Origin of the sequence: Pyxidicoccus xibeiensis, from assembly GCF_024198175.1 — a bacterium.
Classification (GTDB): Bacteria; Myxococcota; Myxococcia; order Myxococcales; family Myxococcaceae; genus Myxococcus; species Myxococcus xibeiensis.
This window is the reverse complement of record NZ_JAJVKV010000001.1, coordinates 57672-115342: the sequence shown is the minus strand read 5'-3', so window position 1 is coordinate 115342 and position 57671 is coordinate 57672. Positions and strand designations below refer to the sequence as shown.

The 57671-nt window shown below is 71.7% G+C and carries 40 protein-coding genes, 1 pseudogene and 1 riboswitch (2 of these 42 cut by a window edge); of the genes and pseudogenes, 22 read left to right on the top strand and 19 right to left on the bottom strand.

The genetic code is table 11. The annotated features are described in order from the left end of the window. Positions 1-1940, top strand: partial view of a CHAT domain-containing protein gene (locus LXT23_RS00420; protein ID WP_253978035.1) — the 3' portion only. 823 nt of this gene lie to the left of the window's left edge; only the last 1940 of its 2763 coding nucleotides appear in the window; its start codon lies off the left edge, out of view; its stop codon occupies positions 1938-1940. 5 nt (positions 1941-1945) lie between these two features. Here the strand turns inward: LXT23_RS00420 and LXT23_RS00415 are convergent, their stop codons facing one another. After that, positions 1946-2950 carry a cupin-like domain-containing protein gene (locus tag LXT23_RS00415; protein WP_253978034.1) on the bottom strand — a complete coding sequence of 335 codons (1005 nt, stop codon included), beginning with the start codon at positions 2948-2950 and terminating at the stop codon, positions 1946-1948. A gap of 190 nt (positions 2951-3140) precedes the next feature. Here LXT23_RS00415 and LXT23_RS00410 point away from each other — a divergent pair, with 190 nt between their 5' ends. The 4 genes from LXT23_RS00410 (at position 3141) to LXT23_RS00390 (ending at position 7255) form a co-directional block, all read left to right on the top strand. Next, on the top strand, positions 3141-3320 hold the full coding sequence (locus LXT23_RS00410) for a hypothetical protein (protein ID WP_253978033.1): 180 nt from the start codon (positions 3141-3143) through the stop codon (positions 3318-3320). A 132-nt stretch (positions 3321-3452) separates the two neighbouring features. Continuing rightward, positions 3453-4013, top strand: coding sequence for an RNA polymerase sigma factor (locus LXT23_RS00405; RefSeq protein ID WP_253978032.1), 561 nt, complete (start codon positions 3453-3455; stop codon positions 4011-4013). Then, the gene (locus tag LXT23_RS50000) at positions 4010-5413 is read left to right on the top strand and encodes a zf-HC2 domain-containing protein (protein ID WP_267146662.1); all 1404 of its coding nucleotides are present in this window, start codon (positions 4010-4012) and stop codon (positions 5411-5413) included. Before LXT23_RS00405 ends, LXT23_RS50000 begins: the two co-directional genes overlap by 4 nt. Before the next feature lie 198 nt (positions 5414-5611). After that, positions 5612-7255 carry an acyl-CoA synthetase gene (locus LXT23_RS00390; RefSeq protein WP_253978031.1) on the top strand — a complete coding sequence of 548 codons (1644 nt, stop codon included), beginning with the start codon at positions 5612-5614 and terminating at the stop codon, positions 7253-7255. 9 nt (positions 7256-7264) lie between these two features. Here the strand turns inward: LXT23_RS00390 and LXT23_RS00385 are convergent, their stop codons facing one another. After that, complete coding sequence (locus LXT23_RS00385) at positions 7265-8095, bottom strand: metallophosphoesterase (protein WP_253978030.1); 831 nt, start codon at positions 8093-8095, stop codon at positions 7265-7267. A 120-nt stretch (positions 8096-8215) separates the two neighbouring features. Here LXT23_RS00385 and LXT23_RS00380 point away from each other — a divergent pair, with 120 nt between their 5' ends. Together LXT23_RS00380 and LXT23_RS00375 are read left to right on the top strand one after the other, a co-directional pair. Next, positions 8216-8929 (top strand): response regulator transcription factor, encoded by a 714-nt coding sequence (locus LXT23_RS00380; protein WP_253978029.1) that lies wholly within the window; start codon positions 8216-8218, stop codon positions 8927-8929. Further along, positions 8929-10425, top strand: coding sequence for a sensor histidine kinase (locus LXT23_RS00375; RefSeq protein WP_253978028.1), 1497 nt, complete (start codon positions 8929-8931; stop codon positions 10423-10425). Before LXT23_RS00380 ends, LXT23_RS00375 begins: the two co-directional genes overlap by 1 nt. Positions 10426-10452: 27 nt before the next feature. Here LXT23_RS00375 and LXT23_RS00370 read toward each other — a convergent pair whose 3' ends face one another. From LXT23_RS00370 to zwf, 5 genes are all read right to left on the bottom strand, one after another. Beyond that, positions 10453-12039, bottom strand: coding sequence for a hypothetical protein (locus tag LXT23_RS00370; RefSeq protein WP_253978027.1), 1587 nt, complete (start codon positions 12037-12039; stop codon positions 10453-10455). 82 nt (positions 12040-12121) lie between these two features. After that, positions 12122-12946, bottom strand: coding sequence for a hypothetical protein (locus LXT23_RS00365; RefSeq protein WP_253978026.1), 825 nt, complete (start codon positions 12944-12946; stop codon positions 12122-12124). Between the two features lie 148 nt (positions 12947-13094). Beyond that, complete coding sequence (gene gndA, locus LXT23_RS00360; RefSeq protein WP_253978025.1) at positions 13095-14519, bottom strand: NADP-dependent phosphogluconate dehydrogenase; 1425 nt, start codon at positions 14517-14519, stop codon at positions 13095-13097. 31 nt (positions 14520-14550) lie between these two features. Continuing rightward, the gene (gene pgl, locus LXT23_RS00355) at positions 14551-15222 is read right to left on the bottom strand and encodes a 6-phosphogluconolactonase (RefSeq protein ID WP_253978024.1); all 672 of its coding nucleotides are present in this window, start codon (positions 15220-15222) and stop codon (positions 14551-14553) included. Continuing rightward, on the bottom strand, positions 15219-16760 hold the full coding sequence (gene zwf, locus LXT23_RS00350) for a glucose-6-phosphate dehydrogenase (RefSeq protein ID WP_253978023.1): 1542 nt from the start codon (positions 16758-16760) through the stop codon (positions 15219-15221). The genes pgl and zwf overlap by 4 nt, the downstream gene beginning before the upstream one ends. Positions 16761-17124: 364 nt before the next feature. Between zwf and LXT23_RS00345 the strand changes: the two genes are divergently transcribed. The 5 genes and pseudogenes from LXT23_RS00345 to LXT23_RS00325 all read left to right on the top strand — a co-directional run bounded on the left by LXT23_RS00345 (position 17125) and on the right by LXT23_RS00325 (position 23601). Next, positions 17125-17850, top strand: a complete 726-nt coding sequence (locus tag LXT23_RS00345; protein ID WP_253978022.1) for a lysophospholipid acyltransferase family protein — start codon at positions 17125-17127, stop codon at positions 17848-17850. Positions 17851-17884: 34 nt separating this feature from the next. Continuing rightward, positions 17885-18667, top strand: coding sequence for a PhzF family phenazine biosynthesis protein (locus tag LXT23_RS00340; protein ID WP_253978021.1), 783 nt, complete (start codon positions 17885-17887; stop codon positions 18665-18667). Positions 18668-18786: 119 nt separating this feature from the next. Beyond that, positions 18787-21555 carry a PQQ-dependent sugar dehydrogenase gene (locus LXT23_RS00335; RefSeq protein WP_253978020.1) on the top strand — a complete coding sequence of 923 codons (2769 nt, stop codon included), beginning with the start codon at positions 18787-18789 and terminating at the stop codon, positions 21553-21555. 126 nt (positions 21556-21681) lie between these two features. After that, positions 21682-23012: pseudogene (locus LXT23_RS00330) on the top strand (AHH domain-containing protein). Between the two features lie 19 nt (positions 23013-23031). Next, complete coding sequence (locus LXT23_RS00325) at positions 23032-23601, top strand: imm11 family protein (RefSeq protein WP_253978019.1); 570 nt, start codon at positions 23032-23034, stop codon at positions 23599-23601. 9 nt (positions 23602-23610) lie between these two features. Here LXT23_RS00325 and LXT23_RS00320 read toward each other — a convergent pair whose 3' ends face one another. Next, positions 23611-24246 (bottom strand): hypothetical protein, encoded by a 636-nt coding sequence (locus LXT23_RS00320; RefSeq protein WP_253978018.1) that lies wholly within the window; start codon positions 24244-24246, stop codon positions 23611-23613. A gap of 237 nt (positions 24247-24483) precedes the next feature. Here LXT23_RS00320 and LXT23_RS00315 point away from each other — a divergent pair, with 237 nt between their 5' ends. Continuing rightward, positions 24484-25728 carry an exonuclease SbcCD subunit D C-terminal domain-containing protein gene (locus LXT23_RS00315; RefSeq protein WP_253978017.1) on the top strand — a complete coding sequence of 415 codons (1245 nt, stop codon included), beginning with the start codon at positions 24484-24486 and terminating at the stop codon, positions 25726-25728. Next, positions 25725-29624 carry an AAA family ATPase gene (locus tag LXT23_RS00310; protein WP_253978016.1) on the top strand — a complete coding sequence of 1300 codons (3900 nt, stop codon included), beginning with the start codon at positions 25725-25727 and terminating at the stop codon, positions 29622-29624. The genes LXT23_RS00315 and LXT23_RS00310 overlap by 4 nt, the downstream gene beginning before the upstream one ends. 1 nt (position 29625) lies before the next feature. Here LXT23_RS00310 and LXT23_RS00305 read toward each other — a convergent pair whose 3' ends face one another. Both LXT23_RS00305 and LXT23_RS00300 read right to left on the bottom strand, forming a co-directional pair. Continuing rightward, positions 29626-30555: a serine/threonine-protein kinase gene (locus LXT23_RS00305; protein ID WP_253978015.1), complete on the bottom strand. Its 930-nt coding sequence runs from the start codon at positions 30553-30555 to the stop codon at positions 29626-29628. 2 nt (positions 30556-30557) lie between these two features. Beyond that, a complete protein-coding gene (locus LXT23_RS00300) occupies positions 30558-31433 on the bottom strand; it encodes a TIGR02266 family protein (RefSeq protein WP_253979510.1) in 876 nt (291 codons plus the stop codon). A gap of 211 nt (positions 31434-31644) precedes the next feature. Here LXT23_RS00300 and cglD point away from each other — a divergent pair, with 211 nt between their 5' ends. Next, on the top strand, positions 31645-35028 hold the full coding sequence (gene cglD / locus LXT23_RS00295; protein WP_253978014.1) for an adventurous gliding motility lipoprotein CglD: 3384 nt from the start codon (positions 31645-31647) through the stop codon (positions 35026-35028). A gap of 87 nt (positions 35029-35115) precedes the next feature. On the opposite strand, the gene LXT23_RS00290 is transcribed toward cglD, so the two are convergent. The 3 genes from LXT23_RS00290 to LXT23_RS00280 all read right to left on the bottom strand — a co-directional run bounded on the left by LXT23_RS00290 (position 35116) and on the right by LXT23_RS00280 (position 38693). Then, complete coding sequence (locus LXT23_RS00290; protein WP_253978013.1) at positions 35116-36879, bottom strand: M14 family zinc carboxypeptidase; 1764 nt, start codon at positions 36877-36879, stop codon at positions 35116-35118. A gap of 31 nt (positions 36880-36910) precedes the next feature. Beyond that, complete coding sequence (locus LXT23_RS00285) at positions 36911-37846, bottom strand: MBL fold metallo-hydrolase (protein ID WP_253978012.1); 936 nt, start codon at positions 37844-37846, stop codon at positions 36911-36913. A gap of 94 nt (positions 37847-37940) precedes the next feature. Then, positions 37941-38693 carry a hypothetical protein gene (locus LXT23_RS00280; RefSeq protein ID WP_253978011.1) on the bottom strand — a complete coding sequence of 251 codons (753 nt, stop codon included), beginning with the start codon at positions 38691-38693 and terminating at the stop codon, positions 37941-37943. 472 nt (positions 38694-39165) lie between these two features. On the opposite strand from LXT23_RS00280, the gene LXT23_RS00275 reads away from it, so the two are divergent. Next, the gene (locus tag LXT23_RS00275; protein WP_253978010.1) at positions 39166-40626 is read left to right on the top strand and encodes a sensor histidine kinase; all 1461 of its coding nucleotides are present in this window, start codon (positions 39166-39168) and stop codon (positions 40624-40626) included. Then, positions 40623-42047 carry a sigma-54-dependent transcriptional regulator gene (locus LXT23_RS00270; protein ID WP_253978009.1) on the top strand — a complete coding sequence of 475 codons (1425 nt, stop codon included), beginning with the start codon at positions 40623-40625 and terminating at the stop codon, positions 42045-42047. The genes LXT23_RS00275 and LXT23_RS00270 overlap by 4 nt, the downstream gene beginning before the upstream one ends. A 160-nt stretch (positions 42048-42207) precedes the next feature. Here the strand turns inward: LXT23_RS00270 and LXT23_RS00265 are convergent, their stop codons facing one another. The 6 genes from LXT23_RS00265 to thrA form a co-directional block, all read right to left on the bottom strand. Beyond that, positions 42208-43038, bottom strand: a complete 831-nt coding sequence (locus LXT23_RS00265) for a MetQ/NlpA family ABC transporter substrate-binding protein (protein ID WP_253978008.1) — start codon at positions 43036-43038, stop codon at positions 42208-42210. Positions 43039-43061: 23 nt separating this feature from the next. Continuing rightward, on the bottom strand, positions 43062-43721 hold the full coding sequence (locus LXT23_RS00260) for a methionine ABC transporter permease (protein WP_253978007.1): 660 nt from the start codon (positions 43719-43721) through the stop codon (positions 43062-43064). After that, on the bottom strand, positions 43714-44709 hold the full coding sequence (locus tag LXT23_RS00255; protein ID WP_253978006.1) for a methionine ABC transporter ATP-binding protein: 996 nt from the start codon (positions 44707-44709) through the stop codon (positions 43714-43716). Before LXT23_RS00255 ends, LXT23_RS00260 begins: the two co-directional genes overlap by 8 nt. A 276-nt stretch (positions 44710-44985) precedes the next feature. Then, entirely contained in the window at positions 44986-46143 is a 1158-nt protein-coding gene (locus tag LXT23_RS00250) for a trans-sulfuration enzyme family protein (protein WP_253978005.1), read from the bottom strand. Next, positions 46055-47182, bottom strand: a complete 1128-nt coding sequence (locus tag LXT23_RS00245; RefSeq protein ID WP_253978004.1) for an aminotransferase class I/II-fold pyridoxal phosphate-dependent enzyme — start codon at positions 47180-47182, stop codon at positions 46055-46057. The genes LXT23_RS00250 and LXT23_RS00245 overlap by 89 nt, the downstream gene beginning before the upstream one ends. A 33-nt stretch (positions 47183-47215) precedes the next feature. Further along, entirely contained in the window at positions 47216-49711 is a 2496-nt protein-coding gene (thrA, locus tag LXT23_RS00240; RefSeq protein WP_253978003.1) for a bifunctional aspartate kinase/homoserine dehydrogenase I, read from the bottom strand. Between the two features lie 325 nt (positions 49712-50036). Further along, a riboswitch (SAM-I-IV-variant riboswitch) is annotated at positions 50037-50158 on the bottom strand. Between the two features lie 287 nt (positions 50159-50445). Here thrA and LXT23_RS00235 point away from each other — a divergent pair. The 5 genes in view from LXT23_RS00235 to LXT23_RS00215 are tightly spaced (at most 35 nt apart) and all read left to right on the top strand, a layout consistent with a single transcriptional unit that may run on beyond the window. After that, entirely contained in the window at positions 50446-51801 is a 1356-nt protein-coding gene (locus tag LXT23_RS00235) for a TolC family protein (RefSeq protein ID WP_253978002.1), read from the top strand. Then, entirely contained in the window at positions 51798-52409 is a 612-nt protein-coding gene (locus LXT23_RS00230) for a hypothetical protein (protein WP_253978001.1), read from the top strand. Before LXT23_RS00235 ends, LXT23_RS00230 begins: the two co-directional genes overlap by 4 nt. A 14-nt stretch (positions 52410-52423) precedes the next feature. After that, the gene (locus LXT23_RS00225) at positions 52424-53614 is read left to right on the top strand and encodes an efflux RND transporter periplasmic adaptor subunit (RefSeq protein ID WP_253978000.1); all 1191 of its coding nucleotides are present in this window, start codon (positions 52424-52426) and stop codon (positions 53612-53614) included. Continuing rightward, a complete protein-coding gene (locus LXT23_RS00220; RefSeq protein WP_253977999.1) occupies positions 53611-56787 on the top strand; it encodes an efflux RND transporter permease subunit in 3177 nt (1058 codons plus the stop codon). Before LXT23_RS00225 ends, LXT23_RS00220 begins: the two co-directional genes overlap by 4 nt. Positions 56788-56822: 35 nt before the next feature. Continuing rightward, on the top strand, positions 56823-57671 hold the 5' portion of the coding sequence (locus tag LXT23_RS00215; protein WP_253977998.1) for a cupredoxin domain-containing protein. It continues 291 nt past the right edge of the window; 849 of the gene's 1140 nt are visible here — the first part of the coding sequence; the start codon lies at positions 56823-56825; the stop codon falls past the right edge of the window.

The following is a 57671-nucleotide window of genomic DNA, read 5'->3' as shown; positions in this document are numbered from 1 at the left end:
CCGCCATGAGCGACTACGTGCGGCGCGTGGCGGCGCGGGACTTCGCGCGGCGCGGCCCGCTGGCGAAGGGCTACGCGGAGCTGGTGAAGGGCCACCTGGGCGAGCTGGAGCGGGTGCGGCAGCAGGCCCGCGCCTCCGGCGAGGGCGACGTCTTCCTGGGCACGCTGCTGCTGGCCAAGGCCACGCAGGGGCCCAACCTGGAGGAGGCGCGCGCGGAGGTGGGCCGCCAGCAGGACCCGTGGCTCCAGCTCATCATCGAGCGCGAGCTGGCCCGCAAGGAGGTGGCGGAGGGCACGTGGTGGAAGGCCGAGCAGCGCATCTTCGCCGCGCTCCAGCGCTGCCGCGAGGGGGCCTTCTCCGCGCGCTGCGTGGACCTGGAGCTGCGCCTGACGATGCTCTACATCGACCTGCAGCGGCTCACCGAGGCGGAGCAGCACGCGCGCACCGCGTGGTCCTGGGCGCGCCAGCTGCGCGAGTGGCACCTGGAGTTCACCGCGCTGGAGACGCTGGTGCACGCGGCGCGCTCGCGCAACGACTTCGCCAGCGCCCGGGCCTATGTGGAGGAGTGGGCCGCGCGGGGCGGGCGCAACGGGGACTGCTACTGGTCCCGCGTCAACCTGGCGCACATCTACTACCTGGACGCCAAGCTGGAGCCCGCGCGCCGGGAGCTGGACGCGGCGGTCTCATGCCCGGGCGCGAAGCTGGACCCGATGTTCGCGGCGACGCTGGCGGAGCTGGCCCGCACGCACCAGGGGCCGAACGACCTGGAGCTGCTCAAGCGCGCCATCGGCGGCACCCAGACGCTCGTCTACGAGCTGCCGGGGCACTTCTCGTATGCGCGCTACCTCGAGGGCCGCTACGTGATGGAGCAGGACCGCGCGCGCGGCGAGGCGCTGCTGCGGCAGACCATCGACGAGACGAAGAAGCTGCCGCGCAGCGACACGCTGGCGCGCGAGGCCTGGGCGCTGAGCAACTCCACGCTCATCTCCGAGGCGGGACGCGCGGGGGACTTCCCCAAGGCGCTGGCGCTGATGGTGGACCAGCTGGACACGCCCGCGCCGAAGCGCTGCTCGCTGGGGCTGTCCGTCCACGGTGAGCGCACGACGATTGTCGTGCAGGGGCCGGGCGGCGAGGTGAAGGGGCACTACGACGCGGACCGCAAGGAGAGCTTCGCGCGCATCAGCTCGTCGCGCCTCATCCCGGAGCCGCTGCGGCAGGTGCTCCGCGGCTGCGAGCAGGTGGACGTCTTCGCGTGGCCGCCGGTGCTGGGGCGCACGGACCTGTTCCCCGCGGAGGTGGCCTGGAGCTTCCGGCTGGGCCGGGGCGCGCGGGCCCAGGCGGCGGCGCCGACGCCGCAGCGGCTGGTCGTCTCCAGCGTGGAGGCACCCTCGCTGCTCCAGCTCCCCCGGCTGCCGGCCTGGACGCCGCCGCCGGACCCGGAGCCCACGGCGATGCAGGTGCTCACCGGCTCGGAGGCCACGCCCTCGCGCGTGCTGGCCAGCATGAAGGCCGCCACCGAAATCGAGATTCACGCTCACGGCCTGGTGGACCCCACCATCTCCGACGCGTCGCTGGTGGTGCTCTCCCCCGAGGGAGACGGCCGCTACGCGCTCACCGCGGACGCCGTGCGCGAGCAGAAGCTGTCGGGCGCGCCCCTGGTGTTCCTGGCCGCGTGCAGCGCGGGCCGCACCACCACGTCCGCCTCCTACGAGCCGTTCAGCCTGCCCGCCGCCTTCATCGACGCGGGCGCGCGGGCGGTGCTGGCCTCCACCGTGGACATCCCCGACGCGGCCGGCCGCTTCTTCGACGGCGTGCGCCAGCGCATCCGCGCGGGCACCGCCCCCGCCCTGGCCCTGCGCGACGAGCGGGTGAAGTGGCTGACGCGAGACGCCCGCGCCGCCTGGACGCGGCACATCCTGCTCATCGAGACGGGGGACTGAGGGCCCTACCGGGGCTCGGGCAGGTACGTATTTCCGCCGGGCACCTGGAAGTGGTGGAACGTCACGGACGCGCTCACGTCCAGGGCGCGCACCCAGTGCCACCAGCCCAGGGGGATGAAGAGCAGCTCCCCCGGCTCCACCACCGCCTCCACCACGTTGGCCTCCGCGTAGAGGGGGAAGGCCTTCAGGTCCGGGTTGCCCGCGTCCACGTGGCTGAAGGTGCCCAGGCGCGAGTACACGAGGTGCCGCTGGAAGGAGGGCACCATCCGCACGTGCTTGCGGCCCATCACCTGCGCCAGCAGCACGTTCATGTTGTCGTGGTGCAGCGGGGTGACGGTGCCCGCGGGGCCCAGGAGCAGCGTCATCATGTCCGGGCGGATTTCCGGGGCGATGATGCCCCGCGGGGCGCGCACGTCTTCGCGCAAGGGCGCCAGCGCGTCCCGGCGCCAGTTCTCGTTGCGCGGCACCATGTAGTAGTCGTTCGTCTCGCCCCCCGTCGCCACCATGCGCAGGTAGTCGCGAAAGCGCATGGAGGTGCGGTGCTTCTCCGCCTGGGGGGAGTGCTCCGGGTTCGCGTTGCGCCCCGTCATCACCTCCACCTCCGCGTCCCCCGCCTTCTCCGCCAGGTAGGACAGGGACCAGCGGCCCAGCGCGGGCCAGTCCCCCATCATCCCCGTCAGCACCACCGGCCGGTGGCCGAAGTAGTACTGGGTGAAGAACGCCTCCGGGGTGAGGTCCGCCCGCTTCTCCAGGGCCCGGTGGTGCCCGGCCTGGCGGTGGAGGTTGCTGTACGAGTCCATGACGGACTCCATCCAGGCATACCGGCGCCCCAGGCGCTGGCAGGCCTGGAAGTAGGGGTGGGCCGCCACGGCCGCCACCTCCTCACGCGCGACGTCCTCCGCCACGCCGGCACCCACCAGGGCCTGTCGCGCCGCGTCCTCGCCCAGCCCCAGCGCCAGGTTTTCAACCAACCACAACCGCCACTCGTGGGAGAGGCGGGGCTTATCCATGCTCATTGAGAACTCTCTGGATTCCAGGGTCCATCTCGACCGCCGGCCTCTCACGGAATCGCTTCCGGCATGCTAAGGACACCGACGTCTCAAGTTTCCACTGACTACCCACTCCGTGTGCTGTCTGTAATCAGTCCGCACACAGACTTAGTGTGCTGTCCGTCCCCGGCCAGCATGAGGAGCGAGCGCCATGACGACCGGTGCCACCCCTTCCGCGACGACTCCCACCGCCGACGCCGAGCCCCTCGTGCGGAGCAACTACGTGGACTGCTCCACCACCGAGGCCCTGCAGCGCCAGCGCCAGCCGACGCCCCTGCCGACGACGCCGCCCCTGGTGGACGCGGACGGGGCGGCACCCGAGTCTCGCTGATCCCCTTGCCCGGACAGGGTTTTTCCACCCTCCCGGGCATTTTCCTGTCCGGCGCGCTCTTTTTCTTTCCAAGGAATAAGGCGTCGCGCGTTTCTGACTGGGAAACCACCAGCAGCGCAAGCGTGGGGCATCATGGCAAACCTCTTCAACCGGGAGCGGAGACGCTTTGAAGCGTTCATCCGTCAGCACCGGCCGGGCCTGTTGGGCCTGGCCCGCCGGTTGTGCGCCCGCTCCAGTCTGGAGCCGGAGGACCTGGTTCAGGAGACCTTCGAGCGGGCGATGCCGGAGTTCGAGCACCTGAAGGACAGGACGGACTCGGCGGCAGCGGCCTGGCTGTGTACGACCATGACGAACCGCTTCCTGGACTACTGCCGCCGTCAGCGGACGGAGTCCCGGGGGCTGCCTCACCTGGCGCTGGTGCAGGACATGGCGGGTACACCGGAGGAGCCCCGGGAGAACTGGGAGCTGGTGCACACCGAGGGTTTCCAGAAGGCGATTGATCAGCTCAAGCCGCACCTGCGTGACGCCTACCGGCTGCACGCGGAGGGCAAGCGGTACACGGCCATCGCCGAGCATTTCAACGTTCCCGTGGGCACCGTGGGCAGTTGGCTCACGCTGGCGCGCCGGGACCTGAAGGAACTGCTGCTGCCCCAGGTGGCGGTAGCCCGGGAGCAGGGGGCGACGAGCTCATGAACACGACACCATGCAGCAAGCTGCATCTCTTCGTAGACGGCGAGCTGTCGGCGACGGAGGCGGATGCATTCCGCAACCACCTGACGCGGTGTGCCGACTGTGAAGTGGGGCTGAGGGATTTGCTCCAGCTGGAGCTGCTCGCGACGAGGGCGCTGGCGGGCACGGAGGCGGAGGCGCCGGAGGGCGGCGGCAAGGTGACGCGGCTGCGGCCGTGGCTGAGCCGGGCGTACCGGACGGCGGTACCGGTGGCGCTGGCGGCGGGGCTGGCGGCGGTGGGGGTGGTGCGGATGCAGGCGGAGCCGGAGCTGCCGGGTGAGGTGTGGCTGGCGAGCGCGACGGAGCGGACGCTGGACGCGCGGCTGAGCCACCCGAAGGCGGACCGCTTCCTGCCGTACGTGCCGATGCGCGGCACGGCGCACTCCATGGACGTGCTGCCGCTGCGGCCGCTGGCGGAGCTGGAGGAGCGCAAGGACTTCAGTGGCATCGCCGCGGCGTACGCGCTGCGCGGGGACTGGCAGCAGGCGGAGGCCTTCCTGGCGCGGGCGCCGGAGTCGGCGGACAAGGACAATGACCGCGCGGTGGTGGTGATGCGCCGGCAGCGGTGGGAGGAGGCGCTGGGCCTGCTGGGCGGGGCGCTGCGCCAGGAGCCGAAGCACGCGCAGGCGCTGTGGAACCGCGGGCTGGCGCTGCACGGGCGCGGGCTCTTGAAGCAGGCGGAGGCGTCCTTCCGCGAAGTGGCGGCGCTGCCGGACCAGGACGAGGGCTGGAAGCAGGAGGCCGAGGCCCGGGCGAACGACCTGCGCAACAAGCGCGAGTCGGAAGGCGCGCGGTGGCGCCAGCTGGTGAGCGAAGCGTCCGCGCAGCTGTCCGAGGGCAAGGCGGACGTCGCGCAGCTGGTGCAGCAGCCGGCGGTGGCGCGCGAGGCCCTCTACGAGACGGTGCGCACGGCCACCACGCCGGGCGCGGTGACGGCGCTGCTGCCGCTGGCGGCGGAGCTGGACCGGGTGGGTGGCGGCACGGTGCTGCAGGACTACGTCAATGACATGGCGGCGCGTGACTTCGCCGTGCGCGCCCCGCTGGCCCGCGAGTACGCGAAGCTGCTGAAGGGCGAGGGCACGCCGGGCGTGCTGGACACGCTGCGCCGCTCGCAGGAGTGGGACCTCTACTTCGGCGCGCTGGTGCACACGGGTGAGGCGGCGAAGGACGCCGAGGCGCTCCAGGCGCTCCAGCGGTTCGCGTATGGCTCGAGGGACCCGTGGCTGAGCATGCTGGCCGAGCGCGAGCGCGCCCGGAGCGAGGACCTGGCGGGCCGTCAGAGCAGCGCGGAGCAGATGCTGCTGGCCACGCTGCGCTCCTGCGAGGCGCACCGCAAGCTGCTCAACTGCTCGGAAATCTACTGAAGCACGAGGCTTGAGACGCCCGGCCCCGGCTCGATGCCGGAGCGCCAGGGCTTCACGGGAGGCCGGTCCGAGAGGGCCGGCCTCGTTTGTTTTCCGCGGGGCGCGTGTCGTCCACCGGGCGGAGGCGGCGACGCGGGAGGGCCAGGAGCGCGCGGGGCGTGGCAGGCTCCGGAGACGGCCCCCTCCAGGAGCACCCGCATGCCCCCGTCCGCACCGCGCAACATGAGTGACTACGAGGCCACCCGCCGCGACTTCCGGTGGGAGCGGCCCGAGCACTTCAACTTCGCCACCGACGTGGTGGACCGGCACGCCCGCGAGCGGCCGGACGCGCTGGCGATGCTCTGGTCCGACGAGGCGGGACGGGAGCGGCGCTTCACCTGGGAGGACCTGCGGCAGCACTCGCTGCACGCCGCGCGCTTCCTCGCGGGGCAGGGGCTGCGCAAGGGGGACAGGACGTTCATCATCATGCCGCGCGTACCGGAGTGGTGGTTCCTGGTGCTGGGGTGCATCCGCGCGGGCATCGTCTTCATGCCCGGCACGCCCATGCTCACCGTCAAGGACATCCGCTACCGGCTGGAGGCCGCGAGCGCCAGCGCCGTCATCGCCGACGTGGGCTGCCTGGACCGCTTCGAGGGGCTGGCGGGCGCGGGCCGGGTGAAGACCTGGGTGGCGGTGGGGGAGGGCGCGCCCTCGCCGTGGGTGCGCTACTCGGTAGACGCGGACGTGGGCGCGCAGGCGGCGGGCTTCGAGCCCACACGCGCGGAGGACCCGCTGCTCATCTACTTCACGTCCGGCACCACGGGCATGCCGAAGATGGTGCTGCACACGCAGGCAAGCTACGGGCTGGGCCACGTGATTACCGGGCGGTACTGGCTGGATTTGACGCCGGAGGACCGGCACCTGACGCTGAGCGACACCGGCTGGGCGAAGTGCGCGTGGGGCAAGCTCTTCGGGCCGTGGAGCCAGGGGGCGTGCAACGTCGTCTACGACTTCCGGGGGCGGTTCGAGCCGGCGAAGCTGCTCGGGGTGCTGGAGTCCCAGCGCGTCACCACCTTCTGCGCGCCGCCCACCGCGTGGCGGGCCCTGGTGCTGCAGGAGCTGAAGGGCTTCGACCTGTCCTCGCTGCGGCACACGGTGAGCGCGGGCGAGCCGCTCAACCCGGAGGTCATCGACTCGTGGAAGGCGGCCACGGGGCTGCACATCCGCGAGGGCTACGGGCAGACGGAGACGGTGATGGTGGTGGGCATGTTCCCCTCGGTGGAGCCGCGCGTGGGCTCCATGGGCAAGCCGTCGCCGGGCTTCACGGTGGGCATCATCGACGACACGGGCCGCGAGGTGGCGGACGGGCAGGAGGGCGACATCGCCGTGCGCGTGGCGCCGGAGCGGCCGGTGGGCCTGTTCCAGGAGTACCTGGGGGATGACGCCGCCAACCAGGCCTGCCGGCGGGGGGACTGGTACGTGACGGGAGACAGGGCGGTGCGGGACGCGGAGGGCTACTTCTGGTTCGTGGGCCGCGCGGACGACGTCATCAAGACGTCCGGCTACCGGGTGGGCCCCTTCGAGGTAGAGTCCGCGCTGCTGGAGCACGCGGCGGTGGCGGAGTCGGCCGTCATCGGCGTGCCGGACGAGAAGATTGGCCAGCGCATCAAGGCGTACGTGGTGCTGGCCCCGGGCCACGTCGCCTCCCAGGCGCTGGCGAAGGAGCTCCAGGAGCACGTGAAGCACACCACGGCGCCGTACAAGTATCCGCGCGACATCGAGTTCGTCACCGAGCTGCCCAAGACGGTGAGCGGCAAGATTCGGCGCGCGGAGCTGCGGGCCACGCCGCCGAAGCCCGCGTAGGTTTCACGCTCACGCCTCGAAGCGGCGGAGGGTGAAGATGGACATTTCCGGGTCCGCGCCGATGCGGTATTTCCGGCCACCGCGTCCGTAGCCCAGGCCGCGATTCACGTAGAGCACGTTGCCTCGCAAGTCGTAGCGCCCACGCACATAGGGCGAGTCGAGCGCGGCATAGACCCGCTCGGTGATGCCCCGGACGTAGACCTGTCCGCCGTGCGTGTGGCCCGACAGGCAGAGCAGGCCCTGGGACTCCGGCAGGGAGTCGGCGGTGATGGGCGTGTGCGCGAGCACCAGGCGCGAGCCCGACGTCGGCGCGCCCCGGAACGTGGCCTCCACGTCCGCGTGGCCGCTGCGCGCGTCATCCACGCCGAGCACGGTCAGCGGGGCGCCCCGTATCCGGGTCACCGTGTGCGTGTTCTGGAGCACGGTGATGTTCGCGCGCTCCAGGCCCTGGCGCAGGTAGGCCGGCGCCGTCCAGTGGTCATGGTTGCCGAGCACCGCGAAGGCGGGGATGTGGATGCCCGTGAGGAGCTCCTGCACGCGCTCCAGCGGGTCTCCCTTGTTCGTCACGTAGTCCCCCGTGAGGACGACCAGGTCCACGCCCTCGCGCTCCAGCATCCGCACCGCGTGGATGATGCGCCCGTCCGGCGTCGACGGGCCGATGTGCAGGTCCGATAGCTGGGCCACCCGGAGCCCCTCGTGCGCCGGGTCCAGGCCCCGGAGGGCCACGTCCACTCGCGAGATTTCGAACTCCCAGGTTCCTCCTTTCGGACGCACGACCTTCTCCACATACGGGGTGGCGAGCACTGCCGTGCTGCCCAGGACGAACTGCCTTCGACTCATGCGCACGTGGGTCCTCCTCCAGTGAATGGAAGGAAGGGTGTCCCGGAGGTGTGGACCCGGAGTGCTCCCGGGATGAAACGTGTGTGAAACGTGTGGGGACGGCCTGCTCCACGCGCCCGCGTGACATACGCTTCCCTGCACATGGCGCACCTGCTGCTCATCGACGACGACGTGGCGCTGCTCGACGTGCTGTCCCTGTCCTTCGAGGACGCGGGCCACCGGGTGACGTGCGCACGGGACGGCAGGGAGGGGCTGGAGCGGCTGCGCCAGGACAAGCCGGACCTCATCGTCAGCGACGTCAACATGCCGGGCGTGGACGGCTTCACGCTCTGCCGGGGGCTGCGTGGCGCGGGGGACGCGACGCCGCTCATCCTCCTCACCTCGCGCGACAGTGAAATCGACGAGGCGCTGGGGCTGGAGCTGGGGGCGGACGACTACGTGAGCAAGCCCTTCAGCACCCGGGTGCTCCTGGCGCGCGTGGCGGCCCTGCTGCGCCGGGAGGAGCTGCGCGGAGGCGGGACGGCCCGGAGCCCCCGGCTGGTGCGGGGCGCGCTGGAGCTGGACGCGGAGCGACTGGAGGCGCGCTACCAGGGCACTCCGGTGCGCGTCACCGTCACGGAGTTCCGGCTGCTGGAGTCGCTCGCCCGGAGGCCGGGGGTGCTGTTCTCGCGGGAGAAGCTGCTGCAGCTCACGCGGGACGATGACTCCATCGTCGTGGACCGCATCATCGACACATACGTGCGGCGGCTGCGACGGAAGCTGGAGGCGGTGGACCCGGCGTTCGACTGCATCGAGACGGTGGTGGGTGTGGGCTACCGGTGGAAGGAAGGGTGATGCGGCGGCGCGGGACGTTGCGGAGGCATGCCTTCCTGCTGGCGCTGGTGGTGGTGCTGTCGCCGCTGCTGGGCGTCATGGCCATCAGCGGGGTGGAGTCCCTGTTCGGCGACCGCATCCAGGAGCGGACCGAAGAGAGCGCGACCCTGGTGGCGGAGGCGCTGCGCACGGACGGAGTCGAGGCGGCCCGTGACCTGGCCGCCCGGCGCGCGTGGAAGTACTACCAGCGCATCCGGGTGCTGGACGCCGAGGGGACGGTGTTCCTCGATGAGAACAGGATCCTCGGTCATGGGCCCCGCGTGCTCTTCGGGGACGTCTTCTACGGCCCGGAGCGCGCCTTCGTGCTGGAGCGTCTGGACAAGGACTGGGGGCCACCGCTCGGGCGCGCGGAAGTCACCGCGGCGCTGGAGTCCGGGCGGGACGGCTCCTGCCGGGCCTCCATCCCCGGCAACCTCTTTCTCTGCGCGTCGGCAGTGAAGGTGATGGGGCCGCGTGGCGCGGTGCAGGTGGTCCTGGTGGAGGGCAGCTCGCGCCGCGCGCTCCAGGCCGTCTCCGAGTCGCGGCGGCAGCTCCTCAAGCTGGTGCTCTTCACGGCGGCGCTCGGGCTGGGGCTCGCGTGGTGGACGGTGCGCTCCTTCGTGCGGCCCGTGGAGGCGCTGCGCAGCGAGCTGCTGGCCCGCGCCACCGAGGCCGTGCCGAAGGCGCTCTCCCTGCCCGCACCGTCCCGCAATCCCCTGGGGCGTCCGCGCGAGTTGGGCGAGCTGACCGACGCCTTCAACACCGTGCTGACGGCGCTGGGTGAGCGCACGCGCACCAACGAGGCGTTCCTCGCGGACCTGGCGCATGAGTTCAAGAACCCGGTGGCCGCGGTGCGCGCCTGCGCGGAGCGGCTGGCCGAGCCCGGCCCGCTGGACCCGGCCCGCCAGGAGCGGCTGGCGGAGGCGCTGAAGGGGAGCGCCGTGCGGTTGGACTCGCTCGTCACCCAGTTCCTGGAGCTGGCGCGCGCCGAGGCAGGCCTGCCCAACGAGGGCCGCGAGCCGGTGGACGTGGGCGAGCACCTGGACGGGCTCGTCGCGTCGCTGCGGAGCGACCCGCGCCATGAGGGCATCCGCTTCGAGCTGACGCGGCCGTCGGGCCCGCTCGTCGTCCAGGGTGTGCCGCAGCGACTGGAGCTGGCCTTCCGCAGCCTGCTGGAGAACGCGGCGTCCTTCGCGGGCCGGGACGGCTGGGTGCGCGTCACCGTGAGCGCGGGGGCGGACGTGCTTCAGGTGGCGATGACGGACAGCGGGCCGGGGATTCCAGAGGCGGACCTGCCGCGCCTGTTCAACCGCTTCTTCACGCGCCGGGGAGACCGGCACGGGACGGGCCTGGGGCTGGCCCTGGCGCGCGCGGTGGTGGAGGCGCACGGCGGTCGCATCGAGGTGCGCTCGCCTCCGGGGGCAGGCGCCACCTTCGTGGTGGGCCTGCCCCTCACGCGCGGACCTGCCGCCCGGTAGCTGCCCCGCTTCAGGACGCGGGAAGCGTCAGGGCTTGCAGTGAGAGCGCAGGTCCAGACCCAGGTCGAGGTAGGCGCGCGCGCCGCTCTTCCAGAACTTGCGCATCACATGCTCCGCCTGGGGCATGGTGCGGGCGGTGCCCGAGCCGCAGACCTCCGTCTTGATGGTGGCCGCGTAGGCCTCGAGGGAGGCCTGGTCGAGGAACGCAGCGCCATTGTCCACCGCGGACATGTGGCAGGTGCGGCAGTAGGGCTTCACGACGCCGTTGTAGAGGGTCAGGCCCTTCTGCTTCGTCTGCTTCCATTGGGTGGGGACGTAGGTGTCATTGGCCATCGCCGTCACGTCGCTCACTGCCTTGGGCGCGTACATGCCGGTGATGAAGTCGCTGATGCCCGCAGTGGGCGAGGTCCTCGTGATGAGGTCGTTGAGGGAGCGCAGCGCGTTGGCCTGCTCGGCGTAGGTGAAGCCCGGGGCGTTGGAATACCGGAAGCTGAAGACGTCGAAGGGCAGGAACTTCGCCTGGCCGGACACGGAGTTCGTGTTCGCGTTGTAGGTCGCCCGGATGCCATGGCACGTCAGGCAGTTGCCGGGCACGAAGGTGTTGTCGGCCGCGTTGTCGAGCTGGGCCTTGGGGGCCAGGAGCCCCTGGGCGTCGTAGACCATGAACTGGACGCTGTTGGCGGTGTTGGCGGGCGGCGTGTAGACCATGGCCACGGTGGCGAACTCGTTCGTCCGGCTCACCGCGTCCGCGAGCGCAGTGGCCGAGCTGCCGCCGAAGACGGGCACGCCGTCCACCTGCTCGGCGTAGTTGCTCACGTAGCAGGCGACGCCCGTCTGGGATTGCGGCGTCAGGAAGGAGCGGCAGTGCATCTCCCGGCCAATCCCCAGGTCACCGTCGTTGTAGTAGGTCGCCGTGACTTCGCTGTTGGGGAAGCCGAACTTCGTCCGGAAGGCGGCGAGCGTCGCGGGCGCCTGGATTTGCGCGTAGTACTGCAGCGTCTCGGCCTCCTCGGCGGCCTGGCTCGGAAGGTTGCTCTGCTTCTTGCCCAGGAACACGGTCCGACTGCCCGGGGGCGCGTCGACGGGGCTGTTCCGGGTGGAGACCAGGGCGGAGCGGTTGATGCCCACGCCCTGGCAGTTGGTGCCGAGGACGTCCCAGGGCTCGTTGACGTTCTCGGCGAAGCAGCTCCCGTAGGTGATGTCGTCGAAGGTGTAGAGCTTCGTCTCGCCGCCCGGGTCCTTGGCCACCGCGCGCACCTTCACCAGTCCTCCCGTGGACCAGCGCAGCCCGAACCCGACGCCGGGGACGGGCGTGGCGTTGACGCGAAACTGGTAGAGCGGCTCCGTCCGGTTGAACGAAATGGGGGAGGTGGAGGTGGTGGTCGTGGCGAACTGGGTCCAGTTGGCGTCGACAGTGGGGTCCAGGCCCGGATTGTTCATGACCTGGAGTGAGATGGGGGTGTTCGGCTCGGGGTAGTAGCCCTCGAACAGGAACGACTCGCCAATCACCGGGTCTGGGGTGGTGGTGCCGTTGTGCGGGCCGGTCATGCAGGCCGTCGCGGCCACCAGCGAGAGACACACGAGTGCGACACGCCGGGATGGAATCGGCGACATGGACGGAGCTCCTTCTCGGGAAGGCGCCCGGAATGGGCTGCTCCCCCGGACGAGAACGGAACTCCCCCGGAAATCCCCTCACCTAGGGCACGTAGACGGTGTTGATGCCCGGAGCCGCCGGGTCGTAGAGCACGACGATGACGTCGCGGCTGGGGAGGAAGTCGAACTCGGACGCGTGGTCCAGGGAGAGGCGGCCCTCATACCGCTCGCCGCGCACGATGAAGCTCCAGCGCAGCTCCGTGGGCGGCGGCCCCTCCTTGCGCACCGGCTTCCCGGCGCCGAAGTACGTCACCCGCGCGAGAATCGGGATGCCCACGCGGGCCGCGCGCGACTCACGGTGGTTGGCCCGCAGGACGAGCAACACGCCCACGGCGCCCACGAGGGGAAACACGAGCATCAGCCCTCCCACGCGCCCGATGGGGCTGAGGGTGGTGCCACGGATACGGGCCTGACTTCCGCGCGACTCGAGGACCACGCGCTGGCCCGGGTGGAAGCTACCGCCCCGCTCGCAGCTGCGCCCCACCAGCCCGCCGTCCTCCGCGTGGAAGCGCGCGCAGTACACGGGCGCATGCCTGCGACTGCGCATCCCCACCTCGACCGAGTCGACGACGCCGGGGACTTCGAAGGAGCTCAGGTCCAGCAGCAGGTCCCCCGGGGTGCGATGGGACTCGAGGAAGGCACAGCTGAGCCAACCGGCGAACAGGAAGAAGAGGCAGCTGTAGAGCACGACGCGCTGGGGGCCCGCGAAGGCGAGCACCAGGCGCCGGGCCCCCTTCGAGGGCACGCGCGGCGCTCTCGGGACGCTCGCGAGCACGGCACGCGCCCGCTCGAGGTCGTCGGACAGCACATCCGCGAAGGCTGCTCGGTTGGTCTCCGGAGGTGGGTCGGACGCTGGCCACAAGGACATGCGAAGGCATTAAATCAGACCCTGGCCGCCTGAAAGCAGGAGCCGAGAAGGGCCGCTGACGGGGGCCGTCCGGACTCACCATGGCTGCTGACCGGAGGCTTCCTGGAAGACCGTCCCAGGAAGCCTTGGGAAGCACCCGGGTCCCCGGCTACTTCGCCCACTCCGTGTGGACGAAGCCGGCCTCGGGCCTGTCCCGGCGCTGGTAGGTGTGCGCGCCGAAGGCGTCGCGCTGGGCCTGGGTGAGGTTCTGCGGCAGCTCCGCGCTGCGGTAGCTGTCCAGGTACGCCAGCGACGTGCTGAACACCGGCACGGGGATGCCCGCCTTCGTGGCCACGCCCACCAGCCTGCGCCAGGCGGGCGCCAGCCGCTCCAGCACCGGCGCGAAGGCGTCCGACACCACCAGGTTCGGCAGCGCCGGCTGGTGCTCGAAGGACTCGCGCAGCGGGGTGAGCAGCTTCGCGCGGATGATGCAGCCGCCCCGCCAGATGCGCGCCATCTCCGCCAGCGAGATGTTCCACTTGTACTCGGTGGACGCCGCCTGGATGAGCCGCATGCCCTGCGCGTACGTCACCACCCGCGCCGCATACAGCGCGTCGTGCGCCCAGGAAGCCAGCTGCGCCTTCTCCTCCGCGGTGAGCGCCTCGGAAGGGCCCTTCAGCTTGCCGCTCGCCGCCACGCGCTCATCCTTCATGGAGGACAGGGTGCGCGCATCCAGCGCCGAGGCAATCGACGGCACCGGGACGCCGAGGTCCAGCGCCACCTGCACCGTCCACTTGCCGGTGCCCTTCTGGCCCGCCTTGTCCAGCACCAGGTCCACCAGCGGCCGGCCCGTCTCCGCGTCCTTCTTGCGCAGCACCTGGATGGTGGTCTCCAGCAGGAAGGACTCGGCGATGCCCTCGTTCCACTTGGAGAACAGCTCCGCCAGCGCGCCCGCGTCCAGCCCCAGGCCCCGGCGCAGCACGTCGTATGTCTCCGCCAGGAGCTGCATGTCCGCGTATTCGATTCCGTTGTGCACCATCTTCACGAAGTGGCCCGCGCCGTCCGGACCCACGTGGGTGACGCACAGGCCCGACTCCGCACGCGCGGCGATGGCCTCCAGCACGGGGCGCACCAGCGCGTACGCCTCCGGCGGGCCGCCCGGCATGATGGAAGGACCGTTCCGCGCGCCCTCCTCGCCGCCCGACACGCCGATGCCCAGGAAGTGCAGGCCCTTCGACTTGCACAGCTCCTCGCGGCGGCGCGTGTCCAGGAACCACGAGTTGCCCGCGTCCATGATGACGTCACCCGGCGACAGCAGCGGGAACAGGCGCTCCATCATCTGGTCCACCGCCGCGCCCGCCGTCACCATCAGCAGCACCTTGCGCGGGCGCTCCAGCCGCTGGACGAACTCCTCCAGCGACGCGGTGCCCTTCACCTCCGGGTGCCCGTACTTCTCGTGCATCTGGTCGATGCGCTCCGGATGCCGGTCCCACACCGTCACCCGGAAGCCACGGTCCGCGATGTTGAGGGCCAGCGCCGCCCCCATGACGCCCATGCCCGCCACACCGAACTGCGCGCCCGCTTCCGCACTCATGATTCCCTCCTGAGGTCCTGTTCGCGCCCGCTCACCGCCCGGCGGCGGCCGAATCCAGCATCCACTGCGTGTTCGTCACCCGGGCCGCCGGCAGGGCCACGTCCCCCGCCATCGCCCGGCGCACCGTGTCCCGCTTGCCCGCGCCCGCCACCAGGTTGAGCACCGCGCGCGCCGACAGCAGCACCGGCAGCGTCAACGTCATCCGCCACGGCGGCGGCTTGGGGCCCACCACCGCCAGCACCCGCCGCTCGCGCTCCTCCAGCGCGGGGTGGCCGGGGAAGAGGCTGGCCGTGTGGCCGTCCTCGCCCATGCCCAGCAGCACCACGTCCAGCACCGGGGGCAGCTTCTTCTCGTAGTCCCGCGCGGCGGCGTCGCGGTCCTCGCGCTCGCCCTCCATGCGGAACACCTGCGAGGAGGGCAGCCGCAGCGGCCCGAGCAGCGTGTCCTCCACCATCCGGTAGTTGCTGTCGGCGTGGTCCGGCGGCACGAAGCGCTCGTCCACGAAGAAGAGGTCCACCCGCTCCCAGGGAAGCTTCACCTCCGCGAGCGCCCGGTACGCGGGGCCCGGCGTGCCTCCGCCGGACAGGGCCAGGCTGGCGCGAGGGCGCGCGGCGAGCGCGTCCTGGAGCCCGCGGGCCAGCCACGCGGCGGCCTCCCGGGCCAGCGACTCCGAGGGGACGACGAGCGGGGCCGCGAAGCTCATAGCCGCGTCCACCGCCTGCCGTCACGGGCCAGCAGCGCGGCGGCGGCGTCCGGGCCGGACGTGCCCTGCGCGTAGGTGTGGATGTCGCCGCCCTCGCCGGACTCCAGCGCCCGGAGGATGGGCGTCACGTAGGACCACGCCTGCTCCACGCTGTCCTGCCGCGCGAAGAGGGTGGCGTTGCCGCGCATGCAGTCCAGCAGCAGCCGCTCGTACGCCTCGGGCACCGGCTGGTCGAAGCTCTCCGCGTAGTTGAAGTCCATGGTGACGCCCGCGATGCTGACGTCCTCGCCGGGCACCTTGGACTCGAAGGAGAGGGCGATGCCTTCCTTCGGTTGGATGCGCAGGGTGAGCACGTTGGGCTGCAGGCGCTGGCACGTGGCGCCCTCGCCGGAGAACAGGCCGATGGGCACCGACTTGAAGTGGATGGACACCTCCGTCAGCCGCTGCTTCAGGTTCTTCCCCGCGCGCAGGTAGAAGGGCACGCCCTGCCAGCGCCACGAGTCCACGTTCATCTTCATGGCCACGTATGTGGGCGTGCGCGAGTCGGGCTTCACGCCCTTCTCCTGGCGGTAGCCCTGGTACTGGCCCGCCACCACCGCGTGCGACACGTCGCGGCCCTCCAGCGGGCGCAGTGCGCGGAACACCTTGTTCTTCTCGTCGCGGATGTCCTCCGCGCCGAAGGACACCGGCGGCTCCATGGCGCACAGCGCGAGCACCTGGAGCAGGTGGTTCTGCACCATGTCCCGGATGACGCCCGTCTCGTCGTAGAAGCCGCCGCGGTTCTCCACGCCAATCTTCTCCGCCGCCGTGATTTCCACGTGGTCGATGTGGTTGCGGTTCCACAAGGGCTCGAAGATGGCGTTGGCGAAGCGGAAGACGAGGATGTTCTGCACCGTCTCCTTGCCCAGGTAGTGGTCGATGCGGAACACCTGCCGCTCGTCCAGCACCGCCGACAGCTCGCGGTTCAGCTCGCGCGCGCTCTCCAGGTCGTGGCCGAAGGGCTTCTCAATCACCAGCCGCCGCCAGGGCGTCTGGTGGGGGCGCTCCTCGCGCGTCAGCAGGCCGGCGCCCGCGAGCCCATTGAGGATTTGCGGGAAGGTGGAGGCGGGGGTGGCCAGGTAGTAGAGCTGGTTGCCCTCGGTGCCGTGGCGCTGGGCGACCTGCTCCAGCTTCTCCTTGAGGCGGGCGAAGGAGGCCGCGTCGTCATAGCCGCCGGAGATGCCCTCCAGGCGCGGGGCGAAGCGCTGCCAGGTGGCCTCGTCGAGCGGCTGGGTGCGGGCGAACTTCTGGAGGCCGGCCTTCACGTGCTCGCGGAAGGCATTGTCGTCCAGCGTGGAGCGGCTGAAGGCGACGACGGCGAAGTGCTCGGGCAGCAGGTTGGCGCGGGCCAGCTCGAAGAGGGCGGGGAACAGCTTGCGCTGGGCCAGGTCCCCCGTGGCGCCGAAGAGCACCACCGTGCACGGGTCCGGGCGGCCGGCGCGCAGCACCGGGTCTCCTTCGCGGGGGTGGGTCTCGATGTGCAGGCCCTGCGCGTCCATGTCGCTGCCTCCCTCGGGGGTGAAACGGCGGGCACCTTACGCCGCCTTGGCTTCCGCCTGGCAAGTTCGAGTGCACGCAGTGACAGGGGCGCAACGTCCGCTCGGACCTCGAGGGAAGCTGCCGTCACCCGCGCGACGCCGCACGAGCCTTTTTGCCCGCCCATGTAACGGCGGCAGAGCAGGCGCGCCACCTGGCGGCTGCTGTCCGCCGCTCGCGAAGCTCCAGGGCGGCGCGCAGTCCCCGGTCGAGGTGGGGGGCCGGGGCCCGTCCGGCCGCATGCCTCGGGGACACCCGGGCGGGGGCTGGAAGGTGATAAACCCCCGGGCCCATGACGTCCCACACGGCTGCCCCCGCCATCACGCCATGAAGTACGCCGTCACGCTCTGGTTCTGGCTCGTCTTCGCCGTCACGGCGCCCATGCTCTTCACGCTGGGGGCGCTGCTGCTGCTCGTCACGTACCCGTTCGACAGGGACAGGCGGCTCTTGCACGGGCTGGTGTGCCGCTGGTGCCACTGGATATGGCTGCACGCGTCGCCCGGCTGGCGCACGCGCATCGAAGGCCGCGAGCAGATTCCGGCCGGGCCCTGCGTGCTGGTGGTGAACCACCAGTCCGCCGCGGACATCCTCGCCGTCATGGGCCTGTTCCACCCGTACAAGTTCGTGGCGAAGGCGTCGCTGTTCTCCCTGCCGCTGGTGGGCTGGATGATGACGCTGCTGGCGTACGTGCCCATCGTCCGGGGCTCGTCCACCGCGATGCACCAGCTGCTGGACCCGTGCCGGCGGTGGCTGCGCCGGGGCATGCCGGTGCTCATCTTCCCCGAGGGGACGTACTCCACCGGAGGCCAGCTGCTGCCCTTCAAGCGGGGCGCCTTCCAGCTGGCGCTGGAGGAGCACGTGCCGGTGGTGCCGGTGGTGGTGGAGGGCACGCCGAGCCTGCTGCACGGCGACGGCCCGTGGATGAGCCCGCGCGCCTCCATCCGCGTGCGCGTGCTGCCGCCGCTGCCACCCGAGTCGTTCGGCCCGGACCCGGCGGAGCTGGCCAGCCGCGTGCGCTCGCTGTACGAGCAGACCCTGTCCGCCACCGGCTGAGCCGGCGGGCGTTGGTTGAATGAAAGGAAGCCCCATGCGCCTGCCCCTCTTCCAGGTGGATGCCTTCTCCTCCCGCGTCTTCGGCGGCAACCCCGCCGCGGTGTGCCCGCTGGAGGCGTGGCTGCCGGACGCGGAGCTCCAGGCCATCGCCCTGGAGAACAACCTCTCGGAGACGGCCTTCTTCGTCCGCGAGGCCGACGGCTTCCGGCTGCGCTGGTTCACCCCCGCGCAGGAGGTGGACCTGTGCGGCCACGCCACGCTCGCCGCCGCGTGGGTGCTCTTCCACCGGTGGGAGGTGGGGCTGGAGCGCGTGGAGTTCGCGTCGCGCTCCGGGCCGCTGGTGGTGACGCAGGAGGCGGACGGGTGGCTGGCGATGGACTTCCCCTCGCGCCCGCCCTCGCCGTGCCTGGCGCCCGCGGGGCTGGTGGAGGCGCTGGGCGCGGCGCCTCGCGAGACGTTCGCCTCGAGAGACCTCGTCGCCGTCTTCGACTCGGAGGAGCAGGTGCGCGCGCTGCGGCCGGACCTGGCGCTGCTGGCGAAGCTGGACACCTTCGCGGTGGTGCCGACGGCGCCGGGGAAGGACTCGGACTTCGTGTCGCGCTTCTTCGCGCCGCGCGCGGGCGTGCCGGAGGACCCGGTGACGGGCTCCGCGCACTGCTCGCTGGTGCCGTACTGGGCCAAGCGGCTGGGGAAGAAGTCGCTCCTCGCGCGTCAGGTGTCCGCGCGCGGCGGCGAGCTGCGCTGTGAGGAGCGCGGCGCGCGGGTGCGCATCGCAGGCCAGGCCGCGCTGTACCTGGAGGGCTTCATCACCTGGTGACGGAAGTGCGGGCGTCACCCGTCAGCCGGGGCGGAAAAAGCCGGTCCGGCTGCGGATGGTGTCGGCGAGTACAAATGACCGACTGAGCATGCGCGCCGCGTGCGTTAGCGTGGCGGGTCATGCGCACATCCCTCGCGATTTCTCTACTGCTGTTGCTGCTGGCCGTGCCGGGCCAGGCCGCGGTGCCGTCCGGCTTCACGGAGACGAACTACACCTCCAACGCCATCACCCCGGCCACGGGCATGGCGTGGGCGCCGGATGGCTCGGGCCGCCTGTTCATCACCATCAAGAATGGTCCGGTGGTGGTGGTGACGATGAAGGACGGCGTCCTGGAGACCACCCAGACCGGGGGCGGCATCCTGGTGACGCGGACGTTCGCGACGGAGCCCGTCGTCTATACCTCCAGCGAGTGCGGCGTCATCGGCATCGCGTTCGACCCGAACTACGTGGTCAACCGCTACGTCTACCTCTTCGTCACCGTCTCCGCGTCCGAGCAGCAGATTGTCCGCTACACGGACGCCAATGGGACGGGCACCGCGCGCACGGTGGTGATTCCAAGGCTGCCCACCCGGGGCGCCAACCATGACGGCGGCGGCATCGGCTTCGGGCCGGACGGGAAGCTCTACTGGGCGGTGGGGGACCTGGGCAACGGCACGGGCGTGGACGCGGACCTGACGTCGCTCGCGGCCAAGGTGGGGCGCGCCAACCTGGATGGCACACCCGCCAACGACAACCCGTTCAATGACGGAGTGGGGCCCAACAACGAGTACATCTGGGCGAGAGGTCAGCGCAATCCCTTCACCCTTACCTTCCAGCCAGCCACCGGGCTGCTCTGGGTGAACACGGTGGGAGATGGCTACGAGCAGGTCTTCGTCGTGAGCAGGCGCTCCCATGCCGGCTACAACGATTACGAGAACAACCAGCCCGAGGGTAACGACTACATCACGCCCGTCATCAAGTACCGCACCAACGGCGTGGACGAGCGCGGCATCACCGGGGCCGGCGCGGTGCGCAGGGGCGGCGTCACCACCTTCACCACCGAGCAGCGGCATGGCCTGCGCAAGGGCGAGAAGGTGGAGGTCTTCAGCGTGGGGACGGAGAGCTTCAACGGCACGTTCTACGTCGCCAGCGTCCTGTCCGTGCCCGACGCCACCAACTCCACCACGTTCACCGTGGCGCAGCCGGGGCTACCGGATGCGAACAGTGGCGGGGGCCTGGTGAGGACCCAGGCGCTGGGAGGCTCCATCACCGGTGGCACCTTCTACGACGCCACGCTCTTTCCTGCGGCGTTCCGCGGCAACTACTTCTTCGGCGACTTCAACTCCGGGCAGGTGACGCGGGCCACGCTGGCGCAGGACAACTCCGTGGCCACGGTGGACTCGTGGGGCACGGGCTTCAGCTCGAACGTCGACATGGCGGTGGGGCCGGATGGGGCGCTCTACGCCTTGAGCTACACCAGCGGAACGCTCCGCCGCATCACTCCGACAGCGACGGGGCAGAAGCTGGTGGTGTCCGGGCTCAACCTGCGCGTGGTGGAGGGCGGACGCGCCGCCTTCACCGTGCGCCTGGCCGAGGCTCCTGCCGCCGCCGTCACCGTGCAGGTGATGCGCGCCATGGGCGGCTCGCCGGACCTGGGCGTCTCCGGGGACGCGCAGATGACCTTCTCGACCACGGACTGGAACGTGCCGCGGGTGGTGATGCTGGAGGCGGCGGTGGATGCGGATGCGGCTCCCGATACCGCCACCTTCACGGTGACGGCGGACGGGATGGCGACGGAGTCCGTGGTGGCCACCACCATTGACGACAACGCGCCTCGGCTGGTGCTGTCGTCCACCCGCGTGGGCGTCCCGGAGAACAACACGGCGACCTTCGAGGTGGCGCTCGACAAGCAGCCCTCTGGAACCGTCAACGTCACCGTGGCGCGCACCCGGGGGGACGGTGACATCCTCGTGCAGGACGGGGCCTCGCTCAGCTTCACCACCAGCAACTGGAGCACGCGGAGGGTCGTCACGCTGCGGGCCAACCCGGACGCGGACAACCTGGAAGGCACGGCCATCATCACCGTGGCCGCGGCGGGCCTGGATGCGCGCGAGGTGGAGGCCGTCGAGCTGGATGACGAGCCGCTGGCGCCCGGCATCACCTCCACGCCTGTCACCACCGCCGTGGTGGGCAATCCCTACCGCTACGACGTGGAGGCGAGCGGGCGGCCGGCTCCGACGTTCTCGCTGGTGCGTGGGCCGCAGGGGATGAGCATCGATGCGGCCACCGGCGTCGTCTCCTGGACGCCTTCGGCGCCGGGCGCGGAGCAGGTGACGGTGCGGGCGAGCAACGGCGTGTCACCGGACGTGGAGCAGTCCTTCACCGTCACCACGATGGATGATGTGGCGCCGCGGGCCGTCCTCACGCGTCCGGTGGAGGGCGAGCGGGTGGTGGGGGCCACGGCGGAGTTCTTCGGCGACTGCGTGGACGACGTGGGCTGCACTCACGCGGAGTTCTACGTGGATGGGGTGCTGCAATACACCGACAGGCAAGCGGGCAATCACTTCCACTTCGGCGGTGAGCACAACCGCTGGGACACCACCGCGCTGTCGCCGGGCGGGCACATGCTGCGGTTCGTGGTGGTGGACACCGCGGGGCGGCAGGCCGAGGCCCAGGTGAAGGTGTGCGTGGGCGAGGGGAGCTGCGACCTGGCCGAGCCGGATGCCGGGACGGATGCGGGCACGGATGCCGGGACGGATGCGGGCACGGGCGGCACGGATGCGGGGGCGAGCCCGCCGCCTCTCGAGGAGGAGAGTGGCTGCAACTGCGGCGTGGCTCCGGTGGGGCCGCTCGCGTGGCTGGCGCTCGCGGCGCTGGCACTGCGTCGGAGGCGGGCGCGCGAGGAGTAGGACGGGGCTTCAGGTGCCGTTACGTGTAGCGCGCTGGCCGGTCCGAGGGCTGGAGCCATCAGTGGTTCCAGTGCCTCGGCCGTCCATGGCCTGTTCGCTGGTGGTACTTGTACTGGGAGGCACTCGATGACGCTACGCCGGGCGGTGCCACTGCTCCTGCTGTTGGTCGTTACCGGCTGCTCGACAACCCGGGTCGTGCGGCTGGACACCGGCGATGGCTCGTTCGTCATTGCTCCTTCCGAGGAGCAAGGTGCCGAGTTGGAGGCGGCTGAACTCGACGATGAGGAGTTCAGGGAAACAGTGGTGGAGCTTGCTCGGGACGTGCGGCCCGTGCGCAATCCCATGCAGGCGGCCCGGGAGCTTTTTGGCGTTCCTTCCCGGAGTGGGGTGTATCGGTACGAGCACCGCCACCAGCGGCTTCTCGCCCAGGGCCCTGAGGACGCAGATGGTCCGCATCTCCTGGAGTCCTACGCGGACGAGGAGCTGACGCGTGCCTACGGTCAGTGGTGCGCGCGGAAGCAGCAGCCCGGGGACTGTCTGCGCCTTCTGGATGAAGGTCCGCTGCTGGCCAGCGACGGCAAGTACACGCTGGCCATGGCCATCGCCATGGATTCGGTCTGGGCGGAGACAGCCGAGGCCCTGGAGGACATGGCGGACCCCAATGCCGTCATGGCCGCCCTCACGGCTTCGGTGACGATGTATCTGCTGCTCTGGGCGCTACCCGAGCCGGTGAGCAAGGGCCTGGCCGCCACCCTGACCGCCGTCGCCATTGCCTACCTGGGCGTGGACACGGTGTGGCTCCTGCTGGACGGGTGGCTGACGCTGGTGCGCGAGGTGGACCGGGCCACCTCCTTCGAGCAGTTGCAGGCGGCGGGTGAGGCGTACGGCGAAGTCCTCGGGAAAACGCGGCGCGCGTCTTCGTGATGCTGGCCACAGCCGCCATTGGCAACACGGCGGGGCTGGCGGCGAAGTCCGCGCGGCTACCCGGCTCGGCCCAGGCGGCGCTCGCCGTGGAGTCGCAGGCAGGCTTTCAGTACGCGGCGGTAGGCAGCGTGCAGTCGGTAGCGGTGACTGCCGAGGGCTTCACCATTGCGCTTGCGCCCAATGCGGTCGTCATGGCGAGCCGGCAGAGGCGTCAGAGTCACCACCTTGCTACCAACAAGAACAGCATCTCCGCTGCTCGCGGAGGGCCCTGGACGCCAGAGTTCAGGAGGATCTTCCGGAAGGCGGGGATGGAACTGGAGGACTCCGAGAACATCATTGATGTCCCAGGCCACAAGGGTCCTCATCCGCAGGAGTACCACGAGGCTGTCTACGAAACGCTCCGCGACGCGACACTGACATGCCGCACAGTGGCTGCATGTCGCAAGGCGCTAACGGTCGCACTCGAGGAACTGGCTGTGGAAGTCACGACGAAGGGAACGAGGCTTCACAGGCTCGTGACCCGCGGCAAGTGATGTAGAGAGGACATCCACCATGCCCAAGAGATACTTCAGGCTCAAAGAATACATGAAGGCCGGGAACTGGGATCTGGGTGACCCTTTGGACGAGCAAGGCCAAGAGGTGGAGAACCCCTATATCTTCACAGCCGGCCAACCGGTTCGTGTCACCGGCCACCTGACAGTACCCATCGACGGGCGAGGGAGGCGATTGGAGTTCTGCACAGCGGGTATCGGTGCTGCACCTGTCGTCCATGTCCGGGTGGCAGCCCTCATCGCGGAGCTGGCTCCCGATGACGTGCAGTTGCTCCCGGTGGACATCAAGGGCTACCCGGACCAGTACGTCATCTTGGTGGCCACGAAGCGCATCCGCTGCATCGACGACAACGCCTCCGAGGAGGTGCGTTACTGGAAGCCCGAGCACGGGCAGCCGGAGCGGGTCGGCGACTACAAAGTCGTGGCCGGGCTGCGCATCGACCCTTCGAAGGTGGGTGACGCGAAGGTCTTTCGCACCTGGGGTTGGGACATCGCCCTCATCGTCTCCGAAGACATCAAGAAAGCCGTGGAGCGGGTGAAGGCCACGGGCGCGAAGTTCGTGGACGTGTAGCCCCGGGCTTCAGGCCGGGACGACTCTCTCCTCAGGGGAGAGTCCGGCCGCCTCGTCCAGCGCCCTGCTCAGGGCGAAGGCCGGAGCGACCAGCGTGTCCAGCTCCGCGACGGTGTCCGGCACGCCGTCCTGCTCCGCCTCCAGCAGCCCACCCACGATGGAGAAGCGCTTGTAGGCGTCACGCAGCGCCAGCACCCGCTCACGCACGCGCGGGTTGCGCAGCACGGCGCGGGACTCGGGTGTGACGTGCTGGAGGTCGAGCGCCTCGTCGAGCTCCGCGTCTCCCACCTCCTCGTCCTTCACGCCGAAGAGCTTCATGAACCGGTCCCCGAGTCCCTCGGGCTCCAGCGTCAGCTCCGGCGGCAGCGCATCCCCCAGCTCCAGCCGCACCACCGTCACGATGCGATGGCCATTGCCGCCATGCCGGCTTTCCGTCAGCACCGAGAGCTGCCGCTCCTGGTGGAGCCCCTGTATCTCCATTCCACCCTCTTTGCTCTTGCTGAAGACCCAGTCGTTGCGGGCCGCGAAGGTGCTCCACGCCTCGTGCCGCTCCCTGCGCGCTCGCGACGTGAAGAACCAGAGCACCGCGATGAGGGCCAGGACGAGCAGCACGTGGACGAAGGAGAACGGGGAGCCGCTGGACATGTGACGCGAGCATCCTCTGGGACGGGCGGCGCCTGCCAGCCACCCCCGCGCGTGGGGTAGGAGGCCAGGACCCGGCGGGGGAGTCCCCTTTGTAACTGCTCGTACTTCCAAGAACTTGCGTCCATGTCAGAGGGAGCGAGTAAGGGAGCAGGCGCCTGCCGCTTGGAGCGGGTGGCTTCCCCAGGGGAGGCTGCCCGCCGGCACCAGCGCTGTGGGACGAGGGAGGGTGAACGCCGGATGCGCCTGCTGCACACGTCGGACTGGCACCTGGGGCACACGCTGTACGACGTCTCGCGCGAGGCGGAGCACGCCGCGTTCCTGGACTGGCTGCTGGACACGCTGGAGACGCACGCCGTGGATGCGCTGCTGGTGGCCGGCGACATCTTCGACACCGCCAACCCCAGCGCGGACGCCCAGGCGGCCTGGTACCAGTTCGTCGCCAGGGCCCGGCGCAAGCTGCCCCGGCTGGACGTGGTCGTCATCGGCGGCAACCACGACTCGGCGGCACGGCTGGATGCGCCGGACCCGCTGTTCGCCGCGCTCGGAGTGCGCGTGGTGGGCGGCCTGCCTCGCGCCCGCGGTGAGCTGGAGCTGGAGCGACTGCTGGTGCCGCTGCACGACGCCAAGGGGCGCGTGAGCGCGTGGGTGGCGGCGGTGCCCTACCTGCGGCCCGCGGACCTGCCCCCCGTCTCGCAGGAGGCCGGAGACCGGCTGGTGGAGGGCGTGCGCGCGGTGTACGGCGAGGTGCTGGCCGCCGGACGGCACCGGCGCCAGAAGGGGCAGGCCCTGGTGGCCATGGGCCACTGCTACATGACGGGCACCGAGCTGTCCGCGCTGAGCGAGCGCAAGATTCTCGGCGGCAACCAGCACGCGCTGCCGGTGGACCTGTTCCCGGAGGACGTGGCCTACGCGGCCCTGGGGCACCTGCACAAGGCGCAGCGCGTGGGCGGGCGCGAGGGCGTCCGGTACAGCGGCTCGCCACTGCCGCTGTCCCTGTCCGAGGCGGGCTACCGGCACCAGGTGCTGCTGGTGGACCTGAAGGGGGACGCGCTGGACAGCGTGCGCCCGCTCACGGTGCCTCGCACCACGGACATGGTTCGCGTGCCCGCGCGGGACGCGGTGCCGCTGGAGGAAGTGGTGGCGCTGCTGGAGGCGCTGCCGGACCGCGAGGAGGGCTCGCTGGAGTGGGCGCGGCCCTACCTGGAGGTCTGCGTGGCGCTGCCCCGGCCGGAGCCGTCGCTGCGGCACAAGGTGGAGAAGGTGCTGGAGGGCAAGGCGGCGCGGCTGGTGAAGCTGACGCCCGCGTACACCGGCACCGGCGGCGCGCTGGCGGAGGCCCAGCCGGGCCTGTCGCTGAAGGAGCGCACCCCCGAGGACGTCTTCCGCGCGCGCTACGCGAGGGACTTCCAGGAGCCGCCGGCCCCGGCGCTGCTGGAGGCCTTCCACACGTTGCTGACCGAGGTGCAGGAGGAGGCGTCTTGAAGATCCTCGCCATCCGCGGCTCCAACCTGACGAGCTTCGCGGGCGACTTCGCCCTGGACCTGGACCGGCCACCGCTCGACAGGCTGGGCCTGTTCGCGATTACCGGCGCCACGGGCGCGGGCAAGAGCACGCTGCTGGACGCCATGTGCCTGGCGCTGTTCGACCGCACGCCCCGGCTGAGCGGCCGCGGCGGCGCGCCGGTGGGCCGCGCGGACGAAGAGGAGGAGGCGCGGCTGTCCTCCTACGACGTGCGCGGCATGCTGCGGCGCGGGGCCGGCGAGGGCTTCGCCGAGGTGGACTTCCTGGGCAGGGATGGGAAGCGCTACCGGGCGCGCTGGTCGGTGTGGCGCGCGCGCAACCGCGCGGAAGGGCGCTTCCGGCCGCAGGAGATGACGCTCACGGAGGTGGCCAGCTCGCAGCAGTACGGCCGCACCAAGAGCGAGGTGCTGGCGGCAATCCAGGAGCGGCTGGGGCTGTCGTTCGACCAGTTCCGGCGCTCGGCGCTGCTGGCGCAGGGCGAGTTCGCCGCGTTCCTCAAGGCGGACGCCAACGAGCGCGCGGAGCTGCTGGAGCGGATGACGGGCACGGAGGTGTACAGCAGGGTGTCCGTCGCCGCGCACGAGAAGAACCGCGCCGAGCAGGAGGAGCTGGCACGGCGGGCCCAGGGCCTGGCGGCGATTGCGCTGATGGCCGAGGCGGACCGCGCGGTGGCGGAGACGTCGCTCGGCGACGAGGCGCGGGCGCGAGTGGCGGCGGAGGGGCAGCTCAAGGCGGCGGAGGTGGCGGCGGCCTGGTACTCGGAGCGGGTGGGGCTGCTGGGGGCGGAGGCGGCGGCGGAGACGAAGGTGACGGAGGCCGCGGGGGCGCTGGAGGCGGCGGCACCCCGGGCCGCGCGGCTGGAAGAGGTGCGCGCGGCGGAGTCCTTCCGGGGGCCGGTGGCGGCGGCGGAGGGCGCGGAGCGGCGGCTGGTGGAGGCGGAGGCTGCTCGGGTGGCGCGGGCGGCGGAGGCGGAGCGGGCGCTGGCGGAGTCCTCGGCGCGGCGGGTGGTGCTGCTGGAGGCGGAGAAGGCCCGGACGGCGGCGCAGGACGCGGAGGAGGCTGCGCGGCCGGCGCTGGAAGAGGCGGCGCGGCTGGATGCGCGGCTGACGGTGGTGGCCCGGGAGGCGCAGGAGGCCCGGCGGCGCGCGGAGGCGTCGCGCGCGGAGGCGGCGACGGCGAAGGCCGAGCTGGACGCCGTGCTCACCCGGGAGGCGGCGGCGCGGGCGGCGGGAGAGGCCGCCCGCACGTGGATGGCGGAGAAGGCGCACTGGGCCCCCCTGGCGGCGGAGTGGCCCCGGTGGGAGCGCGAGCTCAAGCGCTACGAAGAGGCCCAGGGCGATGGGCGCAAGGCGCGCGACGAGGCCGGGAAGCTTCGCGGCGACGTGGACCGGCTGCGCGACGACGCGAGGCTGCGGCGCGAGGAGACGGCGGCTGCCACCGAGGCCGAGGAGATGGCGCGGGCGGCGGCCACGCATGCCGAGGCCGCGGCGGGTGAGGAGGCCGGGGCGGAGCGGCGCGCGCTGCGTGAGTCGCTGCTGGCACGGCAGGAGGTGCTGCGGGCGCTGGAGGCGGCGCGGGAGGGCCGGCTCGCGGACGAGGCGGAGGTGCGCTCGGCGGGCAGTGACGCGCTCGCGGCGCGGGCGGAGGCGGAGGCCGCGGCAGGCGAGGCGCGCGAGGCTTCAGCGCGGCGCACGGAGCGCGAGGCGGCGCTACGGGAGGCTCGGCGGGCCGTGGCCCTGGCGCAGGCGACGCAGAGCCTGGCCTCCCAGCGGGCGCTGCTGCGCGACGGTGAGCCTTGCCCGCTGTGTGGCGCGAAGGAACATCCCTACGGGCACGAGGTGTCCGCGCTGGATGGGCTGGTGGCGGAGTCCACCGCTCGTGTGGACGTGCTCGAGGCGGAGCGGGCCGAGGCGACGCGGGCCGAGGTGGCGGCGACCGGAAAGCAGGCGACGGCGACGGCTCGCGCTGCACAGGCCCGCGCTCGCATCGAGGCTGCGACGGCCCGCTGCGTGGAGCACCGCGTGGCGTGGACGGAGGCTCGCGCGCAGTGGTCGGGCGCTGTCTCCGCGGTGCTGCTTTCGTCCGTGGCGGGCGGGGCGGAGCTTGCTTCGGGGCACACGGCCAGGGCGGGCACTCACGAGGCCGGGAGGTTGCCGGGAGCTGGCGTGCAGCTGGCGGCGCGGGCCAACGTCCCTCCCGAGGCCGGGGAGTCGCCGGAGGCCGGCGCCTGGCTCGCGGCGGCGTGGGACGAGGTGCGGGCCCGGCTGGACGCGGTGAAGGCCGAGGAACAGGCTGCAGAGGGACTGGCGCGCGCGGCGCGAGAGGCCCGGGCAGTCCTTGGGACCCAGCGCATGCGGCGCGAGGCGGCGGCCAACGCGCTTCGTCAGGTGGAGGAGTTGCTCACCCGCGCGGAAGGGTCGTTCAAGGAAGCCCAGGCCCGGGCGGATGCGGCCGGGGCCATCCGCCGGCAGGTGCTCGCCGACATGGCGCCCGTCTTCACCGCGGACGCAGGCTGGGAGGACAAGCTGGAGGCGGACCCGGCCCTCTTCCGCGGCCGGTGCGCGGACCGCGTCTCCAAGTGGAAGTCGAAGGAGGAGGCCCGGCTCAAGGCGGAGGAGAGCGAGGCCCTGGAGCAGCGGCACCGCGCCCGGGCGCAGGGCGTGGTGGAGAAGAGCACCCAGCACGCCGAGGAGCACGAGGCGCTCGCCACGCTCAAGGAGAACGAGCGCGGCGAGGTGGCCCGGGCCCGCACGGCGCTGCTGGACGGCCGCTCCACCGAGGAGGTGCGCGCGGAGCTGCGTGCCCGGCTGGACGCGGCGCGGGCATCCTTCGAGCAGGCTCGCGAGGCCACGGAGGCCGCCACGCAGGCGGAGCGCGTGGCCACCGCCCGCGCCGAGGACGCCGTGCGTGGACTGGCCGAGGCCGTCGAGGCACGGGCAACGGCGCACGCCGCGCTGGCGGCCCAGCTCTCCTCTCGGAGGACCACGCTGGAGGCAGTGAAGGCCCTGCTGGCGCACGATGCCGCATGGTGTGACGCGGAGGAGAAGGCGCTGGCCGCGGTGCGCGAGGCCGTTACCCTCGCGCGCGCCGTGCTGGCGGAGCGTCGCGAGCGGCGGACCCGGCACGAGGCGTCCGGCCCACCATCCCTCTCCGAGGCCGAGGCGGGCCCGTCGTGCGAGCGGCTGCGCGCGGACGTGGAGGCGCGACGCCGGGCCGAGGCCGCGCTGCGCGCACGTCTGGAAGCCGACGACTCGGCCCGGGCGCGGCACGGACAGGAGGCCGCGGCCCTGGAGGCGCGCCGCCGCGAGGCCGAGGTGTGGAAGGCGCTGGGCGACCTCATCGGCTCGCACGACGGCAAGCGCTTCAAGGTCTTCGCGCAGAGCCTCACGCTGGACGCGCTGCTGCTGCATGCCAACGCGCACCTGCGCGAGCTGGCGCGGCGCTACCGGCTGATGCGCGTGCCCGGGCACGACCTGGACTTGCAGGTGGTGGACGGGGACATGGGCGACGAGGTGCGCAGCGTGGCCAGCCTCTCCGGCGGAGAGAGCTTCCTGGTGTCGCTGGCGCTCGCGCTGGGGCTGGCGTCGCTGTCGTCGGAGACGACGCAGGTGGAGACCCTCTTCATCGACGAGGGCTTCGGCACGCTGGACCCGGAGACGCTGGAGGTGGCCCTGGCCACGCTGGACGCGCTCCAGGCCACGGGCCGGCAGGTGGGCATCATCTCCCACGTCAGCGGGCTGGCCGAGCGCATCGGCGTCCAGGTGCGCGTGGTGAAGCAGGGCGGAGGCCGCAGCCGGCTCGTGGTGGAGGGAGACCCGGGCATGGTGCCGCCCGCGCTGGGACAGCAGGTGGCCTGACTCAGGCCCCCGAGCCCATCAGCCCGCGCACCACGGCGGCCACCGCCAGCGGCGTGGCCACGCGGTCATCACACAGCGGCGCGAGCGCCCGGGCGAACTGCTCCGCGGACTTGAAGCGCTGGCCGGGGTGGGGCGCCAGCGCGCGGTCCAGCACCAGCGCCAGCGCGTCCGACACCTCCGGCACCAGCAGCCGTATGGGCGTCACCCGGCCACCGCGGATGGAGGACTCCAGCTCCTCCCCGGGGCCGGAGGGGAAGGGCGACTCCAGGGACAGCAGCTCGTACAGCAGCACCGCCGCCGCCCAGAGGTCCACCGCCACGGACACGTCACCCGCGAGCAGCTCCGGCGAGCGGTAGTGCTGCTTGCCCATGCGCCGCGCGTCCACCGCCGCGCCCGCGCGCGAGCGGGCCACGCCGAAGTCCGCCAGCTTCACCTCGCCCGTGCGCGACAGCAGCACGTTGTGCGGCGACACGTCACAGTGCACGACGGCCAGCGGGCGGCCGGTGGGGCTGGTGGCCTGGTGCGTGTGCGCGAGCGCCTCCAGCACCTGCCGGACGATGAGCACGGAGATGTCGATGGGCAGCTCGATGCGGCGGCGCCGGCACTGCGCCAGCACGCGGCCCAGGTCCGGCCCCTCCACCAGCTCCAGCGCCAGGTAGCCGCCGTCCGGCAGCTCGCCGTACTCCACGAAGCCGACGACGTGCGGGTGGTGGAGGCAGCGGGCCAGCTCTGCCTCGTGGAGGAGCTGCTCGTGGGCCTCGGCGTCGCGCGCGCGCTCGGGGCGCACCCGCTTGAGGGCCACCCGCTCACCGGCGCGCGGGCCCTCGCGGAAGCGGGCGAGGAAGACCTCCGCCATGCCTCCGCGCCCCAGCCGGGACAGCAGCTCGAAGTGGCCGCAGTCCCGGGGCCACGTCTCCGACACGCCGTCCATCGTCAGCCCACGCCCCCCGCCAGGCTCGCCAGGTAGCCGTCCAGCGTCTGGGCGAAGGTGGCGTCGTCGCTGAGGAACGCGAGCCCCACGCCGCCGGTGTACGGGTCGTCCACCACGTGCACGACGATGGCGTCCCCCTGCAGCCGGTCGCCGTTGGGCAGCCTCACGTCCACGGTGACGACGCTGTCGGGCTGGGGCCGGTGCGCGGTGCGCACGAAGAGGCCGCCGTTGGAGATGTTGAGCGCGTGCTCGCGCACGAAGTCCAGCTCGGTGCGGAACTCCAGCTCCAGCTTCACCGCGAAGCGCCGGCCGCGCCGCTGCGGGCTTCCAGGAGGCGCCGTGGGCACCTGGTGCGGCTGCGGCCTGGCGGCGGGCGAGGGCTCGGAGGCGGGCGCTTCCAGGCGGATGGGGGCCTGGGCTTCCGGCGCGGCGCGCTCGGGGGGCCGGGCTGGCGAGGTGATGGCCGCGTCCATGGGGCTGGGCGGCGGCCCCACGGGCAGCACGTCCTTCGCGGACAGCGCCGTCAGGTGCTGCTCCAGCGCGCGGGCGGCGGCGGCGCGCTCGTCACCCCGGTACGCGGTGCCTCCTCCGAAGGTGCTCGCGCGGAAGCCGTCCCGCTCCGCCTTGGGCATCCGCCACAGCTCGATGAAGGTGCCGCCGCTGCGCTTCACGTCCTCCGCGAGCCGCTCCACCGCGGCGCGAGGGTAGCCGGGCGCTTCCACCTTCAGCTCGATGCCGGCGTCTTCCGGACGCAGCGCCACGACGAGCTGGAGCGACTGTGCCATGGGCAGCAGGGGGCCCAGCCCCTCCACCCAGGACGCCACGCGCTCCGGCGGTGCAGAGCCATTCCACAATGCCGCAAGACCGAAGACGGGCACGGGCGCGACGATAGCCGAGCCCTCCCACCCCGCGAACTGTTCGCAGCCGACGCGGGCAATGAACCGTCCCCGTGGTCGCACGGGTAGCATCCGACCTCTGACGCGGGCTTCGTCCCGCGGTGCTTCCTCGCTCGGCCAGGTGCCGTGCCACTCTATGCTTGTAGTCTGCCCTGACTCACCCCTTTGGAGTCCGGGCCTGGGAGTCCATCCGATGCGCACCCACCTCCTCCGCTTCCTCACCTGCTCGCTGCTGGCGGCCTCGCTGCTGGCTGGCTGCTCCAGTGGAGACGAGCCGAACCCACAGCCCACGCAAGACGCGGGCACGGCAGACCCCGACGCGGGCCCGCCGCCTCCGCCCGAGGACGCCGGCATCCAGCCGGACCCGGACCCGGACCCCGGCACGGTGCCCACCAACGTGGCGGACGGCAACAACCCGACGAAGGACTCGGACTGCGACGGCCTGACGGACGCGGAGGAGTTCTCCAGCCTCTACCCCGGCGACTCGAAGACGGACCCGGGCCGCCGTGACACGGACGGCGACGGCCTCCGCGACGGCGTGGAGCTGGGCCGCACCTCCAGCGTCAACGCGGGCTGCACCTTCCGCGCGGACGCAGACCCGGACACGCGCACGTCGCCGGTGAAGGCGGACACGGACGGGGACGGGCTCGCGGACGGGCTGGAGGACGTGAATCGCAATGGCGGGCGCGAGTCGAACGAGACGGACCCGAACGCGCTCGACTCGGACGGTGACGGGCTGAAGGACGCCGAGGAGGACGCCAACCTCACCGGCACGCTGAGCCCGGGAGAGACGGACCCGCGCAAGCGCGACACGGACAGTGACGGGCTGGCGGACCCCCTGGAGAAGACCACGGGCACCGACCCGCGCAACCCCGACTCCGACGGCGACTCGTGCCGCGACGGCGACGAGGACAAGGACCATGACGGCGTCCACGAGGCGGGGGAGACGGACCCGCGGCGCTCGGACTGCGTGGCGACGGAGCGTGACTCCGACTTCGACGGCATCTCCGACGCGGTGGAGAGCGCCACCGGCACCAACCCCGCCAGGCCGGACACGGACGGTGACGGCCTGGAGGACGGCATCGAGGACAAGAACAAGAACGGACGCGTGGACGGGAGCGAGACGAACCCACGCCTGACGGACACGGACTGCGATGGCCTGCAGGACGGCGGTGGCCTCACCGGCTTCCTGGGCGAGGACACCAATGGGAACGGCCGCGTGGACGGCTTCGAGACGGACCCGACGAACCCGGACACGGACGGTGACGGCCTGAAGGACGGCGTGGAGCGCGGCGTGTCCACGGCGGCGGCCCCGCGCAAGGACTGCGGGTACTCGGGCGACGCGAATCCCTCCACCACGACGTCGCCGGTGGACAGCGACCACGACAACGACGGCATCCAGGACGGCGCGGAGGACTCCAACCAGAACGGCGCGGTGGACGCGGATGAGCTGAACCCCATCGCCCCCGGTGACGGTGGAGGAAGCACGCCGGCCGGCCAGGCCTGCCGCACGGACAGCCTGCGCGCCGTCACCTTCAAGGAGGAGAACGGCGGTGACCTCCGGCTGGCGCTGCCCGGTACCTTCAAGGACGCCAACCTGGTGCGCCTCACCACGGCGGCCGGAGGCGTGGGCCTGCTGGGCTGGGACGACACGAAGCAGGTGACGCTGATTGCCTTCAAGCGCGGGGCGGTGGGCACCTCCACGGACCCCACGGCGGACGAGGCCGGCATCCGCGGCACGTCGTTCCCCTCCTCGACGCGGGACTTCACGCAGGTCTTCAAGACCTGGGACAACTTCGATGCGCTGGTGGCGCGCTACACGCAGGCCAGCACGGTGGACCTGAAGGAGTTCACCAACACGCTGGCGCGCTCGCTGGTGCCAGACAGCAGCGGTGCGCTGGCGGGAGGGCCGGCGGGAGTCACGGGCCCGTTCAAGCTGCAGGCGCAGTACGTACACCGCTCCAACCAGAGCGTGGTGGTGGTGCTGGCCATCACCCCCGAGGCGCTCTACGACGAGGCCGGCAGCCTCTTCACGCTGGCGGACACGGCGGGGGGCTCGGGGCTGGCGCAGTTCGGAGACCCGGACACGGTGCAGTGTGAGCGCTTCACGGTGAAGCAGGCGCCGGTGGACTTCCTCTTCGTGGTGGATGACAGCGGCTCCATGGCCGAGTCGCAGCAGGCCCTGGCGGACGCGGCGTCGGCGATGGCGGGGAAGCTGGACAACACGAACCTCGACTGGCGCCTGGCCCTGGTGACGACGAGCTACACGTCCCCGGGCGCGACGAACCACAAGAAGGTGCGCGGCTTCACCGGGAACGTGAACCAGTTCCGGGCGTGGCTCACGGAGAACAGCGCCTGCGGGGGCAACGGCCAGTGCACCAACGTCACCGTGCCCGCGGGGACGCAGCCTACGTCCTGCACCAGCAGGGACCAGTGCTGGGCGAACATCGACGGCACGGGCGTGGAGCGGCCGCTGGACTCCGCACGTGCGGCCATCAATGACCTGAAGGCAGAAGGAGGCACGCCGGAGACGCGCATCCGCACGGGCGCGAAGGTGGTGGTCGTCATCCTGACGGACGCGAGGGACCAGTCCTCCGACTCAGTGCGCTTCTTCACGCAGTACTTCCGGGACGAAGGAAGCATCGTCGGAGACAACAACAACCCGGTGAATCAGCTCATCCAGGTCCACGGCATCATCTGCCCGCCGGACGGGCCCCGCTGCTACACGGACCCGGAGAACCCGGCCAACGATGAGATCAACACCGACCCGCGCCACCTGGAGGTCATCCAGGCGACGGGGGGCGTGTCCGGCAGCATCCGGAGCTCGGCGTCCATCACCACCACCATCAACGCCATCGTGGACAACGTCATCTCCTCGGTGGGCCACCGGCTGCAGCGGCCGCCCATTGGCGCCTCGCTGAAGGTGGCGACGGCGGAGGTGCGGGACGCGACGCTGTGCCCGACTCCGTCGAACCTCCCGCGCGGCAGGACGCACGGCTTCGACGTGGACGGTGTCACTCGCGCGGTGTCCTTCTTCGGCGCGTGCCGTCCGAAGGCGGGCACCACGCAGGTGGCGCTGTCGTACCGGTACTGGACGGACCGCAGCCCGAACGTCGATGGCGCTCCGGCCCCGTGCTCGACGGACCGCTTCTACGCCGCGGACGAGGAGGACTTCTGCGAGGGGAAGCTGTACTGCAACCGGGGGACGAACCAGTGCGAGTGCCCGGCGGACTGCGGTGGTGGACAGGGCGCTCCGGGGCAGGTGTGCAACACGGACCCGGCGGTGTGCGCCTTCGCCTGCACGGCGGACTGCGGCGGCGCGTGCGGCACGTTCGAGTCGTGTGACACGAATGCGTGCGCATGCACGTGCGTGGAGAACGCCACCTGCGCGCCGGGCTACACCTTCAGCTCGGGCGTGTGCGGCTGCGCGTGCGACACCGCGACGCTGAACTGCGGCTCGCGGTACCAGCCGGACCCCGGCGCGTGCGCGTGCGTGTGCAAGCCGGACTGCGGGGGCTGCGGGCGCAACGAGGAGTGCAACCCGAGCACCTGCCTGTGCGAGGGCATCATCGGCTGACGGCGCGGCGCCCTCTCGCGTGAGACGGACCGGACGCCCCGGGGCCTCGAGTGGCCTCGGGGCGTCTTTGCTTCGTGGGGCCCTTCGCTACTTCACCGCCGCCAGCCCGGCGGGAGCGGCCTGGGTGCGCAGCACGGGGTAGACGCGCAGGCGGAGGTCCCGGGCGGGGTGGCGCTCGTAGAAGAAGCGCAGGCGGGCGCGCGGGTCCTTGGCGAAGGCGGCGTCCTTCAGCTTCGCGTCCCACTCGGCCTTCACCTTCGCGTCCTTCGCCAGCAGCTCGCGGGCGAAGGGCTCCAGCACGTAGTCCTCGATGTACTCCTTCTGCTCGAAGTGCGGGCTGAACAGGCCCCACGACACCAGCGAGTCCGGGCCCGTGGGCTCCAGCAGGTGCGCCACCAGCTGCACGCCCTTCTGGGCCACCGGCACGTACAGCGTGCCCTCGGGCAGCGCGTGCGTGCCCTTCTCCCACGCGCCCTTCACCGCGAGCATCTGCCGACCCTCGACGGACTGGGGACTCCAGCGGGCCTCGGTGGCGCGGAAGAGCTCCGCCTCCACGGCGGGCACGGCGCGGGTGAGGCGCTGGAAGCGCAGGCCGTGGGCGGTGAGCTTCTCCGCCACCCGGGCGGCGTGCGCGGGAGGCACCAGGTAGCCGCCCGAGGGCAGCGTCAGCGTCAGGGCCGGGCGGATTTCGTCGAAGTAGGGCACGTTCCACACCTGCGGCTTCGAGTCGTCGTAGCGAATCCAGGGCTGGCCGGAGATGTCGGACGCGGCGCGCTCGTAGGCATAGCCGCGGAAGGCGAGGGGGCGGCTCTTCCCGGTGCTCTCCCAGGCGGCCACCACCTCGCGGACCGCGCCGGACTCGGCCTTCGTGTCCTCCGCCTTCACCGCCGCGCGCAGGGTGGCGCCGTCCCGGGCGACGAGGCGCAGCAGCCCCGCCAGCACGTTGCGCGTGGCCTTCACACGCTGCGCGTAGTCCTTCCACGAGTGCGTCTCCACCAGCACACCGAAGCGGTGGTAGGCGGCCCAGTACGCGTGGCTGAAGCGCGGCGAAGGCACGCCGTAGGCGAAGCCGGAGGCCGGCTCATCGTCATTGATGAACGACGGGTAGAAGTCCAGGGGCTGGTGGCCCTGGGCCTCCATTTCGGTGAAGAGCTCCTCGCGCAGCTTCACGCCCAGGGCGCGCAGGGGCTGGGGGCCGGACCTCTGCGGCTCCAGGCCCACGGAGACATCGGGCTCGAACTTGGCGCCGTTGGTGACGTGCAGGTCCACGTAGACGAGCGGGTCCCACGTGTGGAGGTACTTCAGCAGCATCCCCATCTCCGGGGCGTCCACCTTCACGTAGTCGCGGTTGAGGTTGAGGTTGTGCGCGGTGGCGCGCCAGCCCATCTCCTCGGGGCCCACCTGGTTGGGGCGGTGGTTGGGGCCGAAGCGCTCGTGGCCGTCCACGTTGAAGACGGGGACGAAGACGGCGGTGACGCCCTGGAGGACGCCGGGCAGCGTCTTGCCGGAGAGGACGTCGCGCAGCAGCCAGAAGCCGGCGTCCTTGCCGTCAATCTCTCCGGCGTGGATGCCGCCCTGGAAGAAGACGACGGGGCGGCCCTTCTTCACCGCGGCGGCCGGGGTGAGGGTGCCGTCCGCGCTGGCGACGAGCGCGAGCATGGGGCGCCCTTCCGGCGTGGTGCCGAGCGTGTCGCAGCGGGCCTTGCCGGGGTACGTCCTGGCGAAGTCGCGGCAGAGGGACTCCACCTCCGCGTAGCGGCCGGTGCGCTTCCAGCCGCTCTGTTCCGCGACCGTGGTGAGAGGAGGTGGGGCCTGGGTGAGGGCCAGGGCGAGCAGGGTGGGCAGGAGCATGCCCTTTGCTCAGCACAGGCCCCGGTGGGTTTCAACCGTTGCGGACGGTGAGGGTGCCGCCCACGGGCAGGACGTGGACGCGCTCGCGGGGCCAGCCCCGGCGGGTCCACTCCGCGTCCAGGCGCACGGGAGGCTCGTCGAGCGGCTCGTCCGTGAGCTTGAAGGTGCCCCAGTGCATGGCGAGGAAGCGCGTGGCGCCGAGGTCCTCGAAGGCCTGGACGGCCTCCTCGGGGTTCATGTGCTGCTTGCTCATGAACCAGGACGGGTCATACGCGCCAATGGGCAGCAGCGCGGCGTCGAGGCCGGGGAAGCGGCGGCCAATCTCCTTGAAGCCGTCGAAGTACGCGGTGTCGCCGGAGTGGAAGACGCGGGCGCTGGAGCCCTCCACGACGAAGCCGCCCCAGAGCATCTCGTTGGCGTCGTTGAGGCCGCGGCGGCTCCAGTGCTGCGAGGGCACGTAGTGCACGGTGACGGGGCCCACCTTCGTGGACTGCCACCAGTCGAGTTCCGTGACGGGCAGGCGCGAGCCGCGGAAGACGGGCGTGTGGCCAAGGCCGGTGACGATGGGGGCGCCCACGTCCTTGAGGGTGGGCAGGTCCAGGTGGTCGTAGTGGTTGTGCGAGACGAGGCTGGCGGTGATGGGCGGCAGCTTCTCCACGGGGACGCCGGGCGGGACGTTGCGGTGGATGACGACGTTGATGGCGTCGCGCAGCACGGGGTCGATGAGGAGGGACACGCCGTCGAGCTGGACGAGCCAGCTGGCGTGGCCGAGCCAGGTGAGGCGGGCGCCCTCTCCGGAGGTTGGCGGCGTGGCGAGGAGCGCGAGGTCGGGCTCGACGCGGGGGACGGGCGCGCGGTCCGGAGACTTGCGGCGGCGGCCGGCGAGCTTGTCCGCGATGGCCCACTTGAAGACCCGTTCGAACGGCTGCGGCCCGCTGCCGTCGAGGTTCTTGAACCGCAAGGCCATGTGACTGTTCCTCCGCTCCGTGGGCCCGTGGGATGAGGGCTGCCCCTGTCATGCTCGGGAGGAGCGCGGGGCGCAAGGGGGAGGCGGGGGCTGGCTACCAGTCCGGGAGGCAGACCCACGGGCGCGTGGGACGGTCCTTCTGGCAGCTATAGCCCTCCGCGCAGGTGTTGGGCCCGTTGGGGTCGCACGGCGGGTGGCAGCTGAAGCCGTTGCAGATGAGCCCAGGGGGACAGGCGTTGGGGTCCTCGCGGCAGTACTCCTTGCAGCGCATCCACGCGGTGGCCGGGATGCTCGGCTCATGGTCCACTTCGCACTTCTCGTCCGCTGGGCACGGCGTCTCCTGGCAGTTGAACCCGTGGACCTTCGCGCATGCCGAGGCACCCTGCCTGTACTTGATGCAGTACTGGCCCTCGGGACATCCCGACTTCTCGCAGGTCGGAAGGCACGAGGGCTCGAGCTCCGTGTCGGCGCAGAAGAAGTTCTCCGGACAGCTTTCCGGGTCTTCCTTCCTGCAGGCGCGGGCACAGAAGCCATTCAGCCCGCTGCAAGTAAGGCCGGGGCCGCATGTGGAGCCCCGCTCCCTGCCTATCCTGACGCACTTCTCGCCCTCCTTGCGGATTCCCAGCGGAACACAGACGCCCACCAGCGGTCCGTTGCCGAAGGTTGTCAGCAGCCGGCAGACTTCTCCATCCTGGCACTGCACATCCGCCATGCACCGGCTGTCGATGCAGTAGTTGGCCCCGGCCCTGCCATCCAGCAGGCAGCCGAGGGGGAACTCGCAGTCGGCATCCTTCGTACAATTGCGGCGATAGCTCTGCAGTGCCTCTCGTTCGTCGTTCCTGAGCATTGGCGCGACGCGCCGTCCGTATTCCGTGTGGTGCTCAGGCACTCCCAGGCGGAGGAGGCCGCCAAGAAGCAGCACCATCGGTAGCGAGACCAGGACAGCGATGAGGGTCCGGACAGCGGTGTGCCAGGTCATCCGCCGCACTCCTCGATACAGTCCCTACTGTCCTCTCTGCCATTTCCGCAGAGCTCCTCGCGCCGAGCCTCGGTGCAATGCTCTGGAATGAGTTCCAGTGCATCCTTGTGAGCGGCCCGGTCCACGAGGCCTCCGCGTCGATGCACCTCCGGACACCCCATCAGGGCAAGCGACAACATACAGACCCACGTGGCCGGGCATCGCATCGGCGCTCCCCCGCGAAGCGAGCAACCCGGCGAGCCTAATCCGGGGCCCTCCCCGCGCCCCACCTGCCCCGGAGGGCACCCTCCCGACGCACAGTGAGCAGCCCGGCCCCTCTCTCCCCTATATAGAGGGCTGGATGCTCTCCACCTCCGGCTCGACGACCCGCAAGCTGCTCCTGGCCTTCGGCGCGCTGGTGGCGCTGTTCACGGCCGCGTCCGGCTTCGCGCTCGCCCGGCTGACGGACATCCACGCGGGCTCGCACGAGCTTCGCGAGGCCGGCGGCCGGGTGCGCGACGCGCTGGAGCTGGCCACCGCCGTGAGGGACCAGTACGCGCACCTGGCGCACACCATCATCCTCGGCAATGCCAGCCACGCGCGCTTCCACGACGAGGCACGGGGTCGCGTGGAGGCGCTCACCCGCCGGCTCCGCGAGCAGGCCCAGGATGCGCAGGAGCAGACCTGGGTCGCCGACATCCAGGAGAACGGCGACGCGCTGGACCGCCTCTACCGCGACACGCTCCTGCCCGCCGTGCTCGCGAAGGACCAGGCTGCCGTCACCGCCGCGCATGGCCGCGCGCTGGAGCTCGTCTCGCACATCCAGGCGCGCGCGGACGCGCTGGCGCGGCGCTTCGACACGTCCATCGGCTCGTTCGAGGAGCACGTGGGCGCCGTGGAGCACGCCAGCTTCCGGTGGGCCGTGCTGTTCCTCGGCGGGGCCACGCTGTTCGCCGTGGGCGTGGGCATCTACATCGGCAACTCGGTGGCGCGGCCGGTGGCGCGGCTGTCCGAGGGCGCGGCGCGGCTGGCTCGCGGCGACCTGCACGCCCGCATCCCCGAGGACGACCCGGGCGAGCTGGGCCAGCTCGCGGCGCAGTTCAACCGGATGACGGAGGCGCTCCGCACGCACCAGGCCCAGCTCGTCCAGCACGAGAAGCTCGCGGGCATCGGCCGGCTCGCGGCGGGTGTGGCGCACGAAATCAACAACCCGCTGGGCGTCATCCTCGGCTATGTGCGGTTGCTCCAGCGCAAGGCGGAGGGCGCGCTCGCCGAGGACCTGAAGGTGGTGGAGGAGGAAGCGGTGCGCTGCCAGCAGATCGTCGAGGGACTGCTGGACCTCTCCCGTCCGGGGCGAGGCCCGGTGGAGCAGGTGCCCCTGCGTGAGGTCTGCGAGGAAGTGGTGGCCCGGCTGCGCGAGTCCTCGCGCCTGGGCGACGTGGAGGTCCGCGTGGAGGGAGACGCCTCCGCCTGGGCGTGGCCGCCACGCCTGCGACAGGTGCTGCTCAACCTGGTGAAGAACGCGGCGGAGGCCGCGGGAAAGGGTGGCACGGTGGTCCTGCACATCGAGTCGACGCCGGACGGCGGAGCGAGCGTCGCGGTGTCGGACTCCGGGCCCGGCGTGAAGCCGGAGAACCGGTCGCGCCTCTTCGAGCCCTTCTTCACCACGAAGCCGGCGGGGACGGGGCTGGGGCTCGCGGTGAGCCAGGCCATCGCGGAGGCGCACGGCGGACGGATTGAGGCGGACACGGGCCCGCTGGGAGGCGCGCGCTTCACGCTGCGGCTGCCCCCGGCCTCGCCCGCACAGGAGGCCATGGCATGAGCAGCGCGCCGGAGACGCCGTCCGTCCTGGTGGTGGACGACAAGGAGAACATGCGCAGGCTGTTCACGCGCATCCTCGGGGACGCGTACGCGGTGACGGAGGCTGCCGACGGAGGCCAGGCCCTGGCGCTGCTGACCTCGCGCGAGTTCGACGTGGTGGTGACGGACATCCAGATGCCGGAGGCGGACGGCTTCGCGGTGCTGCGCGAGGTGAAGCGGCGCGCGCCGGACACACAGGTGGTGCTCGTCACCGCCTACGCGAGCATTCCCAAGGCGGTGGAGGCCATCAAGGAGGGCGCCTATGACTACCTCTCCAAGCCCTTCGACCCGGACGAGGTGGCGCTGGTGGTGGCCCGCGCCCTGGAGCAGCGGCGGCAGGGGCGGGAAGCGGCGGGGCTGAAGACCCGGCTCGCGACGGCGCCGGACCTGCACGGCCTGCTGGGCTCGAGCGCGGCGATGCGTGCGCTGCACGGCCTGCTGTCCCAGGTGGCCGCGAGGGACCTCACCGTGCTGCTCACCGGAGAGACGGGGACGGGCAAGGAGCTGGCCGCGCGCGCGCTGCATGCGGAGAGTCCGCGCAAGGCGAAGCCCTTCGTGGCGGTGAACTGCGGAGCGCTGCCCGCGGAGCTGGTGGAGAGCGAGCTGTTCGGCCACGCCAAGGGCGCCTTCACCGGGGCCACGATGGCGAAGGCGGGCCTCTTCGAGGAGGCGCACGGCGGGACGCTCTTCCTGGATGAGATTGGAGACCTGCCGTTGCCGGTGCAGGTGAAGCTCAACCGGGCGCTTCAAGAGAAGGAGGTCCGCCGCGTGGGCACCACGACGCCGGTGAAGGTGGACGCGCGCGTGGTGGCGGCCACGCACCGTGACCTGGCTGCGGAAGTCTCCGCGGGTCGCTTCCGCGAGGACCTCTACTACCGGCTCAACGTGGTGACGGTGCGTCTGCCAGCGCTGCGCGAGCGGCGCGAGGACATCCCCCTGCTTGCCCTGCACTTCCTCTCCCGTGCGAGCAGACCGGAACTGGAGGGCTTCGCGCCGGAGGCCCTGCGGGCCCTCTCCGCGTACTCGTGGCCTGGCAACGTGCGGCAACTGGAGAACGCGGTGGCCCGGGCGGCGGCGGTGACCCAGGGGCCGCGCATCGGCCTGGAGGACCTGCCGCCGGAGCTGGGCGCGGCGCGGCCGGCGGAGGCCACCCAGGGCACGGCAGGGCGGATTCCCTCCGAGGCGCTGGCGAAGCTGCCCTACCGCGAGGCGGTAGACGGCGCACGCGACGCGGTGTCGCGCGAGTACCTCTCCGCGCTGATGCAGGAGTTCGGAGGCAACGTCACCCACGCCGCCGAGCGCGCCGGCATGGAGCGCGAGAGCCTGCACCGGCTGCTGAAGCGCTACGGCGTGCGTTCGGACGACTTCAAGCGCTCGGAGTGAGGCACGGCTCCCAGGACCCGGGAGCTGCCTGGCCTGGCGTAAGAAGTGCCCGAGGGCGACAGGCCGCACGCAGACGGTGTCGCGCTCAGGACGCCGGCACCACCGCGCATGGCGTATGAGGTGCCCGAGCGCGACAGGGCGGCGCAGACACGGGCCAGGCTCAGAACGCCGGCACCACCGCGCCACCGTAGGTGGACTCGATGAACTTCCGGACCTCCTCGGAGCGGAGTGCCTTCAACAGCGTCTGGATTTCGGGCCGCGCCTCATCGCCCTTCCGCACGGCGAGCACGTTGGCGTACGGGTTCTCCCGGGGCGACTCACGCGCCAGCACCTTCGCGTCCAGCTTCAGCTGCTTCTGCGCCTCCAGGAAGTAGTTGCCGTTGATGACGGCGGCGGCCACGTCCTCCAGGGTGCGCGGCTGCTGCTCGGCGTCGATTTCCCGCAGCGCCAGCGCACGCGGGTTGCTCACCACGTCCTGCACGGTGGCCGTCGCTCCCGCGCCTTCACGCAGCCGGAGCAGCCCCTGGGCTTCGAGCAGCCGGAGCGCACGGGCCGCGTTGCTCGGGTCCGCGGGAAGGGTGACCTGCGAGCCCTCGGGCAGCTCCGCGAGCTGGCTGTACTTCGTGGAGTAGAGCGCCAGCGGCTCCAGGTGCACGGCCCCGGCGCTGCTCAGGGAGAGCCCCCGGTCCGCGCTGAAGGTCTCCAGATAGGGCACGTGCTGGAAGTAGTTGGCGTCGAGCTGTCCATCCGAGAGCGCGATGTTCGGCTGCACGTAGTCGGTGAACTCCACCACCTCGACGCGCACGCCCTCGCGAAGGGCCACGGCCGCCGCCGCGCGCAGGATTTCTCCGTGGGGCACCGGGTTGACGCCGACCTTCAGCGTGCGGGCGCCGCCAGCGGCGTTCTCGGAGGATGACGGCTTGCACCCGGCCACCAGCACGGCGGCGGAGAGCAACAGCGGGGTGAGCAGGACTGCGATGGAACGTTTCACGGTTGGGTTCTCCAGAAGAAAGGTCAGGAAGCCGTGCGGTCGAAGCGCGACGCCAGCCCATCCCCGAGCCACTGGACGAGCTGCACCAGCACCAGCAGCACCACGAGGCAGCCGAGCATCACGTCGGTGCGAAAGCGCATGTAGCCGTACTTCACGGCGAGGTCGCCCAGGCCGCCGCCGCCCACCGCGCCCGCCATGGCGCTGTAGCCGAGCAGGCTGATGACCATCAGCGACGTGCCCCGCACCAGCGACGGCAGCGCCTCCGGGATGAGGACGCCGAGGATGACGCGACGGTGCGTGGCGCCCATGGCCACGGCCGCCTCCACCAGCCCGGAGTCCACCTCCCGCAGCGCCTGCTCCACCACGCGGCCCATGAAGGGAATCGCCGCCACCACCAGCGGCACGATGGCGGCCGTGGTGCCGATAGTGGTCCCCACCAGCAGCCGCGTGAGCGGGACGATGGCGACCATCAGGATGATGAACGGCACGGAGCGGCCCACGTTGACGAGCGTCCCCAGCACCCGGTTCAGCCCCGGCCGCTCCCACAGCCCACCCCGGTCCGTCACCACCAGCAGCACGCCCAGCGGCAGCCCGGCCAGCAACACCAGCACGGCGGCCACCGACGTCATGTAGAGCGTCTCTCCCGTGGCCACCCACAGGGAGCGCAGCAGCTCGCTAGACACGGGGCACCGCCAGCGTCAGGCCCTGCTCGCGGAGGAAGCCCAGCGCTCCGTCCACGGCCTCGGGCGGCCCGGTCAGCTCGAAGAGGAGCCGGCCCACCCGGGTGTCCCCCACGCGCTCCATCGAGCCCTCCAGCAGCCAGGCATCCACGCCGAAGCGCCGGGCCAGGGTGGTGAGGATGGGGCGGGTGGAGTGCTCGCCCACCAGGGACAGCTCGACCCGTTTTCCTCCGGGATGCACGGAGGCGGCCTGCTCGGCGAAGGGCGGGTAGCACAGCTCGTGCAGCCGTGTGCCGGGACGGGCGATGAGGTCCACCACCTTGCCCTGCTCCACCAGCCGCCCCTGCTCCAGCACTGCCACCGAGTCGCAGATGGCCTTCACCACGTCCATCTGGTGGGTGATGAGCAGCACCGTCAGCCCGAGCTGGCGGTTGATGTCTCGCAACAGCCCGAGCACCGAGCGCGTCGTCTCCGGGTCCAGCGCGGAGGTGGCCTCGTCGGACAGCAGGATGCGCGGGCGGGGCGCCAGGGCGCGGGCGATGCCCACCCGCTGCTTCTGCCCGCCGGAGAGCTGCGAGGGATACGCCAGCGCCTTGTCGGACAGCCCGACCAGGTCCAGCAGCTCCGCCACCCGCTCGCGGATGTACTCGCGCGGGCAGCCCGCCACCTCCAGCGGCCAGGCGACGTTGCCGGCCACCGTCCGCGAGGTGAAGAGGTTGAAGTGCTGGAAGATCATCCCGATGCCCTGCCGGGCCTCGCGCAGCTCTCCGGGGCTGAGCGACAGCATGTCCCGCCCGTCCACCCGCACCTCGCCCGCGGTGGGGCGCTCCAGCAGGTTGACGCAGCGGATGAGCGTGGACTTGCCGGCGCCGCTCTGCCCGAGCACTCCGAACACCTCGCCGTACTCCACCCGGAGCGACACGTTCCGCAGGGCCGTCACCTCGCGCGCGCCCTGCCCGTACACCTTGCTGATGCCTCGAAGCTCAATCACCACCGTGTCTCCACCTGGGCTGCTCGATTGCTGTCATGTCCACCGTGGGCTCGCGGCGGTGCGCATGGGGCCCTGCCAGGGCCTGGCGCTCCGTCACCCGCCTGCCCACAGGCGAAGCCGTGTCTTTCGGAAGGACGCTCAGCGCGCGCGAACGGACGGACCCGTGGAGGCCGGACAACACGGGCCTCGGCAACAGGTCTCGAACGTGGCAACGAACACGAGCATCGGGCTCCGGAGGTAATGCGGCCCCCGGAGCCTGTCAACCCAACCTGTCACTCACGCCGCCGCGCGCGCCGCCTGTCCCAGCGCGAGCGCAAGGTCTTCCTGCAGGTCCTCCAGTTCTTCCAATCCCACCGAGTAGCGGATGAGCGCGTCGGTGATGCCCCGCCGCTGCCGCTCGGCGGCAGGCACGGAGGCGTGCGAGTGCCGCGCCGGGACGGTGACGATGCTCTCCACCGCGCCCAGCGACACGCCGAGCAGAGGCAGCTTCAGGGCCTCCACGAAGGGCGCGGCCCACTCCTCCCGGGCGAGCCGGAACGACACCACCGCGCCGGTGCCCGGGTAGAAGACCTCCTGCACCTCGGGCCTCCCCGCGAGCCAGCCTGCGAGCGCCGCCGCCGTCTTCACCTGCCGCTCCATGCGCACCTGGAGCGTCTTGATGCCTCGCTGGAGCAGGAAGCAGTCCTGCGGCCCGAGCACCGCCCCCACCGCGTTCTGGAGGAAGTAGACCTCCTGCGCGAGCGAGGGCGTCTTCACCGCCACCGTCCCCGCGACGACGTCGCTGTGCCCTCCGAGGTACTTCGTGGCGGAGTGCACCACGACGTCCGCGCCCTCGGTGAGCGGGCGGGACACGTAGGGCGACAGGAAGGTGTTGTCCACGATGAGCAGCGCCCCGTGCGTCCGCGCGATGATGGACATGGCGGTGATGTCCGTGCGCCGGAGGAACGGGTTGCTGACGCTCTCCACCAGCAGCGCCTTGGTGTTGGGGCGGATGGCGGCGCGCACGGCGTCCGGGTTGCTCGTGTCCACGAAGGTGGCCTTGAGCCCGAAGCGACTGAAGACGCGCGTGAGCACGCGGTAGGTGCCGCCGTAACAGTCGTCGGTGACGACGAGGTGGTCCCCCGCGCTGAACAGCATCAGCACGGTGGAGATGGCCGCCATGCCGGAGCCGAAGGCAAAGGCGGCGTGGGCTTCGTCAAGCTGGGCGAGCACACCCTCCAGGGCCTTGCGCGTGGGATTGCCCGAGCGCGCGTAGTCGAACTCCCCGGGCTGGTCCAGGCCCGGCTGGTCGAACATGGACACCTGGTAGATGGGCACGGCCGCCGCGCCTGTGGCGGCGTCGAGTTCATGCCCCGTGTGCAGCAAGCGGGTGGCGAAGCGGGTGCGCACGGCGGGCTCCTTCGAGCGCCTGGGCCAGGTCGGCAACGATGTCATGGAGGTCCTCGATTCCCACGGAGAGGCGAAGCAGTCGGTCGGTGATGCCCAGCTGTTCCCGGCGCTCGACGGGGATGTCGGCGTGGGTCTGGGTGGATGGATAGGTGATGAGCGTCTCGACGCCGCCCAGTGACTCGGCGAAGAGGCAGACCTGGACGCCGGAGAGCACTCCGGGCACCAGGGCCGCGTCGGTGACGGTGAAGGACAGCATGCCGCCCACGCCGGGATAGAAGACGCGGTCCACCAGCGGGTGCGCGCCCAGCCACGCGGCCACCTCGCGCGCGTTGGCCTGGTGCTTCTCCATGCGCAGGGCCAGCGTCTTCAGCCCGCGGATGACGAGGTACGCGTCCTGCGGGCCCAGAATCGCGCCGATGCCGTTGTGCAGGTACGCGAGCCTCTCGCCCAGCGCCGCGTCCTTCACCACCAGCGCGCCCGCGACGACGTCGTTGTGCCCGGCGAGGTACTTCGTCGCGCTGTGGACGACGACGTCCGCGCCCAGCTCCAGCGGACGCTGCAGCCACGGCGTGAGGAAGGTGTTGTCGACGATGAGCAGCACCCCGGCCTGCTTCGCGATGGCCGCCACCGCCGGAAGGTCCGCCGTCTTCATCAGCGGGTTGGTGGGAGATTCCACCAGGACGGCGCGCGTGTTGGGACGCAGCGCGGCCCGCACGGCTTCCGGGCGCGTGGTGTCCACGAAGGTGCAGGGCACGTGGAGGATGCGGTCCACCAGGCGATACGTGCCGCCGTACAGGTCCTCGGTGAGGATGACGTGGTCCTCCGGCCCGAAGAGCTGGAGCACGCAGTGCAGCGCCGCCATGCCGGAGCTGAAGGCGAGGCCTCGGCTGCCGCCCTCCAGGTGGGCGAGTGCGTCCTCCAGCGCGGAGCGGGTGGGGTTCTTCGTCCGCGAGTAGTCGTAACCGGTGGACTGGCCCAGCGCGGGGTGCTGGAAGGTGGCGGACTGGTAGATGGGAACTGCGATTGCGCCGGTGGTCGGGTCCCGGCGCACGCCCGCGTGGACGAGGGCTGTGGCGAGCTTCATGAGAGGTACTCCTTCCTTCAGGGGTGGACGCGGTCAGCGGCCGCGCAGCGTCTGGGAAATCCGCAGGATGTCGGCCAGCACGCCCGAGGCCGTGACGGCGCCTCCAGCTCCCGCGCCTCGGACGGTGAGCGGGAAGTCGCTGTGGCGCGTGGTGGTGAAGGACACGAAGGACTCGGAGCCCCGGAGGTCCGCGGCGGGCTGGCCCGCCTCGACGGCCACGGGGCCCACGCGGATGACGGGCGTGCCGGTGCCCAGCTTCGACGGGTCGATGCGCGCCAGGTAGCGCAGCACCGTGCCGGACTGGCGACACCGGGCCACGCGCTCCGCGTACGCCGTGTCCAGCGCTCGCAGGCCCTGGAGGAAGTCGTCGACGGAGCCCTTCGGCTCGGCGGGGACGAAGGGCTCCAGCGCCACGTCGGAGAGGGACAGCGGCAGCCCCAGCTCGCGGGCGAGGATGAGCGCCTTGCGCGCGACGTCCGTGCCGCCCAGGTCCTCGCGCGGGTCCGGCTCCGTGAAGCCGCGCTCGCAGGCCGCGCGGACGGACACGGACAGGGGCACGCCCGCCGTCAGCTCGTTGCAGATGAAGCCCAGGCTGCCGGACAGTGACGCGGTGATGAGGCGCACGGTGTCGCCCGTGCGCACCAGGTTCGCCAGCGTGTCGATGACCGGCAGGCTGGACGCCACCGTCGTCTCGTAGTGGTAGGCCACGTGGTGGCGCCGGGCCTCGGCCAGCAGCGCCTCGCGGTCATTCCAGGGCAGCGCCAGGGGTTTCTTGTTGGCCGCCACCACGTGCACACCGCGCCGGAACGCCTCCGTGTAGAGGGCCTCCAGTCCATTCGCCGCGGTGCAGTCCACCAGGATGGGCACCGGCAGCCGCCGCAGCTCCTCCAGCAGTGGCACCAGGGAGCGCGCCTCGGGCTCCACCGGCTCGACGCGGGCGAGCCGCTCCTCCAGTCCTTCCAGCGGCAGGCCGGCCGCGTCGAACAGGGCCCGGCGGCTGTCCGCGAGCCCGACGACGCGCAGCGCGATGCCGTGCCTGTCGCGGAGCAGCGCCTGCTGTGCGCGGAGCTGCGCCAGGAGCTGACCTCCCACGGTGCCCCGGCCCAGGAGGAAGAGGCTCACCTGCTGGTGCGCCAGGTTGAAGGCCGCGTGCGTGGTGCGCACCGCGATGGCCGTGTCCGCCGCGTCGATGACACAGGAGATGGAGCGCGAGCTGGCGCCCTGCGCGCTGGCGCGCACGTTGACGCCCACCGCGCCCAGCGCGCTGAAGAAGCGCCCGGCCACGTTGGTGCCATGGCCCATCGCCTCGGCCACCAGCGTCAGCAGCGTCACCGGCTGGCGGATGCCCAGGGGCTCCACCTCGCGCCGTGCCAGCTCCTGGGACAGCTCCTGCTCCAGGGCATGCTGTGCGCGCGCCACGTCCGGACGCGGGACGACGACGGCGATGGACTGGCCATTCGCCGACTGCGCCGTCGTCCACACCGTCACCTGCGCCTCGCGCAGCGCCGCCAGCACCCGCTCACCGAGCTGGAACTGGTCGGACAGCTTGCGCACCTCGATGCCGAGCAGCGCCAGGTCCTCGCGCGTGGCGATGCACGTGGGCCGCTGGCCGTCCCGCGAGCCGATGGCGTCGATGAGGGTGCCCGGGTGGTCCGGGTGCATCGTGTTGCGGATGCGCAGGGAGATGCCCGCCTCGATGAGCGGAATCATCGTGCGCGGGTGCAGCATGCGGACGCCCACGGCCGCCAGCTCCAGGCCCTCGCCGTGCGTGAGGTGCGGGACGGGGTACGCATCCGTCACGAGGTCCGGGTCCGCCGTGTGCAGGCCCAGCACGTCCGTCCACACCGTGACTTCCGTCGCGTCGATGCCCTGCGCCACCAGGGCCGCCGTGTAGTCGGAGCCATTGCGTCCCAGCGTGGTGGTGCGCCCATCCGGCGTCGCGGCGATGAAGCCGGGGAGGACGGGCACGGACGTCCTCCAGCCCTCCACCGCCGCCTGGAGCCGCTCGCGCGTCCGGGCCACGTCCACCCGCGCCGCGCCGAACCGGTCATCCGTCACCAGCAGCTGACGCGCATCGCGGAAGGTGGCCTCGGTGCCGGCGGCCGTGAGCAGCTCGGCCAGGAGCGTGGCGGAGACCAGCTCGCCGAAGGAGAGCACCCTGTCGCGCGAGGGCGGCGAGCACTCGCGGGTGAGGGAGATGCCGTGCAGCAACTGCTGCAGGGGGGCCAGCAGCGCGTCCACGCGCGAGGCGAGCGCGGTGGACTGCTCGGGGTGCAGCGCGGCGGCGTTCGTCTTGGCGAGGTGGGCGATGCGCGCCACCACCGTGAGCGCGGGCTCCAGCTCGCCCGCCGTCGCGAGCTGGGCGGCTTCAATCAGCCAGTCCGTGGTGTCGCCCATGGCGGAGACCACGACGGCGAGGGGGCCCTGCTTCGCGTGTCTGCCAATCAGCTCGACGACCTGACGGAGCCGGCGCGGCGAGCCCACGGAGGAGCCGCCAAACTTCATCACCTGGAAGGGAGTGCTGCTCATCTGAAACCTCGGAGGGCCCAGGGCCCTGGATGAAAGGGATTGCGGACGCGAGCCCGCGCGCCGGACACACACCGGCCGTTCGCGGCGCACGCGTGCCACGGCGAAGAGAAGAGGGAGTGGAGGGAGGCGAAGCCCGGGCGGGCGCGGACTAGCGGAGGCCGCCGGGCCGGCGCATTCGAGCGCAGCCCGAGGCGCGGAGCTGGCGCATGCACGCGGCCAGGACACGGCACGACGTGAGACGGTCAGCGGTGGCGTTCAGGGATGCGGCACAGGTGGACGGAACCACGTGGGTCCTCTCTCACCGAAGCTGAGGGATGGCCTCTGCTTCGGACTCTTGGATTGCCCGTGGAGGTTTTCTCCGCGAGCCGCATCGTTTGGACACCTTGGAGGTCCGACCCCAGGTTGTCGGGCCACCGCCGTGAGGCGGGACCGCTCTGGATGCTGCGGTCCAGATAAAGGTCCTCTGCTTGCTTGTCAAGTCGCGGAGGGCCATAGCGAGAGGTGCCGTGCAGCGAGCCGCGCGGGATTTCCGTGCGAATCCACGAGGTTGTGCCCGGCCCGTGTCGCTCTTCCCTCCCGTCGCAGCCAGGCTCCCCGAAGGGGGACCGGCCGAGCACCTTCCCGGCGCGTCACAGTGTGACTGCGACAGTCACACCTGCGCGGGCTCTGTCGCGTCCAGGCCCGCGAAATCACTGGAGCCTGCGTCGGTACGCGGCTTGCGATGGAAACCGGACATGCTCGCCGTGTCCACAGCCCTGTCCCTCATGTTGGCCGCCTCTCCCGTGGACGCCTGGACGCTGGAGCGCGTGGTGGACGCGGCGGTGGCGCAGAGCCCGGAGCTGGTGGCGGCGCGAGCAGATGAGGCCGGCGCCCAGGGCGTGCGGGCGGCGGACGGCCGGTGGCTGCGCGACAACCCGGAGCTGGAGCTGGGCGTGACGAGCGACGCGCTCACCGGAGACCAGGGAGAGCTGCGCCTGGAGGCGATGCTGAGCCAGACGGTGGAGATTGCCGGACAGCGCGGCGCGCGGGTGAAGCGGGCGGAGGCCTCGCTGGAGGCGGCGGAGGCTCGGCGGCGGGTTGTGATGCTGGACGTGGCGGCGCAGGCGGTGGACGCGGCGGTGGAGCTGGAGCGGCGTGAAGCGCAGGCGCGGCTCGCGGAGGATGCGCTGGGGCTGACGCGGGCGCTGGAGGAGGCCACCGCGCGCCGCTACTCGGCGGGAGATGTGTCGGAGCTGGAGCGCAACACCTCGGCGCTGGAGCGGGCACGCGCAGAGGCGCGAGCGGCGCTGGCTCGGGCGGAGGCGGAGGCTGCGCGCGCCGCGCTGAACCGGAGGCTGGGACGCCCGGCGGCGGCTCCGCTCACGGTGGCGGTGCTGCCCTCGGGCGAGCCCGCATCATTATATACGCCCCCCTCGGAGGCCCCGGCCGCGCGTGAGTCCTTGCCGCCGAGTCAAACGCCCAGCGCACCGGGAGACCGGCCGGAGCTGCGCGCCATGCGAGCGACGCTCCCGGGGCCGCTGCTGACCGAGCGTCCGGAGCTCCAGGCGGCACGCGCGGAGGAGGCCGCGGCGAATGCAGAGGTGGACCTGCTGCGGCGCGAGCGCTTCCCGGACCCGACGCTGGCCGTGGGCTACGAGCGCGAGCGACGGCCCGAGTCCCATGGCGCGCTCACGGACCTGCACACAGAGCACCTGCTGGTCGCGCGGCTGTCGGTGCCGCTGCCGCTGTGGGAGCGCAACCAGCGCGAGCTGGCGGAGGCCCGGGCGCGGCGCTCGGCGCGTGAGGCGGAGCGCGTGGCCCGCCAGCGCGAGGTGGAGGCGGAGTCCGTCGCGGCACGCAGCGCCTTCGAAGCGGCGAGCACGGCGCATGCGGCGCTGGAGGCGGCCCGGCCCGCCATCGAGCGCAACCTCGACCTGGTGCGGCGAGCTTACGAAGGGGGCGAGCTGGGGTTGGATGCGCTGCTGTTGGCGCGGGACAGGGCCTTTGCCGCGAGACAGGATGCGGTCGACGCGGCGGCGGAGCGGGTCCGCGCGCGCACGGCATTGCTGCGAGCGGAAGGCCGGATGCCCACGGGAGGGGTGCCGCGATGAGACACACGGGCGTGAAGTCGGGTGCTCCAACGAGAGGGCAGGCCACGCGGCGAGCCTCCGCGTGGCTGCTGACGGCGGTGTGCCTGTCCCTGCCCGTCGTGGCCGGGGCACACGAGGGCGAGTCGCACGGCGCGGCTCCCGCGAGGGTCCCCATGCAGGAGGCGCTGCATGTGCTCGCGGCGACGGGCGACGTGTTCGAGGTGGTGCTCAAGCACCCGGAGCAGCCGACGGGTCCGAAGACGCCGCTGCGACTCCTGGTGGCGGACAGCATGACGAACGCGCCCGTGAGTGGCGCCCAGGTGGAGCTGACGCTGACCGGCGCGGCCGTGCAGTCGCTGGTGCCGAGGATGGAGTCGCCGGGTGTCTACGTGGCCGAGGCGGAGCTGAAGCCCGAGCAGGAGCTGGTGGCGGTGGCGACCGTGACGCGAGGTGACTCGGTGGATGTGCTGGCGCTGGGGACGGTGCACGTGGACGCGGAGACGTCCGAGGGTTCCGAGGACCACGAGCATGCCGACGGCTGGCTTGCCTGGGGAGTGGCGGGCGGCGTGGCGCTGATGGTGGGAGCGGGTGCATGGTGGGTGTCGCGCCGCAAGAGGGGGATGCTGTGAGTGGAGTGGTGACCTTGTCCTCCCCGTCGCGTGCGCTGCTGCTCGTATCCTTTATATGTGCCGCGCTCGGTGTGCTCCCCGAGGCCCACGCGCACGAGGGTGAGAACCACCTGCCGCTGCGGCCCGAGCAGCAGCAGCCCGTCATCCCCGGCATGGCCTTCACCGTGCCGAAGGAGACGCAGTTCCTCCTGGAGGTGCGCACGCAGCGGGCCGTGGTGCGCTCGCTGGAGTCGCGGCTGGTGGCTCCCGGGAAGGTGGTGCCGCGCACGGACCGCTATGCGCAGGTCTCCGCGCCGGTGGCGGGCCGCGTGGTGGCCTCCGGGGCGTCGGTGCCGCTGGTGGGGCAGCGGGTGAAGCGCGGCCAGGTGCTGGCGCTGGTGCAGCAGAGCCTGTCCGCCTCCGAGGCGACGGGCATCTCCACGGGCTACATCCAGGCGGAGGCGGAGGCGTCTCGCGCGCAGGCGACGCTGGAGCAGGCGCGTCGTGACCTGGCGCGCCTGGAGTCACTCCAGGGCGTGGTGGCGGAGAAGGAAGTGCAGCAGGCCCGGCTGGGCGTGAGCACGGCGGAGCAGGAGCTGGGGCGTGCGAAGGCCGCGAGGGATCTGCTCGCTGGCGCGCGCCTGGGGCAGGGCGCGGCGCGCTACTCGCTGGTGGCGCCCATCGACGGCGTGCTGGTGGAGGCGCGGGCCACGGTGGGTGAGCAGGTGGACCCGTCGCGCCCGCTCTTCGCGGTGCTGGACGCCTCCGTCATCTGGGTGGACGCGCGCGTGTACGAGGGCGACGTGGCACGCGTGGAGGGGGCCTCCGGCGCGCTGGTGGCCACGCCCGCGTACGAGGGCAAGCACTTCGCGGCGCGGCTGTACCACGTGGGCCAGGTGGTGGAGGAGGACTCGCGCAGCGTGCGCGTGCTCTTCGAGGCGGACAACCGCGAGGGCCGCCTGCGGCCGGGCATGTTCGTGGACGTGGCCATCGGCGAGGGCGGCCGGCGGGACGCGGTGGCGGTGCCCGCCGCCGCCGTCCTCGAGGAGGAGGGCCGCACCTATGTCTTCGTCCACACCGCGCCCGAGGCGTTCGAGCTCCGGTCAGTGGTGGTCGGCGGCCGTGATGGCGAGTGGCGCGAGGTGCGCGACGGCCTGAGGCAGGGCGAGCGGGTGGTGGTGGGTGGCGTCGCGGCGCTGCGCATGGCTCGCGGGGGCGCCAGATGATTGACCACGTCATCCTGACGGCGCTGCGTCACCGCCTCTTCGTGGTGCTGGCGGCGGTGGCGCTGCTGCTCTACGGCGGCTGGGCCGTCACGCGCCTGCCCGTGGACGTGTTCCCCGACCTCAACCGTCCCACGGTGACGGTGATGACGGAGGCGGGCGGGCTGTCTCCGGAAGAAGTGGAGACGCTCGTCACCACGCCGATTGAAACGGCGATGAATGGAGCGCCGGGGGTGCAGCGCGTGCGCTCGTCGTCGGGCGTGGGCCTGTCCATCGTCTACGTGGAGTTCGACTGGGGCACGGACATCTACCTGGACCGGCAGCTCGTGTCGGAGCGGCTCCAGGTGGCGCGCGAGCGGCTGCCGCGCGACGTGACGCCGCACCTGGCGCCGGTGTCCTCCATCATGGGCGAAATCCTCCTGCTCGGCGTGCAGAGCGAGGGCGACGCCACCTCGCCGCTGGAGCTGCGCTCGCTGGCGGACTGGACGCTCCGCCAGCGCCTGCTGACGATTCCGGGCATCGCCCAGGTGACGGTGCTGGGCGGCGGCGTGAAGCAGCTCCAGGTGCGGGTGCAGCCCGAGAAGCTGCTCGCCTTCGGCCTCACCTTCGAGGACGTGGAGCGCGCGGCCGGGTTTTCACAGGGCAACACCACCGGCGGCTTCGTGGAGAAGGGCGGCCGCGAGTACCTGGTGCGCAACCTCGCGCGCAGCGCGTCGGTGGAGGACCTGGCGGGCACGGTGGTGGCGGTGCGGGATGGGGTGCCGGTGCGCCTGTCTCAGGTGGCCGACGTCGTGGTGGGCCCGGCCGTGAAGCGCGGCGACGGCGGGATGAACGGCCGCCCCGCGGTCATCCTCGCGGTGCAGAAGCAGCCCGGGGCCAGCACGCTGGATCTCACCGACAAGGTGGAAGCGGCGATGAAGGAGCTGCAGGGCACGCTCCCGAAGGACGTGCGGGTGGAGCCGCTGTTCCGGCAGGCGGACTTCATCCACGCCGCCATCGGCAACGTGGCGGAGGCGCTGCGCGACGGCGCGCTGCTCGTGGTGCTGGTGCTCTTCCTCTTCCTGGTCAACCTGCGCACCACGGCGATAACGCTCACCGCGATTCCGCTGTCCCTGGTCATCACCGCGCTGGTGATGAAGGCCTTCGGCCTGTCCATCAACACGCTGACGCTGGGCGGGCTCGCCGTCGCCGTGGGCGAGCTGGTGGACGATGCCATCGTCGACGTGGAGAACGTCTACCGGCGCCTGAAGGAGAACCGGGCGAAGGCGCACCCGGAGCCCCCGCTGCGCGTCATCTTCAAGGCCTCGTCGGAGGTCCGCGGCTCCATCGTCTTCGCCACGCTCATCGTGGTGCTGGTGTTCGTCCCGCTGTTCGCGCTGGGTGGCATCGAGGGCCGGCTCTTCGCGCCGCTGGGCGTGGCGTACATCGTGTCCATCCTCGCGTCGCTGCTGGTGTCGCTCACGGTGACGCCGGCCTTGTGCGCGTACCTGCTGCCGAAGGGCCGCTTCCTGGAGCACGGCGACGGCGCGCTCGTGCGGTGGCTGAAGGCGCGGGCGCGGCGGGTGCTGGACGTGGCGCTGGCGCATCCCCGCCCGGTGATGACGGGCGCGGCGGTGCTGGTGTTCGCGGCGGCGGCGGTGGTGCCCTTCCTGGGGCGCTCCTTCCTGCCTCCCTTCAACGAGGGCACCGCGACGGTGACGGTGGTGGCGCCGCCCGGCACGTCGCTGGAGGAGTCCAACCGCTTCGGGTTGCTGGCGGAGCGCCTGGTGGCCGCCGTGCCCGAGGTGAAGACGGTGGGCCGGCGCACCGGTCGCGCCGAGCAGGACGAGCACGCGGAAGGGGTGCACTACTCGGAGCTGGACGTGGACTTCAAGGAAGGGGGCCGGCCTCGCGAGGAGGTGCTGGCCGACCTCCGTCAGCAGCTGTCCGTGCTCCCCGGCATGTCCGTGTCCGTGGGGCAGCCCATCTCCCACCGGCTGGACCACCTGCTGTCGGGCATCCGCGCGCAGGTGGCGGTGAAGCTCTTCGGGCAGGACCTGGACGTGCTGCGTGCCAAGGCGGAGGAGGTCCGCGCGCTGATGGCGGGCGTGCCGGGCATCGTGGACCTGCAGGTGGAGCAGCAGACGCTGATTCCGCAGCTCCAGGTGAAGCTGAAGCGCGACGAGGCCTCGCGGCTGGGCGTGCAGCCCGGCGCCATGGCGGAGCAGCTGGAGAAGGCCTTCAACGGCGTGGTGGTGGGGCAGGTGCTGGAGGGCCAGCGCACCTTCGACGTGCTCGTGCGGTACGACGAGCGGGCGCGGGTGGACGCGGAGGCGTTCCGGCGGGCGCTGGTGGACACGCCCTCGGGAGCACGGGTGCCGGTGGCGGCGGTGGCCGAGGTGGTGGAGTCACAGGGCCCGAACGTCATCCACCACGACCACCTGCAGCGGCGCATCGTGGTGATGGCCAACGTTGCGGGCCGGGACCTGGGCAGCGCGGTGGAGGAGGTGCGTGAGAAGGTGGCCGCGCAGGTGACGCTGCCGCCGGGCGCCTTCGTCACCTACGAGGGTCAGTTCGAGAGCCAGCAGTCGGCGACGCGGCTCATCGCGCTGCTGTCGCTGCTGTCCTTGGGGGGCATGTTCCTGGTGCTGTACGCGCACTTCCGCTCGGTGCGGCTGGTGCTCCAGGTGATGCTCAACATCCCGCTGGCGCTGGTGGGCAGCGTGACGGCGGTGGTGCTCACCGGGCAGCCGCTGTCGGTGGCGACGCTGGTGGGCTTCATCACCCTGTGCGGCATCGCCAGCCGCAACACCATCATGCTCATCTCCCACTACCTGCACCTGGTGGAGGTGGAGGGCGAGACGTTCAGCAGGGAGCTGGTGCTGCGCGGCTCACTGGAGCGGCTGGTGCCGGTGCTGATGACGGCGCTGACGGCGGGGCTGGCGCTGGTGCCGCTGGCGCTCGCGGCGGGCGCGCCGGGCAAGGAAATCCTGCACCCGGTGGCGACGGTCATCCTCGGGGGGCTCATCAGCTCCACGCTGCTGGACCTGCTCGTCACGCCGGCCGTGTTCTACCGCTTCGGGCGTCCAGCCCTGGAGCGCTACCTGGCGCGCAAGGCGGCGGCGCGCGCCGAAGAAGACACCGCGCTCCCGGCGGCAGTGCCTCCGGCGGAGCGGCTCGCGAGCTCGACACTGTGAAGGCGGGCACCGTGAGGGACATGGGAGGAAGTTCGATGGGGAAGCGAATCATCGCGGTGGTGATGGCGGCGGGGCTGGTGGCCGCGTGCAGCAAGAAGGACGCGCCCGCCGAGGCACCTGCACCGTCGGCCACGCAGGCGAAGCCGCACGACGAAGCGGTGCCTCACTCGCACGATGGGACGGCGCCGCACGCTCACGCCGCGGCGCAGCCTCATGCCCATATCTCGCCGCATGGCGGGCTGGTGGAGTCCACCCAGCGCGGGCACATGGAGCTGGTGGCGACGCGTGGAGGCTCCTATCGCGTCTACCTGCTGGATGAGGACCTCAACGTACGTCCGGTGGAGGGCGCGAGCGGCTCGGTGAAGGTGGCGAAGAGCGGCTACCCGGACGTGAAGCTGGCTCCCGCGGGAGACCACCTCGCGGGCCAGGGGCCGGAGCACTCGGACGAGCACCTGACCATGGTGGTGACGGTGGTGGTCGGCGGGAAGCCCGAGGTGGCGCGCTTCGCCGCGCACCTGGAGGCGCACGGACACGGGCCCGCGGGCACCTCGGCTCCGACGATGCAGGCGCACGACCACACGCCGCTGCACGGCGGCATCGTGGCGATGAGCGGCGAGACCCACCTGGAGGTGCTGTCCCTGAGGTCCGGCGAGGTGCGAGTCTGGGTGACGGACGCCTTTCGCCGGCCGGTGTCGCTGGAGGGGAAGAAGGGCACGGTGGAGGTGGCGGGGACGTCGGCGCCGCTGGTGCCGTCGGGAGAGTTCCTCACCGGCAGGCTGCCTCCCGCCGAGGGCGAGCGCGAGGTGACGGTGCGCCTGCCCATGCCGGATGACCCGGAGTACTTCATCGGCTTCCTGCTGACGCCCGTGGACGCACCGAAGGCA

Bases quoted from the DNA above. Each gene is read 5' to 3' on its own strand.
- LXT23_RS00390 (WP_253978031.1), top strand. From the start codon at position 5,612: ATGCCCCCGTCCGCACCGCGCAACATGAGTGACTACGAGGCCACCCGC.
- thrA (WP_253978003.1), bottom strand. From the start codon at position 49,711: ATGAGCAGCACTCCCTTCCAGGTGATGAAGTTTGGCGGCTCCTCCGTG.
- LXT23_RS00345 (WP_253978022.1), top strand. From the start codon at position 17,125: ATGAAGTACGCCGTCACGCTCTGGTTCTGGCTCGTCTTCGCCGTCACG.
- zwf (WP_253978023.1), bottom strand. From the start codon at position 16,760: ATGGACGCGCAGGGCCTGCACATCGAGACCCACCCCCGCGAAGGAGAC.
- LXT23_RS50000 (WP_267146662.1), top strand. From the start codon at position 4,010: ATGAACACGACACCATGCAGCAAGCTGCATCTCTTCGTAGACGGCGAG.
- LXT23_RS00375 (WP_253978028.1), top strand. From the start codon at position 8,929: ATGCGGCGGCGCGGGACGTTGCGGAGGCATGCCTTCCTGCTGGCGCTG.
- LXT23_RS00340 (WP_253978021.1), top strand. From the start codon at position 17,885: ATGCGCCTGCCCCTCTTCCAGGTGGATGCCTTCTCCTCCCGCGTCTTC.
- LXT23_RS00235 (WP_253978002.1), top strand. From the start codon at position 50,446: ATGCTCGCCGTGTCCACAGCCCTGTCCCTCATGTTGGCCGCCTCTCCC.
- LXT23_RS00325 (WP_253978019.1), top strand. From the start codon at position 23,032: ATGCCCAAGAGATACTTCAGGCTCAAAGAATACATGAAGGCCGGGAAC.
- LXT23_RS00410 (WP_253978033.1), top strand. From the start codon at position 3,141: ATGACGACCGGTGCCACCCCTTCCGCGACGACTCCCACCGCCGACGCC.
- gndA (WP_253978025.1), bottom strand. From the start codon at position 14,519: ATGAGTGCGGAAGCGGGCGCGCAGTTCGGTGTGGCGGGCATGGGCGTC.
- LXT23_RS00280 (WP_253978011.1), bottom strand. From the start codon at position 38,693: ATGCTCAGGAACGACGAACGAGAGGCACTGCAGAGCTATCGCCGCAAT.
- LXT23_RS00315 (WP_253978017.1), top strand. From the start codon at position 24,484: ATGCGCCTGCTGCACACGTCGGACTGGCACCTGGGGCACACGCTGTAC.
- cglD (WP_253978014.1), top strand. From the start codon at position 31,645: ATGCGCACCCACCTCCTCCGCTTCCTCACCTGCTCGCTGCTGGCGGCC.
- LXT23_RS00320 (WP_253978018.1), bottom strand. From the start codon at position 24,246: ATGTCCAGCGGCTCCCCGTTCTCCTTCGTCCACGTGCTGCTCGTCCTG.
- LXT23_RS00405 (WP_253978032.1), top strand. From the start codon at position 3,453: ATGGCAAACCTCTTCAACCGGGAGCGGAGACGCTTTGAAGCGTTCATC.
- LXT23_RS00270 (WP_253978009.1), top strand. From the start codon at position 40,623: ATGAGCAGCGCGCCGGAGACGCCGTCCGTCCTGGTGGTGGACGACAAG.
- LXT23_RS00250 (WP_253978005.1), bottom strand. From the start codon at position 46,143: ATGACATCGTTGCCGACCTGGCCCAGGCGCTCGAAGGAGCCCGCCGTG.
- LXT23_RS00365 (WP_253978026.1), bottom strand. From the start codon at position 12,946: ATGTCCTTGTGGCCAGCGTCCGACCCACCTCCGGAGACCAACCGAGCA.
- LXT23_RS00305 (WP_253978015.1), bottom strand. From the start codon at position 30,555: ATGGACGGCGTGTCGGAGACGTGGCCCCGGGACTGCGGCCACTTCGAG.
- LXT23_RS00370 (WP_253978027.1), bottom strand. From the start codon at position 12,039: ATGTCGCCGATTCCATCCCGGCGTGTCGCACTCGTGTGTCTCTCGCTG.
- LXT23_RS00290 (WP_253978013.1), bottom strand. From the start codon at position 36,879: ATGCTCCTGCCCACCCTGCTCGCCCTGGCCCTCACCCAGGCCCCACCT.
- LXT23_RS00385 (WP_253978030.1), bottom strand. From the start codon at position 8,095: ATGAGTCGAAGGCAGTTCGTCCTGGGCAGCACGGCAGTGCTCGCCACC.
- LXT23_RS00245 (WP_253978004.1), bottom strand. From the start codon at position 47,182: ATGAAGCTCGCCACAGCCCTCGTCCACGCGGGCGTGCGCCGGGACCCG.
- LXT23_RS00230 (WP_253978001.1), top strand. From the start codon at position 51,798: ATGAGACACACGGGCGTGAAGTCGGGTGCTCCAACGAGAGGGCAGGCC.
- LXT23_RS00335 (WP_253978020.1), top strand. From the start codon at position 18,787: ATGCGCACATCCCTCGCGATTTCTCTACTGCTGTTGCTGCTGGCCGTG.
- LXT23_RS00415 (WP_253978034.1), bottom strand. From the start codon at position 2,950: ATGGATAAGCCCCGCCTCTCCCACGAGTGGCGGTTGTGGTTGGTTGAA.
- LXT23_RS00275 (WP_253978010.1), top strand. From the start codon at position 39,166: ATGCTCTCCACCTCCGGCTCGACGACCCGCAAGCTGCTCCTGGCCTTC.
- LXT23_RS00285 (WP_253978012.1), bottom strand. From the start codon at position 37,846: ATGGCCTTGCGGTTCAAGAACCTCGACGGCAGCGGGCCGCAGCCGTTC.
- pgl (WP_253978024.1), bottom strand. From the start codon at position 15,222: ATGAGCTTCGCGGCCCCGCTCGTCGTCCCCTCGGAGTCGCTGGCCCGG.
- LXT23_RS00220 (WP_253977999.1), top strand. From the start codon at position 53,611: ATGATTGACCACGTCATCCTGACGGCGCTGCGTCACCGCCTCTTCGTG.